This window comes from Acidovorax sp. NO-1, assembly GCF_000238595.1.
Taxonomy (GTDB): Bacteria; Pseudomonadota; Gammaproteobacteria; order Burkholderiales; family Burkholderiaceae_C; genus Acidovorax.
Genome location: NZ_AGTS01000072.1, coordinates 56,670 through 108,498 on the forward strand (window position 1 = coordinate 56,670; position 51,829 = coordinate 108,498).

A 51,829-nucleotide genomic window follows, 5' to 3' on the forward strand; every position below is an offset into this window, starting at 1 on the left:
ATGGCGCTGGCCCAGCTGGGCCGCACGGTCAATACGCAGTTCATTGGCGAGGTGGACAAGCAAAGCCGCCGCATCAATGGCGCGCGGCCCCGGTTGCGCTTCGAGTTCTCGGGCATCTCGCCCGATGAGCTGCAGCGTGCCGCCGCGCTGGATGCTGCGGCCCGGCAGGCGCTGCAGGACAAGGCGCGCAACGTGGCACTGGCCGCCTACATCAGCTACACGCGCCTGCAGGAGACGCTGGTGCAGGCCACCGTCACGCTGGTGCGGCTGGGCACCGGCGCATCGCAGAGCTTCACAGTCACCGCCCCGGTGCAGGAGCTGGGCGAAGCGCTGGCGCGCGCCGTGGTGGACTACTTCAGCGGCACGCGCTTTTCCGCCCACCAGAACCCTTTGGGCGCTGCACAGTGGCTGCTGTCTGCGCCGGGGCATGCAGACCAGCTGGTATCGCGCGACATGGCGCAGCGCTATTGCCAGTCGCAGCAGGCGGCACTGCCCACCGTCGACGAAATGGAAGCCGCCGAGGCCGCGGGCTTCTACGGCGGCGGCGTGACCCTGCGGCCCCACACCCCCTACCACGTGCAGACCGGCCTGTACGACCCCGCTGACGATGCCGGCAAAGTGCGCCCCAACTACATCGCCAGCGTGCGCAACGGGTACTACTACTGCATCCGCAACCCGCTTCCAGCTGCCCAGGCGCAACGCCCGAGGAATCAAAAAAGATAGCTGCCCGCGCTTGATGGATAAGCGCCAGAGGCCAATTTGGCTTGAAACCAAGCCCACTTTGTGACCCCAACAAGCGCCGGAAGCCGCCTCTTTTCACGCTTTAGCTGGCGGCACAGGTCTCCACAATGGAGCCATGAACTTCCTGCCTTTGTCCCGCCGCATTGCCTACCTGGCCGCACTCGCAATGCTGACCCTGGCCCTGCCCGCGCAGGCGCTGCGCATCAAGGAAGTCGCCGCCGTGCAAGGGGTGCGCAACAACCAGTTGTCGGGCTACGGACTGGTGGTCGGCCTGGACGGCACGGGCGACAAATCGGGCATGCCCATCACCGGGCAGGCCATGCAGAACTACCTGCAGCAGATGGGCATCAGCCTGCCGCCGGGCTCGGCGGCCCTCAAGCTCGACAACGTGGCCACCGTGGTGGTCACGGCCCAGCTGCCGCCGTTTGCGCAGCCCGGCCAGATGATCGACGTGACCGTGTCCTCCATCGGTTCGGCCAAGTCCATCAAGGGCGGCACGCTGATTGCCACGCCACTGCGTGGCGCTGACGGCGAGATCTATGCCATTGCCCAGGGCAACCTGGTGGTGGCGGGCGCGGGTGCAACGGGTGGCCGCGCCAACACGGCGGGCGACCGCAGCAGCGTGCAGGTCAACCACCTCAGCGCCGGCCGCATCCCTGACGGCGCGCTGGTGGAGCGCTCGGTGCCCACGCCGCTGCACGAAGGCGACACCATCACGCTGGGGCTTAACGCCTCGGACTTCCAGACGGCACGCACCGTGGCGCAGGCCATCAACGCACGGCGGGGCCCGGGCACGGCCGAAGCGCTGGACGCACGCACCGTGCGCGTGCAGGCGCCGCCCGATGCGCATGCCCGCGTGAACTTCATTGCCGAGCTGGAAGAGCTGCCGCTGCCCGAAACACCCCGCGCGGCCAAGGTGGTCATCAACGCGCGCACGGGCTCCATCGTTCTGAACCAGGCCGTGACACTGGGCCCCTGTGCCATCGCCCACGGCAACCTGTCGGTCATCATCGACGAGACCCCGGTCATCAGCCAGCCCAACCCGCTGTCGCGCGGCCAGACCGTCTCGGCCGTCAAGAGCGACATCGCCATCCAGTACGACGGCGGCAAGGTGGTCAACATGCCCGCATCGCCCCTGCTGAGTGACGTGGTGCGCGCCCTGAACAGCCTGGGCGTCACCCCCCAGGACCTGCTGGCCATCCTGCAGGCCATCAAGGCCGCAGGCGCCCTGAACGCCGAGCTGGAAGTGATCTGACCCCGGAGGAGCAACCATGGCCCTCACTTTGCCTTCATCCAGCACGACCAGCAGCACAACGAATGCGCTGGCGGTGGACATCCGCTCGCTCAACGCACTCAAGTTCGACGCGGGCGCGGCCAACAGCGCGCAGGCCACGCGCGAGGTGGCCAAGCAGTTCGAGTCGCTGTTCATGCGCGAGCTGATCAAGAGCATGCGCGACGCCACGATGAAATCGGGCCTCATGGAGGGCGAGCAGGCCAACCTCGGCCAGGACATGCTCGACCAGCAGCTGTCGATCAGCATGTCGGGCATGCAGGGCGGGCTGTCGGAGGCGATTGCACGCCAGCTCTCGCGCCAGATGGGCGGTGCCGACGCCAACTTCTCGGTGCCCTCCACGCTCAGCCTGCCGCAGGCGCAGTCCCGTGCAACATTGCCCTCCACATCGATGCCTGCCGAAGCCACGACCCAGGTCCCCAGGGGCCGCGATGGCTTTGTGCAGCACCTGAGCGGCACGGCCGAACGCGTGGCGCAGGAAAGCGGCATTCCCGCAAGCTTCATGCTGGGCCAGGCCGGGCACGAAACCGGCTGGGGCAAGAGCGAGATCCGCCACAAGGACGGCTCCAATTCGTTCAACCTGTTCGGCATCAAGGCCACCAAGGCCTGGACGGGCAAGGTGGCCGAGATCACCACCACCGAATACATCAACGGCAAGGCCCAGAAGGTGACAGCCAAGTTCCGCGCCTACGACTCGTACGAGGATTCTTTCCGCGACTACGCCCGCCTGATCAAGGAAAGCCCGCGCTACGAGAAGGCCGAGTCTGTGGCCAAGTCTGGCTCGGCCATGGCCTATGCCTCGGCGTTGCAAAAGGCGGGTTACGCCACCGACCCCGAATACGCCAGAAAGCTAAGTGGCGCGATCAACAGCGTGCTGCGCGCGCAGCGGGCGCAGGCTTGACCATGCAAACACCCCCTGAGTCGCTTCGCGCCTTCTCCCTCTCTCGCTTCGCGGGAGGGGGACGCCCCCAGCGCGGCGGGGCGGCCCTTGCGCGGGGGCACTGGCTAGGGCCGCGCCAGTCTCACGCGCTGCGGGTGCAGGCAGCGCTGGGGATCACTGAAATGCGAGGTGAGTCATGAGCCTGCTTAACGTGGGCGCCCGCGCCCTGCTGGCCAACCAGGTGGCCCTGCAGACCGCCGGCCACAACATCGCCAATGTCAGCACCGCAGGCTACTCGCGCCAGACCGTGGTGCTGCAGACTGTGCAAGGCCAGTTCACCGGCGGTGGCTACATCGGCAAGGGCGTGGACGTGCAGACCATCTTGCGCAACCACAGCGAGCTGCTCACGCGGCAGGCGACGGCGGCGTCCTCGGTGGACGCGGGCGACACCGTGCGCATGGCCCGCTTGCGCCAGCTGCAGGAAGTCTTTAGCGGTGGCCCGAGCGGCATCGGCGCGTCCATCAACGACATGATGAATGCCCTGTCGGATGTGGTGAGCTCGCCCACGGACCTCACGGCCCGCAGCGTGGCCCTGACGCGCATGGACGAAACCGCCGCGCGCATGCGCGATGCCTCGCAACGGCTCGACGAGATCGGCTACACCGTGGCCGAGCAGCTCAAGGGCAGCATGATCGCGGTCAACAGCCTGGCCAAGAGCATTGCCGCCGTGAACGAGCAGATTGCCCGGGCCAAAGGCAACGGCCAGCCCGCCAATGACCTGCTGGACCAGCGCGACCAGCTGATCCGCGACCTGAACCAGCACATCCAGACAGCACAGGTGGCTGCCGATGACGGCTCGGTCAGCGTTTTTGTGGCTGGCAGCCAGCCCCTGGTGCTGGGCAACAAGGCTGCCCTGCTGTCGATCGAGGACCCCGCGGATTTTGGCGCGGGCAGCGGCAAGAAGGTGCTCACCTTCCAGCAACCCGGCTCGGCCACCAAGGTGGAGCTGAACGAAAGCATGCTGGGCGGCGGCCAGGTGGCGGGCCTGCTGCGCTTTCAGAACAACGATCTGGCCGAAGGGCGCAATCTGCTCGGGCGCATGGCCATCGCCATCAGCGAGTCGATGAACACGCAGAACCGGCTGGGGCTGACGCTGGACGGCACCCCCGGTGAAAACCTGTTTGCCCCCATCAGCCTGGGCAATGCCGTCACCGGCAGCGCCAACACATCGGGTGCCACGATGGGGCTGCAGGTGGCCGACCCCACCAGGCTGCAGGCGTCCAGCTTCGAGATCGCCTTCACAGGCGCGGCCGCCGGGTCGGTGACACGCCACTCGGACAACAAGGTGTTCGTTTTCGCCAACCTGGGCGAACTATCGACCATCATGGGCAACAACGGCCTGGCCCTTAATGACGGCGGTGCGCCGCCCGGCGCGTTTGCGGGCGCGGCAGCTGGCGACAGGTTTCTGGCGAACCCGATGGTGGGCGCGGCGGCACTGCTGCAATCCCTGCAGTATTCTCCCGCCGACCTGGCTGCGGCAAACCCCATCAACGCGGCCATGGGCCCCAACAACACCGGCACACTGCAATTGGCCGGCCTCAAAGCCACAGGGTTGCCCAACCCGCCAGGGCTGGTGCTCCCACCCAATGCCAACCCCACGGCCGTACCTCCCATCGCAGGCGGCATCCAGCTGCAGTTCAACGCGGGCACGCCTTCCACCTTCGACGTGCTGGACCGCGGCACCAACCCGCCCACCGTGGTGGCTGCAGCGCAGCCCTTCATCTCCGGCCAGCCGATCAATTTCAATGGTTGGCAGATGACGATCAGCGGCACTCCCAAGCCAGGCGACACTGTCACCGTGGGGAACGCACTCGATCCGCAATATGGTGACTGGTACAAGCGCGACGCGGGCAACGCCCGCAGCCTGATGGACCTGCGTGACGTACCCATGTTCGACGGCGCAACCCTGTCCGACGGGTTTGCCAGCGCCATGGCGCAGGTCGGCACACGCACGCAGAGCGCGCAGTACGCGGCGGAGCTCTCGTCCGCCATTGCCGCCAATCTGGAGCGCGACCGCACGGCCGTCTCGGGCGTCAACCTCGATGAGGAAGCTGCCCGCCTGATCCAGTTCCAGCAGGCCTACCAGGCATCTGCCAAGATGCTGCAGATTGCGCAGAACATTTTCGACACCCTGATCCAGGGTCTGGGCCGCTGACGGCCTGAACGGAGTCCTCCATGAGCAACTCTCTCTACCGGGTGAGCACCGCCAACCAGTACGACACGGCACTGCGCAACATCGGCCAGCGGCACACCTCGCTGTCGAACCTGCAGGAAAACCTGACCTCCGGAAAACGGGTGGTGCGACCCAGCGACGATCCGGTGTCGGCTGCGCAGGCAGAGCGGGCCATCAACCGCCTGGCGCGCATCCAGACCGAGCAGCGCGCACTGGAAACCCAGCGCAACGCCATTGCCCAGGCCGAGTCTGCGCTGGGTGATGCGATCGGGCTGATGCAGAACTTCCGGGAGCTGACGGTGAGTGCCGGCAGTGCCACCCTGACGCCCAATGACCGGGTCACCATCGCCAACCAGCTGCAGGGGCTGCGCGAGCAGATGGTTGAAGTGGCCAACCGCAAGGACACCAACGGGGTCCCACTGCTGGGCGCGCTGGGCAGCGCCCTGGCACCTTTCCTGGGCCCGCTGACCACCACGCCAGACTACAGCTTCGCCGGCCTGCCGGGGCAAACCTCCAGCACCGGGGTGACCATCCCGGGCATGCTGGACGGAGACTCTGCCTTCATGTTCAACCCGCAGCGCGACGGCGTTTACAACGCGGCGGTGAGCGCCATCCCGAACACCCGGCAGCTCACGACGTCCGCCGTCACCCCGGTGGACAAGTCACTGGTCACGGGCGACAACTACACCATCGCCTTCAGCGCCGTGGGCCCGGGTGCGACGCCGGGCACCAGCACCGCGACCTACACCCTTACCAACACAACCACCGGTGCTATATCTGCACCCGTGACTGTGCCCGACTACCCCTCGGACAAGCCGTTGACCATCGCCATGACCGACATTCCGGGGCTGAGCTTCACCATCACCGGCAACCCGGCCAACGGCGACACCATCACGCTGCAGCCGAGCCCCAGCATATTCAGCACGCTGGACAGCGCCATCCGCGACATCCGCGACGCGCCCAACAGCAATGCGGCCATCCAGGCAGTGGGGCAGGCCCTGGCCAACATGGACATCGGGCTGGAACGCCTGCACAACATGCGCGGTTACGCGGGCGAGTTGCTCAACCGCGCAGACCGCATCACGGGCGACCAGGAAAAGCGCTCCGTACAGCTGGAAGGCGACCGCTCGCGGGCCGAAGATCTCGATATGATCAAGGGCATTTCGGACTTCCAGAACCAGCAGGTAGGCTACGAGGCTGCGCTCAAGTCTTACGCGCAGGTTCAGAGACTCTCGCTGTTCAACTACATCGGTTAATGCCCGTTTGCGGGGGTGCAGGAGGCACTCCGTGACCAGGGCCCATTACATTGCCTGAGAGCACATGGCCCAATCCGTTCTTGGCAGCCTCATCCTGGGCTACCGCCCTTTGTGGAACCGCACCCGCAAGCTGGCGGGCATCCAGCTTTACGCGCACAACGAAGCATCGGTTGCGGTGGATGCAGCGCATCTGCTGCGCACCCTGCAGGAGCTGTGGACCGCCAGCTCGCCGCCGCTGCTCATATCGGCCCAGACACGCCAGCTGCTGTGCGACCTGCTGGAGCATGCGCCGCGCGGTGCGCCGTGGATCGAGGTGCGCGGAGACTGGCTGTCCGATTCCGCGATCTACGCACGGGTGCGGGCGGCGCACCAGCGGGGGCTCAAGCTGGTGTGGCGCGGTGGCGCCCACCAGTTGCCCGAAGCCGATGTGGCGCGCTGTTTTGACAACAGCCTGCTCACCCTGCGCCCCGAAGATGCCGCAGCCGCGCTGCAGGCCGCCCCCCCTGCCCGCCCGGGCGCAACGCCGCAAGCGCCGCGCGCCGCAAGCCCGGTGCTGGCGGGACAGATGTACGAGGGCGTGGCAAGCCGGGCGCTGATGGAGCTGTGCCTGGACCACAGCAACGCGCTGGCCCTGGCGGGCTGGCCATCGGAAGACGTGCTGTACGGCCTGCGCCACCATCCCCAGCAACCTTCGCACGCGGTGATCTTCAAGCTGATGAAGGCGATTGACGCCGAGCAATCGCTGGAAACGTTTGAAGACATCATGGGCGAAGACCCGCTGCTGGCGTACCGCTTCATGGTCTACACCAACTCGGCGGCCCTGGGCCTGCGCACCGGCATCGACTCGCTGCGGCGCGGGCTGGTGATGATGGGGTACAGCTCCATCAAGCGCTGGCTGTCCGACCAGCTGCCCCATGCCAGCACCGACCCCAACATGCACCCGGTGCGCGAAACCATGGTGATGCGCGCCCGGCTGACTGCGCACCTGCTTGATGCCGGGATCGAGCACGACCTGCGGCGCGAGATCTACCTGTGTGGCCTGCTCTCGCACATCGACGAACTGCTGGGCGAGCCGCTGGGCACCATCTTGCGCCGCCTGCCATTGTCCGAACGCATCTATGACGCCACCGTGCTGAACACCGGCCCCTACACCGGCGGCCTGCAAATGGCCTGCGCGCTGGAGACGGACGACGCCAGCGCGATCCGCCAGCTGTGCGAAACCTTCGAGATGGATCTCGAAGAGGTCAACCGCGCGTTGCTGCGCGTTCTTGCCGACCTCGACGTAGAGCGAAAATAAGCATGTTTTTGGCCGTAAGCGCTTATCCATCAAGCGCTAGCAGCTATCATTTTTAACATCTCGGGGCGCTGTTCCGTCAACGCCCCTGCTGCTCGGCCCGCACCCGCTGGAAGACCTTCCAGAACGCCGCGTCCTGTGTGGTGGCGAAGTTGATGCGCATCAGCGTGCTGGGTTTGCGCTCGGCGTGGAACAGCGCGCCAGGCGCCAGCAGATAGCCCTCGTCGAGCATGCGCTGCGACAGCGCGTCGGTATCCACCCCCGTTTCCACCCAGCCAAACAGGCCCACCGGTTCGGCTGCAAACGTGCAGCCTGCGCCCAGCGCCAGTTTCACGCTGCGGGCGCGCGCGGCATCCAGCCGCGTGCGGATGCGTTCGGCGTGGCGGCGCAGCTGGCCCTGCTCGATGCACAGGGCAAGGGCCTTTTCCAGCAGCGCAGGCGTGGTCAGCGTGGCCAGCAGCTTGGTGTCGAGCAGTTGCTCCACCAGTGCGGGCGGCGCGGCCATGAAACCGATGCGCCAGTTGGGCGCGAGGATCTTGGCAAAGCCGCTCACGTAGATGGTGCGTGAGAGGCCGTCGAGCGCCGTGAGGCGCGTGGCATGCTCGGGCGCGATGTGGCTGTAGGTGTCGTCCTCCACCACGTAAAAGTTGTGCTGGTTGGCCAGCTGCAGGATGCGGTGCGCGCTGCCCGGCGTGAGGCAATAGCCCGTGGGGTTGTGGAACACGCTCACGCTCACGTAGAGCTTGGGCTTGTGCACCTCGCAGTAGCGGGCCATCACCTCCAGGTCGGGCCCGTCGGCGCGGCGCGGCACGGGCAGGATGTGCATGCCCAGCGCCGCCAGGCGCGCAAACTCCACGGCCCAGCCGGGCTCCTCCACCATCACCGGGTCGCCCGGGCGCAGCAGGGTGCGGCTCACGATGTCCAGCGCGTGCGTGGCGCCCACCGTGGTGATGATGTGCTCGGGCACCGTGTGCACGTTGAGCGTGGAAAGCCTTTTGGCCAGCACGCACCGCAGCCCCGCATCGCCCAGCGGCTCTCCATACTGCAGCGAAAAATCCTGCAGGCTGCGCGAGTTGGTGACCTTGCGCACCGCAGCGGGCATGAAGGTGGACTCCAGCCACTCGGGCGGGAAGACCCCCATGCCGGGCTGCGGCTTGTCGCTGACCTTGTGGAACATCCCCCGGATCAGCGCCGTGGCGTTGACGGGCGACACCCCTGCAGCGGCGCGCCCGGCAGCACGTGCTGCCAACCCGTGGGCGGTGCTCCAGTTGCCGGCAGCGCTCTCCAGCGCAACGTCGGCGGGCCGGGCCTGCGCACCGGCGGGCAGGTCCGGCCCGCGCGGGGCGAGCCCACTTTCACGCACAAAGAATCCCCGGTTCTTGCGCGCCTCCACCAGCCCCTGTGCCAGCAGAGTGTCATAAGCGGCCACCACTGTGGACGGGCTCACGCCATGCTGCTGCGCGCACTGGCGCACCGACGGCAAACGCGCGCCGGGCGCCATGAGGCGGTTGCGGATGCGCTCGGCAAACCGGGCCGACAATTGCTCGGTGAGTGACTGGGTGGAAGATTTCATCAACATCGAATGCCCCCGGAGCGCGCGCCGCCAGCGCCTGTGTACTGTCCTGCCGGGCAATACAGTTTTGCAACTGCGTCGGCTGTCTGTACTGGTTGTGTACTGGTGAGAAGATTACATTGAAGACCGCCCCGCCACAAGTGCCTCCCCCACTCTGCCCCCACCCTGCCCCCATGAGCGCCGCCGAACTCACCGCCCTGCTGCTGTTTTGCACCGCCATGAGCTTTTCGCCGGGGCCCAACACCACCTTGTCCACCGCGCTGGCGGCCAACCTGGGGCTCAGGCGGGCACTGCGCTTTTGCCTTGCGGTGCCCACGGGCTGGACGCTGCTCATGCTGGGCAGCGGCCTGGGGCTGGGGGCGCTGATCACCGGCGTGCCCGCGCTGCGCTGGGGCGTGACGCTGCTGGGCGTGGCCTACATGCTCTGGCTGGCCTGGAAGCTGTGCCGAGCGGGCAAGATGGCAGAGATCGACACCACGCACCTGAACGTGACGTTCTGGCAGGGGGTGGGCCTGCAGTTTGTCAACATCAAGGCCTGGATGCTGGCCCTCACCCTGAGCGCCGGCTGGGTGGTCAACGCCGCCGGGCAGCCCGCGCCCAACCCCGGCGAGCGGCTGGCCATCATCTGCGTGGTGATGATGGGTTTTGCGTTCACCAGCAACTTTGCCTATGCACTGATTGGCTCGCTGCTGCGCCAGTGGCTCGCCCAGGGGAGCCGCCTTCTGTGGTTCAACCGCCTGCTGTCGCTGGTGCTTGCCGCGACCGCACTGTGGATGCTGACGCTATGAAGGCCGATGAAATCCGGGGACTGTGGCTCGGACTGCTGGGCGTCACCATCTTTGCGCTGACCTTGCCCATGACGCGCCTGGCCGTGGGCACGCCCGAGGCGCCGCAGATGTCGGGTGTTTTCATTGCACTGGGCCGTGCCGTGGTGGCTGCAGGGCTGTCCGGCCTGTTTCTGCTAGCCACCCGCGCTCCATGGCCGCGGCGTGCCGACTGGTGGCCGCTGGCCATCACGGCGGCGGGGGTGGTGTTCGGCTTCCCGCTGTTCACCTCGGTGGCCATGCGCTATGTGGAGGCCGTGCACGCCAGCGTGATTGTGGGCGTGCTGCCGCTGGCCACGGCGGCGGTGGGCGCGCTGCTGCACCGTCAGCGCCCCTCTGCAGGCTTTTGGCTCTGCGCCGCCGTGGGCAGCGGCCTGGTGGTGGGGTTTGCGCTGCTGCGCTCGGGCAGCGCCGGCATGGCCCTGCACCCCGCGGATGCGCTGCTGCTCGCTGCGATGGCCTGTGCCGCTGTGGGATACGGCTATGGCGCCCGGCTGTCGCAACGCATGCGGGCCGAGCATGTGATCTGCTGGGCCTTGGTCATCTCCCTGCCCATCACCTTGCCCGCCAGTGTGCTGGCGCGCCCGGAAGGGGCCGTGCAGGCGTCTGCCTGGTGGGGTTTTGCGTACGTTGCGGTGTTTTCGATGTGGCTGGGCTTTTTTGCCTGGTACCGGGGGCTGGCCCTGGGGGGCACGGTGCGTGTGAGCCAGGTGCAACTGGTGCAACCGTTTCTGGGCATGCTGTTTGCCGTGCCCCTGCTGGGCGAGCGGCTGGACGCCGTCACGGTGGGTTTTGCGCTGGCCGTGATCGCCACGGTGTTTGTCGGCAAGAAGATGCCGGTGCGCGCGGCAGGAAACACCCCATGAAGTGCCGCCTACCCAACCGTGCCCGACAATGCGCCACCCCCACGGGCGGCCTTGCCGCGCCCTCATTTTTGAACAACTTAGCAACCGTAGCGGCCACGGCGGCCGCCCGCAGGAGACGAGAGTGAAACTGAACGACCTTCCCACCACCAGCACCTGGACCCTGGCACGCCGTGCCGAGCGCATGAACCCCTCGGTCATCCGCGAAATCCTGAAGGTCACAGAAAAGCCCGGCATCATCAGCCTGGCGGGTGGCCTGCCATCACCCAAGACCTTCCCGGTCTCCGCGTTTGCCGCCGCCTCGGCCGCTGTGCTGGCCAACGATGGCCCCGCCGCCCTGCAATACGCCGCCAGCGAAGGCTATGCACCGCTGCGCCAGGCGATTGCCGACTTTTTGCCCTGGGACGTGGACGCCGACCAGATCCTGATCACCACCGGCTCGCAGCAGGCGCTGGACCTGATCGCCAAGATCCTCATCGACACCGATAGCCGCGTGCTGGTGGAAACGCCCACCTACCTGGGCGCGCTGCAGGCCTTCACGCCCATGGAGCCCAACGTGGTGTCCGTGGCCAGCGACGACCAGGGCGTGCTGATCGACGATCTGCGCGCCAAGGTGGGCACGGGCGCGAACAAGGCGCGCTTTCTGTACGTTCTGCCCAACTTCCAGAACCCCACGGGCCGCACCATGAGCGATGCGCGCCGCGCCGAGCTGGTGGCCGCCGCCGCCGAGCTGAACCTGCCCCTGGTGGAAGACAACCCCTACGGCGACCTGTGGTTCGACGCCCCGCCGCCGGCCCCGCTCACGGCCCGCAACCCCGAGGGCTGCATCTACATGGGCTCGTTCTCCAAGGTGCTGGCCCCCGGCCTGCGCCTGGGCTACATCGTGGCGCCCAAGGCCGTGTACCCCAAGCTGCTGCAGGCCAAGCAGGCGGCCGACCTGCACACGCCCGGCTACAACCAGCGACTGGTGGCCGAAGTGATGAAGGACGGCTTCCTGGACCGCCACGTGCCCACCATCCGCGCGCTCTACAAGCAGCAGTGCGAGGCCATGCTGGCCGCACTCGACAAGGAAATGCAGGGCCTCTCCGTGCACTGGAACCGCCCCGACGGCGGCATGTTCCTGTGGGTGCGCCTGCCGGAAGGCATGAGCGCCATTGATCTGCTGCCCAAGGCCGTGGAGCGCAATGTGGCCTTTGTGCCCGGCGCGGCCTTCTATGCCGACAACGCCGACCACCGCACCCTGCGGCTGTCGTTCGTGACCTCCACCGTCGAGCAGATCGCCACCGGCATCGCGGCGCTGGCGGCAGCGATCAAGGATGCCGCCCCCTGAGCGGCTGCGCCGCTTCCCCCTCTCTCGCTGCGCGGGAGGGGGACGCAGCCAGCGGCCTGGCGAAGCCAGTTACGCGGCTACCTCGGATGATCGCGCCTTCTTCATGCACCCGGGGTCGCGCGACGCACCATGAAAGTCCATCAAGCATGCTAAGAGTCTGGGGAAGGATGTCGTCCATCAACGTGCGCAAGGTCGTGTGGGCCGTGCAGGAGCTGGGCCTGCCTTCAGTGCAGCGCACCGACGCGGGCGGCCAGTACGGCATCGTGCGCGAGGCGCGCTACCTGGGCCTCAACCCCAATGGCCTGGTGCCGCTGATCGAGGACGAGGACACGGGCGTGACCCTGTGGGAGTCCAACGCCATCGTGCGCTACCTGTGCGCCCGACATTCGCTGGGCAACCTGTACCCCGAAGACCTGCCCACGCGCTTTGTGGCCGAGCAGTGGATGGACTGGCAGCAGACCACGCTGAACCCCGCCGGGCGCGATGCCTTCATTCAGTGGATACGCACGCCCGCGGCCCAGCGCAACGATGCACTGATTGCCGCATCGGTGGCGGCGACGGAGCCCCTGCTGGCCCTGCTGGACGCCCACCTGGCCCGCCAGCCCTTCATGGCGGGTGAGCGGTTCACGATGGCCGACATCCCGGTGGGTTGCGAGATCCACCGCTGGTGGAGCCTGCCGCAAGATCGCACCGCACGCCCCCACCTGGAGCGGTGGTACAACACGGTCAGCACCCGCCCCGGCGCCCGCGGGGTCCTGGACCAACCCCTCTCCTGACCGCGCCTCACCATGCACCAGCGCCCCTTCAAGCAAATCGATGTCTTCAGCGACCGCCCCGGCTACGGCAACCCTGTGGCCGTGGTGCTGGATGCCGAGGGCCTGAGCGACAGCGACATGCGCCGCTTTGCGGCCTGGACCAACCTGTCGGAAACCACCTTTTTAATGCCGCCCACCGACGCCGGGCGCGCGGCCGGGGCCGACTACCGCCTGCGCATCTTCAGCCCCAATGGCGAGCTGCCTTTTGCGGGCCACCCCACGCTGGGCACCTGCCACGCCTGGCTGCAGGCGGGCCACCGCCCGCAGCAGGACGGCATGGTGATCCAGGAATGCGCGCTGGGCCTGGTGCGCATTGCCCTGAGCGGCGACACCCTGGCGTTTGCCGCCCCCCGCTCAAGCGCAGCGCCCCCAGCCCCGCGCTGGTGCCGCTGATCGCGAGCGCCCTGGGCCTGCGCCCGCAGCAGATTCTGGGTGCACAGATGCTGGACAACGGCCCCGTGTGGCTGGGCCTGCTGCTCGACAGCGCCGACACGGTGCTGGGCCTGCACCCGGACCACGCCCGCCTGAAGGACCTGGGCCAGGACGTGGGCGTGATCCACGTGGGCCCCGCCGCCAGCAACACCGCCCAGCCCGGCGTGGTGGTGCGCGCGTTTGCCGCCCCCATGGGCAACCCTGAAGACCCGGTGACGGGCACCCTCAACGCGAGCCTGGCCGAATGGCTGATTGCCGTTGGCCTGGCCCCCCGCAGCTACCTGGTGGCCCAGGGCGAATGCCTGGGCCGCGCGGGCCGCGTGCACATCCGCCAGGACGATGATCTCCAGATCTGGGTGGGCGGCCGTGCCGTCACCTGCATTGAAGGGGTGGTGTTGCTGTGATCCCGGCGTGCCCGGCACTTCCATCATTTCAGCGTTTTTCAACACAGGACTTGACCACCATGCACCAACGCCCTTTCCAGCAAGTTGATGTCTTCACCGGGCAGCCCTACCGTGGCAACCCTCTGGCCGTGGTGCTGGACGGCTCCGGCCTCAGCACCGAAGCCATGCAGGAGTTCACCAACTGGACCAACCTGTCCGAAGCCACCTTTGTGCTGCCCCCCACGCCCGAAGGCCGCGCCGCCGGCGCCGACTACCGCGTGCGCATCTTCTGCCCCGGGCGCGAACTACCTTTTGCCGGCCACCCCACGCTGGGCAGCTGCCACGCTTGGCTGCGGGCGGGCGGCCAGCCGCAGGCGTCAGACAAGGTGGTGCAGGAATGCGGCGTGGGCCTGGTCACGCTGCGGCAGGACGGCGAGCGCCTGGCCTTTGCTGCGCCTCCGCTGATCAGGAGCGGCCCGCTCGCTGAAGCAGATGTGGCAGTGATTGCGAAGGGCCTGGGCGTGGCGCGCAGCGACATCCTGCACCACGCCTGGTGCGACAACGGACCCAACTGGCGCGGCGTGATGTTGCGCAGCGGCGAGCAGGTGCTGGCGCTCAAGCCCGACGCCAGCATCCTCGGCCAGCTCGACGTGGGCGTGGTGGGCCCGCGCGGAAAAGTCGGCGTCATCGGCAGCACCGATGCCGAGGGCATCGCATTTGAAGTGCGCGCCTTCTTCCCCGGCAACAACGGCCTGGCCGAAGACCCCGTGACCGGGAGCCTCAACGCCGCACTGGCGCAGTGGCTCATCGGCGCCGGGCTGGCACCCACGCAGTATGTGGCCGCCCAAGGCACCTGCCTGGGGCGCGCCGGGCGCGTATATGTGGAGCAGGACGGCGACACCATCTGGGTGGGCGGCAGCTCGGTCACCTGCGTGTCGGGCGAGGTGTTGCTGTGACCACATCCCCCTGCGCGCCCTGCGTGGACCATCTGGTGGTGCTGGCGGCCGACCTGGCGAGCGGAGTGGCCTGGTGCAAACGCACGCTGGGCATCACCCCCACAGAGGGCGGCGAACACCCGCTGATGGGCACACACAACCGCATCTTCAATGTCGGGAGCCCGGTGCATCCACGCGCCTACCTGGAGATCATTGCTATTAATAGAGAAGCTATTCCCGCAATACCAGCAAGCGCCAGACGCTGGTTTGACATGGATGATGCCGCCTTGCAGCAGCAGGTGGCAGAGCACGGCCCGCAGCTCATTCACTGGGTGGCCTCCGTGCCGGAGGTGGCCGCGCAGTGCGCAGCACTGGCGGCGCTGGACATCGAACGCGGCGCCATCATCACCGCCAGCCGTCCCACGCCGAACGGCCTGCTGCAGTGGCAGATCACGGTGCGGGACGACGGTCTGCGCCTGATGGACGGCTGCCTGCCCACCCTGATCCAGTGGGGCAGCACGCACCCCTGCGACAGCCTGCCCGCCAGCGGCGTGCAGCTGCAGCGGCTCACGCTGCAGCACCCGCAGGCCACCACGCTGCAGGCCGCATGTGACGCCATCGGTGTCGGCCCGCTGGCCGCCGTCGCTGCAGGTAGCGCGCCCCGTCTCACTGCACTGTTGGCCACGCCGCTGGGCCCGGTCACCCTGTCGTCTTTGCCCGAAAAGAAAGCCGCCGCATGAACACCCGCCTCGACCCCACCGCCTTGCTGCCCACACTGGCCGAGATCGAAGCCGCCGCCGAGGTCGTGTACCGCGAATTTGCCGCCACGCCCCAGTACCGCTGGAGCCTGCTGAGTGCGCGCCTGGGCACCGACTGCTGGCTCAAGCACGAAAACCACACGCCCGTGGGCGCCTTCAAGATCCGTGGCGGGCTGACCTACTTCGACCAGCTCGCCCAGCGCGGCGCGCTGCCCTCTGAGGTGATCAGCGCCACACGCGGCAACCACGGCCAGAGCATGGGCTGGTCCGCGCGCCGCCACGGCGTGGCCTGCACCATCGTCGTTCCGCGTGGCAACTCGGTCGAGAAGAACGCCGCCATGCGCGCACTGGGCGTCACGCTCATCGAGCACGGCAACGACTTTCAGGAAGCGCGCGAACGCGCGATGCAATTGGCCGCCCGGCGGGGCGCGCACGTGGTGCCCAGCTTCCACCCCGACCTGCTGCGCGGCGTGAGCACCTACTGGTGGGAATTCTTGCGCGCCGTGCCGCAGCTGGATGTGGTGTACGTGCCCATCGGCCAGGGCTCGGGCGCATGCTCGGCCATCGCTGCCAAGCTGGCACTGCAGCACCCCGTGCGCGTGGTGGGCGTCGTCAGCAGCCACGCCACCACCTATGCAGATTCGCTCGCGGCGGGTCGCGTGGTGGAGGCTCCCGTCACCACAGAGCTCGCCGACGGCATGGCCTGCCGCGTGGCCGATGCCGAGGCCCTGGCCGTGATGGCGCCCCACATCGACCACATCGTGCAGGTGAGCGACGCCGAGGTGGCTGCCGCCATGTGCGCCCTGTTCACCGACACGCACAACGTGGCCGAGGGCGCAGGCGCGGCGGGTTTTGCAGCGGCGCTGCAGGAAAGGCAGAGCCTGGCCGGCCAGAACGTGGGCGTGGCCCTGACCGGCGCCAACGTGGACGCGCCGGTTTTCGCAGGAATGCTGTCGGCGCACTGAAACGTGATGCCCGGGTGTTTTGCCTATCAAAACCAAACTTCAGCTGCCTACGCCAGCGCAACCGCAAAGGCGGCCCATTCATGCTGCTTGCGAAAGGGTTTACCCGATCTTCCGTTTCATTCCTTGAAATTTTCATGATGGCGTTTGACGCCATCCGCACCGCCCCACCATAGTCTCCCCATCCGCAGCCACCTGCGGCAGGAGACGACACCATGCGATGGAAACAACGCCCTCCAGGCTCTAACTGGGGCGAGTTCGGACCCGACGACCAACTGGGGCGCGCCAACCTCATCGGGCCGGAGCAGGTTCTCAAGGGCGTGCAGGAAGTGCGCGAAGGCATCAGCTTGTGTCTCTCGCTGCCGCTGGACCTTCCGGGCGGAAACGCGCTCAATGCAAGGCGCCATCCGCCGCGCCTGTCGCCCACCCGCAATGGCGAGCGGCCCTACGTCAATTTCCCGCTCGGCCACGTCTATGCGGGCGCCACCGACGTGATCAGCGACGACCAGGTGCTGCTGTCGCTGCAGTACTCCACCCAGTGGGATTCGCTGGCCCATGTGGGCTCGCTGTTCGACACCGAGGGCGACGGCCAGCTGCGCACCACCTACTACAACGGCTACCGCGGCCACGAACATGTGCTGGGCCCTGTCGACCACGGGCTGCCCGCGCGCGACGCCGACGGCGCTCCCGGGCCGTACCGCCCCGTGTGCTGCGCGGGCCGACCCGCCGACGCCAGCGTGGCGCGCGCCCTGGGTGTGGAAAACCTCGCCAGGAAAGGCATGCAGGGTCGCGCGGTGTTGGTGGACCTGGCCCGCGTCTACGGCACCGACTTTCAGGACATCGGCTACGACCAGCTGATGCACGCCATGGCGCAGTGCGGTGCCACGGTGGAGCCGGGTGACATGTTGCTGCTGCGCACCGGCTTTGCAGGCCTCGTGTTGTCCATGCAGGGCCAGCCTGATGCCCACCGGCTGCACCACAGCTGCGCAGCCCTGGACGGAAGCGACCCGCAACTGTTGCAGTGGATCACCGACAGCGGCATCGCGGCCCTCATTGCCGACAACTACGCCGTCGAGCGCCACCCACCCACACGCGTGCCTCAGGACGGTTCCCCGTACGCCGTGGTACCCCTGCATGAGCACTGCCTGTTCAAGCTGGGGCTGCCACTGGGTGAGCTGTGGTACCTCGACGAACTCGCCGACGCACTGCACGCAGGTGGCCGCACACGCTTTCTGCTCACCGCTCCGCCGCTGCGCCTGCCGGGTGCGGTCGGCTCGCCCGTCACGCCCATCGCCACGCTTTGATGACCGAACCCTTCCCAAACGCCCAAGGAGACACCATGAAACGCATCACGCCCTTCGCCCGCACCCCCCGCACCCCCCGTACCCCCCGTACCGCCCTGCAGCAAGCCTGCCGGGCCGCCTTGCTTGGCGCCACACTCGCCGCCACCTGCCTCACCGCGCCGGCGCAGGACGTCAGCATTTCCGACGACATCGTTCGCCTTGGCATCCTGACGGACCTGGGCGGACCATTTGCCGACATCACCGGCCCGGGCAGCGCAGCCGCCATCCAGATGGCCATCGACGACTTCGGCGGACAGGTACTGGGCAAGAAAATCGAATTGCTGGTGGTGGACCACCAGAACAAGGCCGACATCGCGGCGAACAAGGCCCGCGAATGGTTCGATACCGGCAAGGTGGACGCCATCATGGATGTCGCCGTCTCCGCCCCCGCACTGGCCGTACTGGAAGTGGCCAAACAAAAGCAGAAGGTCATCGTTTTCAACGGCCCGGGCACCGACCGGCTCACCGGCGACCTGTGCATGCCCAGCACCGTGCACTACGTGTATGACACCTATGCGCTGGCCAATGTCACCGCCAGCGCGATCACGCAGCGTGGCGGCAAGGAGTGGTATTTCATCACGGCCGACTACGCCTTCGGCCACAGTCTGCAGGACCAGGCCAGTGCTGTGGTGACCGCCCAGGGCGGAAAGGTTCTGGGCGCTGCCAAGCACCCCATCGCGGCCACGGATTTCGCCTCCTTCATGCTGAGCGCACAAAACAGCAAGGCGCAGGTGATCGGCCTGGCCAACGCCGGCAGCGATACCGTGAACACCATCAAGGCCGCACGCGAATTCGGCCTCACGCAGGGCAAGAACAAGCAGACGCTGGCAGGCCTGCTCATGTACATCAACGACATCCACGCCATCGGCCTGCGCACCGCCGGCGGCCTGATGCTCACCGAAGCGTTCTACTGGGACATGAACGAGGAAACCCGGGCCTGGTCCAAGCGCTATTTCGAGAAGATGAAGAAGATGCCCAACATGAGCCAGGCGGGCGCCTACTCCTCGACCATGCACTACCTCAAGGCCGTGCAGGCCGCCAGGACCGACGAAACCGCCAAGGTCATGGCCCAGATGAAGGCCACGCCCATCAACGACTTCTTCGCCAAGAACGGCCGTATCCGGGAGGACGGCCGCATGGTGCATGACATGTACCTGTTCGAGGTGAAGTCGCAGGCCGATTCGAAATATCCGTGGGACTACTACAAGCTGGTGGCAACGGTGCCGGGCGACAAGGCATTCCTGCCGCTGGCGCAGTCCAAGTGCCCGATGATCAAGAAGTGAGGACGGGCCGGCCATGACGACACCCCAGCAGACGGCCCTTATCGTGGGCGCAACGGGCGTGGTGGGCCAGGCCTGCCTGCACCACTTTGCCAGCCTGCCGGGCTGGAGCGCCATTGGCGTGGCCCGCCGGCCCATCACGCCGCCGCCCGGCGCCCAGGCCCTGCAGCTGGATCTGCAGGACAGTGCTGCGTGCGCCGCCGCCCTGGGTGGCCGCGACGACATCACCCATGTGGTGTATGCCGCCGTGTATGAAAAGCCCGGGGGTCTGGTGGGCGGATGGCGCGACGAAGAACAGATGCAGGTCAACCTCGCCATGCTGCGCAACGTCATCGAGCCACTGGACCGCCCTGGCAGCCCACTGCGCCACGTCACCATCATGCAGGGCGGCAAGGCCTATGGCGTGCACATCCACCCCGAGATCGCCGTGCCCGCGCGCGAACGCTGGCCGCGCGACCGGCACGAAAATTTCTACTGGCTGCAGGAGGACTTCCTGCGCGAGCGCCAGGCCAGGGCCGGATGGCACTTCACGATCATGCGCCCGCGCATCGTGTTCGGCGAGGCCGCGGGCAGCAACATGAACCCGATCCCCGCCATCGGCGTGTATGCCTGGCTGCGCCACGAGCAGGGACTGCCGCTGGCCTACCCCGGCGGCCCGGCCCGCGTGAACCAGGCCATCGACGCCGAGCTGATCGCCCAGGCCTGTGCCTGGGCCGCAGAGTCACCCAACGCACGCAACGAAACCTTCAACCTGGAAAACGGCGACGTGTTCGTCTGGCAGAACGTCTGGCCCGTCATTGCCGACGCGCTGGGCATGCCCATGGGCGATCCCGAACCGCAATCCCTGGGCGAGAGCCTTCCGCGGCAGCAGCAGGCCTGGGAGCGCATCGTGGACAAATACCGGCTGGACGCGCCCCGTGACCTGATGGCGTTCATCGGCCAGGGCGCCACCTATGCTGACTTCCAGATGAACCATGGCAAGCAGGGCCCGCTGCCCCCGGTACTCATGAGCTCGGTGAAGATCCGCCAGGCGGGTTTCGCGGCCTGCATCGATACCGAAGACATGTTTCGCAAGTGGTTCGGCCGGCTGCAACAGCGCCGCCTGCTGCCCACCGCAGAACAGGCCAGGGCATGAAGATCACGGGCGTCACCAGCACCATCGTCGATCTGCGCCTGCATCGCATGCACCGGCTGGCCATGGCCACCATGGCCGGCCACACCCTGGTCATCGTGCAGATGCACACCGACGAGGGCGTGACGGGGCTGGGAGAGCTGTCGGTGATCACGGGCTACAACGAAATCAGCGCCGGGTCAGCCAAGGCCGTCATCGACGAAGTTCTGGCCCCCGTGCTCATGGGCCAGGATCCGCGCCGGCTCTGGCATGCCATCGGCCTCATGGACCGCGCGATCAAGGGCAACCTGCCCTGCAAGGCGGCGCTGGAGATGGCCTGCGTGGACATCACGGCACGCGCGCTCAATGTCTCCAGCGCGGCCCTGCTGGGCGGTGCGGTGCGCGATCGCCTGGAAATGCTGTGGGTGCTGGCCAGCGGCGACCTGGAGCAGGAATTGCGCGAAGCGCGGCAAAAGCTGGAGCAGCGCACGCACCGGCATTTCCTGGTCAAGATCGGCACCGGTGACCCGGGCGACAACGTGCGGCGTGCCGTGGCCATACGCGAAGCACTGCCCGAGGCGGCCACGGTGCGCGTCGATGTCAACCAGGCATGGGACGAAGCCACCGCGCGCTGGGCCATACCCGCCCTGCATGCGGGCGGGATTGCGGTGATCGAGCAGCCGGTAAATGCCGCCAGCATCGACGCCCTGCGCCGCCTGACACACGCCAGCCCCATCACCGTGATGGCAGACGAAGCGGTGGCCACCCCGCAGGACGCCCTGGCCTACACCAGCAACCATGCGTGCGATGCCCTGTCCATCAAGGTGTCCAAACATGGGGGCCTGCTGCGCACCGCGCAGATCGCCCAGATTGCCAGTGCAGGAGGCCTCGCCCTCTTTGGCGGCACCATGATCGAAGGGGCTATCGGCACGGCAGCCTGCGCACAGCTGTATTCAACGCTGCCCGACCTGCAATGGGGGTGCCAGCTGTTTGGCCCCCAGTTGCTGGTGGACGACGTGGCCACCAGCGCCCTGCGCTATGAGGACTTCGCCCTTTGCGTGCCCGACGGCCCGGGGTTCGGCGCCACCCTGGACCCGGACAAGCTGGCCTACCACCAGCGGCGACAGGTCGCCTGAAACACAGCAGCCTCCCCTTTTTTTCATCCGCGGCCACAGAGCCAGGCGCTTTCTGCGCACATTTCCATCCCCTTGTCTGAAGGAGACATCCATGCCCCTGTTCATGAATCGCATCAACCGCCGCGCCACGCTGGCATTGCTGCTGGCCCCTGCGATGGGTGCAGCGCTGCCCGCCCACGCGCAGGCCTATCCCGACAAGGCCGTGCGCGTCATCGTTCCGTTTGCTGCCGGTACAGCGACCGATACGATTGCGCGGCTGGTGGGCCAGCACATTGCAGACGCGCTCAAGCAGCCCGTCGTGGTGGACAACCGGGCGGGCGCCAATGGTGCCATCGGGGCCGACGCCGTCGCCAAGGCCCGCGCCGACGGCTACACGCTGCTCGTGACCACCAACACCACCCAGGCTTCCAACCTCAGCCTGATGAAGTCCATTCCCTACGATCCGCAGAAGGACTTCGCGCCCATTTCGCTGCTGGGCAAAGGCGCTTTCGTGCTGGCGACGCGCGCGGATGCGCCCTTCAGCACGCTCGCCGAGTTCGTGGCCCATGCCCAGAAGAACCCCGGCAAGGTGAGCTACGGCAGCGCCAACAGCTCCGGCATCATCAGCGGGGCCACGCTGGCGCTCAAGTCCAAGCTGGACCTGATCCACGTTCCGTACAAGAGCGGCCCGGCTGCGCTCAGCGACGTCATGGGCGGCCAGACATCCAGCCTGTTTGTGGATATCCAGTCCGCGCTGCCGCACCTGCGCAGCGGCAAGCTCAAGGCGCTGGGCGTCACGAGCGCGCAGCCGCATCCCTTGCTGCCCGGCGTGGCCAGCCTGGCCAGCGCACCGGGCATGGACAACTTCGACCTGAGCTACTGGATTGCCGTGTACGCCCCGGCAGGGACGCCCGCGCCGGAGCTGCAGACACTGAACCAGCAGGTGGTGCGGTTCACGCAATCCAAGGAAATCATCGCCCGGTTTGCCGACCTGGGCTTCACCGTCGAAGGCAGCACCAGCGCCCAGCTGGACGAGTTCACACGCAGCGAGATCGGCAAATGGCGCAGCCTGATCCATGCCGCGGGGATCACGCCAGAATGAGGATCCTCGCTGCGCCGGTCCGCGGACCGGCGCAGCGCAAAGTGCGAGGCTATTCGTCAGGGCGCTGGGCCCACTCCCATCCCAGCCGGGCCAGCGGCCCGGCCTTGCGCCCGGTTTCCTCGGCGTCGGCCGAAGCAGCACTGCCGTCGGCCGCCCGCTGCGCAATGCCATACAGGATGGCCGCCATGCGAAACAGGTTGTAGGCCATGTAGAACGACCAGTGCCCCTGCACGTCACGGCCGGTGGCCGCACTGTAGTCAGCCAGGTACTGCGCTTCGGTGGGAATGCCCAGCGCGGGCAGGTCCAGCCCGCCCATGCCGCGCCACAGCGCGGGCGGCACATTCCAGGCCATGCAGTGGTAGGCCAGGTCGGCCAGCGGATTGCCCAGCGTGGAGAGCTCCCAATCCAGCACACCGATCACGCGCGCCTCGGTGGGGTGAAACACCAGGTTGTCGATGCGGTAATCGCCGTGCACCAGCGTGGTCTCGTCGCCCGGCGGCACATGCGCCGACAGCCAGTCCATGAGCTTGCGCATGTCGTCGTCCAGCGGCACCGAGAGTGCCCGGCACTGGCGCGACCAGCGGTCGATCTGGCGCTGCACGTACTGGCCGGTGCGGCCGTAGTCGGCCAGGCCCACGGCGACAGGGTCCACGCTGTGCAGCGCGGCGATCACGCGGCCCATTTCGCGGTAGATCGCGCCGCGCTCGGCAGGCGTGCTGCCCGGCAGCGCCGGGTCCATGAACACGCGGCCCTGCAGAAACTCCATCACGTAGAAGGGGGTGCCCAGAATGGTCTCGTCCTCGCAATAGGCCAGCATGCGCGGCACTGGCACGTCGCTGCCCTGCAGCGCCTGCATGACACGGTATTCGCGGTCGATGGCGTGCGCCGACGCCGCGAGCTGGCCGGCGGGCTTCTTGCGCAGCACGTAGGCGCGATCGCCCGCCGTGACGCGAAAGGTGGGGTTGGACTGCCCCCCTGTGAGCGGGGCCACGGCGATGGCCTCGTCACCCGCGAGCCCCTGAGCACGCAGGTAGTCCGTCAGCGGCACCATGGGCACGCCCTGCAGCAGCGAATCGGCGGCGCTCACAGTGAACTCACCAGGTGTGCACCATCCACCGCCACCGTCGCGCCCGACATGGCAGCACCGGCGTCGGAGGCCAGCAGAAGCAGCGGCCCGTCCAGGTCGGTCATCTCGCCAAAGCGCCGGCTCGGGATGCGGCTGCGCAGCTTGTCGCCCGCCTCGCTGGTGAGGAAGTCGCGGTTCAGATCGGTCACCACGTAGCCGGGTAGCAGCGCATTCACACGGATGCGGTGGCGCGCCAGCTCCAGCGCCATGGCCTTGGTGGCCTGCACCACCCCCGCCTTGGAGATGGCATAGGGCGCCACGCCACCGGCAACACGTTCGCCCAGGATGGAGGCCACGTTGACGATGCTGCCGCCTTGCCCGGCCGCCACCATGCGGCGGGCCGCCTCGGTGGCCACCAGCCAGCAGCCCTTGAGGTTGGTGTCCAGCACCTGGTCGAAGTCCTCTTCGGTTTGCTCCAGCAGCGGCCGCGTCACCGTGACGCCGGCGTTGTTGATGACCACATCCGGTGTGCCCCAGCTGGGGAGCGCGTCAAAGCAGGCGCGCACGCTGGCCGCATCGCTCACGTCCAGAGACAGCGCGCGGGCCTGGCCACCCGCGGCGGTAATGCCACCGACCACAGCCTGGAGCTTGTCGGCGCGGCGCGCCGCCACGGCCACGCGGGCGCCCACCGACGCCAGCAACTGGGCGAAATGCGTGCCCAGGCCACTGGATGCGCCGGTGACCAGCACCACGCGCCCGTCCAGGCGGAACCGGCTCAGGACGTCCGCGCTCATGCCTGGCCTCCCGCCGCTGCTGCCTCCGCCTTCTCGGCCTGGTGCACCAGCTTGCGCGCCATGCTCCAGCGATGCACTTCGCTCGGGCCGTCGTAGATGCGAAAGGCGCGCATGTCCGTGAAGATGCGCATCACCGGCGATTCGGACGTGACGCCCGAGCCGCCCAGCATCTGCACGCTGCGGTCCACCACACGCCACTGCGCTTCGGAGCACACCACCTTGGCGCGGCTCGATTCGAAGTTGCACTTCTCGCCCTGGTCCAGCAGCCACGCCGTGTGCCAGATGTGCAGGCGCGCGGTGTGCAGGTCCATGTCGTTGTCGGCCAGCATGAAGCCCACGCCTTCGTGCTCCACCAACGGCTTGCCAAACGCGTTGCGCTTGCGGGTGTAGGCCAGTGCCGCGTCGTGCGCCCGCCGCGCCTGGCCCAGCCATCGCATGCAGTGCGTCAGGCGCGCGGGCGCCAGGCGCACCTGGGCGTAGCGAAATCCCTTGCCGATCTCGCCCAGCACGTCGGCGGCGGGCACGCGCAGGTTGTCAAAACGCAGCACGCCATGGCCACCGGTAAAGCAGGCATCCATGGCGTCCATGCTGCGCTCCAGCGTGATGCCGGGGCGGTCCATGTCAGACAGGAACATGGTGGCCGAGCCATCTTCCATGCGCGCCATGATGATGGCGTAGTCGGCCCCCTCGGCGCCCGTGATGAACCACTTGACGCCGTTGATCACATAGTCGTCGCCATCGCGCACGGCGGTGGTGGCCAGCATGGAGGGGTCTGCACCGGCACCGGGCGCGGGCTCCGTCATCGCAAAGCATGAGCGGATGTGGCCAGCCACCTGCGGGCGCAGCCAGCGCTCTTTCTGCGCGGGTGTGGCCACCTCCTCCATCAGGTGGATGTTGCCTTCATCGGGCGCGTGGATGTTCAGCGCCGTGGGGCCCAGCCACGAATAGCCGGCTTCCTCGAACACCGCAGCCTTGGCCACATGGCTCAGGCCCAGCCCGCCCATCTCGCGCGAGGCATGGGGCGTGAGCAGGCCGGCCGCGCGGGCCCGGGCCACTAGCTCGCGGCGCAGCGCTTCGCTGGGGCCGTGCGAGGACTGGCGCTCGTCGTTCTCAAGCGGGATGACCTGTTCGGCAATGAACTGCCGCGTTTTGTCGCGCAGCGCCTGGATGTCGGGGGACAGGTGGAAATCCATGCAAGCTCTCCTTCTGGGTTCGATATCCCACAGAAATTATTGATAAAAACAGGCTTTAGCGCTTATAAATAAAGCGCCAACAGCTATACAAACAATAGCACACCGAGGCGCAGGCACTGCCCCTGTGCCGCCCTGCAGCCTGCGCGCGCCATCACGCCAAGGCCGGCTCCGCAGCCGCCACGGGCTGCGCGCCGGAGCCCGCGGCCGCGCCGCACTCCACCAGCGCGTCCACCACCACGGCGCCCTCACCAGCGGCCCCCACCATCACCGGGTTCAGGTCCACCGAAGCGATGGCGCCGCGCGCACCGGCGATCACCTGGCCCACGGCCACGGCAATGTCGGCCAGGGCGGCGACGTCCAGCGGCGGATCGCCGCGCACGCCGTCGATCAGCGGGGCGATGCGCAGGGTGCGCAGGGCCTGCACCACCTCCTGCTGGCTGAAAGGCGGCAGCAGCACGGCGACGTCCTGCAGGGCTTCGACGTATTTACCGCCGTCGCCCACCACCACCACCGGGCCAAACACGGGGTCGATGCGCGCGCCGACCATGAACTCGTGCTGCCCCTTGTGCATGGCGGCGACGATCACGCCGTCACGGGCCACGCCCATCTCGGTCATCTTGGCGTCAAAGCGTCCGTACAGCTCGCCGGCCTGCTCCGCACTGGCCACCCCCAGGGCCACCAGGCCATGTTCGCTCTTGTGCGGCACCTCGGCCGAGCAGGCCTTCACCACGGCGCGCCCACCCACGGCGTCGAACGCGTTGCGCGCCTCCTGGGCCGAGCGGCACAGGTACATGGGTACGGTAGGCACCCCATGGCGTGCCAGCAGCGCCAGACTGTCGGCCTCGTTGAGGAAGCCCTGCGCGCCCTGCGGAACGACCACCGTGGGCAGCGTGGGCCAGGCGGTGCGCTCGCGGCGCATCAGCGCCGTGTGCCCCGCCACCTGCGCCAGCACGCCCAGGGCCTCACCCTCGTTCGGGAAGGTGGCAATGCCCTGCGCGCGAAAGGGCTCGGCCACGCTTTCCTGCCAGGCGGCGACTGCCACCGGCTTGCCCGTGGTGGCCTCGAACGCTGCGGCATCGCGCGCGAAAGCCTGCACGTCGTAGCCCGCGCCCGCAACCGGAATGTTGATGAAGAACAGGTCGGCTGCCGGGTCCTGCGCCACGGCGGGCAGCACCTTGCCGAACAGGCCGCTGTCGCTCAACAGCGCCGCGGTGATGTCGATGGGGTTGCTGGCCGTGGCAAAGCCCGGCAGCTGGGAGGCCACGGCGTCCTGCGTGTGCTGCGCCAGTTCGGCCAGCGGCAGCCCCTCGTCGTCGGCGGCATCGGCGCCCATGACGCAACTGGCGCCCGAGTTGCTGATGACCACAAGGCGCCTGCCCTCGGGCCGCCAGCCTTTGAGATACGCCTGCGCCGCGCGCGCCTGCTCGTGCGGGTCGCGCACGCGCCAGATGCCATGGTGGCGAAAGAAAGCATCCACCGTGCGGTCCTCGTTGGCCAGTGAACCCGTGTGCGAGGACGCCGCTTTTTGCCCCTGCGCCGAACGCCCCGCCTTGATGGCAATGATCGGCAGGTCGCGCTCGCGCGCGTGCGCTGCGGCGGCCGCCAGCATCTCGGGGTTGGCGATGCTTTCCAGGTACAGCAGCAGCAGCTTCACATCGGGATCGTGGGCCACGGCCAGGGCCAGCTCGCCCACCGTCACGTCGGCCTCATTGCCCGTGGCGTGCACATGGCGCACACCCAGGCCGCGCCCGCGCAGCAGGCCATAGGTCATGGCGCTCATGCCGCCACTCTGGCTGACGATGCCAATCGGCCCGTCCATGGGGGGCACCTCGATGAACATGGTGGAAAAACCCGCGATGGCGCCCGTGCCAAAGTTGGCCAGTCCCTGGGTATTGGGACCGTACAGCCGCATGCCTGCCGCGCGTGCCTTGGCCACCATGTGCTGCTGCAGTTCCAGCCCCGCGGCACCGGTCTCGCCAAAGCCCGAGGCAATGATCACGGCCGACTTGACGCCGCGTGCCGCGCAGTCCTCCACGGCCGCCACCGTCTTGTCGCCGCCCACCACCACCAGGGCCAGGTCCGGCACTTCGGGTAGGGCGCCGAGCGAGGCATAGCTCTTGTGACCCTGGATCTCCGCACGCGACGGGTTGATGGGATAGATCGCACCCTGGAAACCATGGCGCTGCATGTAATAGATCGGGCGCCCGCCGATCTTGTGGATGTTGTCCGAAGCGCCAATGATGGCGACCGAACGCGGATTGAGAGCGGAAGTCAGGAGGTCTTGCATGGCAGTAGGTGTGTCTCGGTTATTCATGGAGTGCGGCTTGTGAAACCGGCGCGAGGCAGGCGAGGGCCGCCGTGCAAGGGTCGCCAAGCCGTGCAGGCGGCGCTTTGCTTGCGTGCACTGGCGGCGTCCCCCTTCAGGGGGAAGGCGCGAAGCGACTCAGGGGGTCAGTCAATCTTTGCCCCGGAGGCTTTCACCACCTTGGCCCACTTGTCGACCTCGGCCTGCAGGAAGTTGCCGTAGGCGACCGGCGTGCTGTAGGCGGCAGCAAAACCCTGGGCGTCAAAACGCTGGCGGATATCCGGGCTTTCCAGCACGGCCTTGAGCTCGGCGTTGAGCTTGGCCACCACCTCCTTGGGGGTGCCGGCGGGCGCCAGCAGGCCGTTCCAGGCGATGGCTTCATAACCCGGCAGGCCGGATTCCGCCACGGTGGGCAACTCGGGCGCCACAGGCGAGCGCTGTGCGCTGGTCACGCCCAGGGCCTTGAGCTTGCCGCCCTTCACATGCGGCATCGACGACAGCATGGTGTCGAACATCAGGTCCACCTGTCCGCCCATCACATCGGTCAGCGCGGGGGCGCTGCCCTTGTAGGGAACGTGAGACATCTTCACCCCGGCCATGGCGCTGAACAGCTCCGCAGAAAGGTGGGTGGACTGGCCGTTGCCCGACGATGCGTAGTTCAGGCCGTCCTTGCGACTCTTGGCCAATGCGATGAGCTCGACCACGTTGTTGGCCGGCAGCGCGGGGTTGGCCACGATCACCAGCGGGCCGCTCGTGAGCTGCGAGACAGGCGCGAAATCCTTGGTCAGCGAATAGTTGAGCTTGGGGAACAGTGCCGGATTGATGGCATGTGCCGTGGTGGCCACCACAAGGGTGTAGCCGTCGGGTTCGCTGCGGGCCACGGCCTCGGCACCCAGGTTGGCGCCGGCGCCGGGCTTGTTGTCGATCACGAAAGGCTGGCCCAGGCGCTCCTGCAGCTTCTGCGCGACAGCGCGCGCCACGATGTCGGTGGGGCCGCCTGGCGGGTAGGGCACGACCAGCTTCACCGGCTTGTTCGGATAGGCCTGGGCAAATGCCAGCGGCGAGGTGGCGGCGCACAGGGCGGCGCAGGCCAGGCCAATCCAGTGGCGGCGGCTCGTCAGGCGGGAAAGGGAGGTGTTCATCATGGCTTGTCTCCTTGGGTGATGTGTTGTGGATGCCGGTGAATGAAAAGGACCGAAAGGAAAGAGAGGGGGCGCTAGGGCGCAGGCGCAAAGCGCACCAGCGTGCGCCCCTGGTGGTCGAAGAAGCCGGCGTGCACGCGATCGCCGATGTGCACGCCCGCTGTGGCATGGGCCATCAGGCGCGGCCCCTCATCGAGCTGCACCAGCGCCAGCGTGTAGGGGGCCAGTGCGCGGAACTCGTCCGACGGCGCACGCGCCACCTCGGTGACGGCGCACACCGTGGCCGCGCCGGCCGCATCGCGCCAGTCCAGCGCCCAGCGTTCGCCGCAGTGCTGGCAGGCGTAACGCGCCAGCGTCTGCGTGCCGCCGCAGGCCGTGCAGCGCTGGTAGCGCAGCACGCCATTGCGCAGGCCGTCGGTGAAGGGGGCGGCCAGGGGGCGCGGTGCGGCGGATGTGTTGGTGTTCATCTCAGTTGTCCTTAGTGCTTCGCGCCACCCAGGGCGCATGAAACTGGCGCGCCCCAAACCAGGGCAGCCGAGCAAGGGCCGCCCCGCAGCGAGGGGCTGCGTCCCCCTTCCCACGCGCAGCGTGAGAGAAGGGGGAAGACGCAAAGCGTCTCAGGGGGTTGTCGCCTCACTTCAGTCCTCGCGAGACAACAGCAGGCTGACATGCGACGACATCACGCCGCCGTCCGCATGGATGAAGGCGGTGCGCGGCGGCGCAATCTGGCGTTCTCCGGCCTGCCCGGTCATCTGGCGCCAGGCCTCGACCGCATGTGCCAGGCCACCGGCCACGCCGCAGTGGCCATACGACAGCAGGCCGCCATGGGTGTTGAGCGGCAGCGCACCGGTGGGCGCAAAGTCGCCCCTGCGGGCGCGCTGTGCTGCGCCGCCACGCGGCGCAAAGCCAATCTCTTCGAGCAGCATGACCAGCGTGATGGTGAACGAGTCGTACACCGCCAGGTAGTCCACGTCGTCCAGGCCCAGTCCTGCCTCGCCGAAGGCACGCTGCGCCGCCTCGGCCGCGCCGCACTGCATCACGTCCGCCATGGCTGTGAGGTGCTGGTGGCGGTGCGCCTGGCCGGCACCCACCATGGCCACGGCGCCGCTCGCCGAAGGGTGTGCGGACACCACGAGGGCCATGGCACCGTCGGAGATCGGGCAGCAGTCCAGCAACGACAACGGCCGGGCGATGGGTTTGGCGTTCAGCACCTCCTGCACCGTGATCGGCGTGCGCAGGTGCGCATCGGGGTGCCTGGCCGCGTTGCCGCGCATGAGCACCGCAAACTCGGCAAGGTCCGCCGAAGTCACGCCCGTGCGGTGCATGTACTCCGATGCCATGAGCGCGTAGTACGCAGGCACCGAGGCGCCGTTGGGCACCTCGAAGTCAGCATCGCCCACCTGCGCCAGCGTCTGGATGGAGCTGTCGCGCGACTGGCCGGTGAGGCGGTTCTCGCCGCCCAGCACCAGCACGTTGCGGCAGCGGCCCGAGCGCACCAGATCCCGCGCCGCCATCAGCATGGCAGCGCCCGAAGCGCCGCCCAGCTGCAGCCCGTGCGCGTAATGCGGCCGCAGCGCCAGGCGCTCACACACCAGGGTGGACAGCATCAGGTGCGGCAGCGTAGTGGCATAGCCGCAGAGCACGCCATCGATTTCATGGCGCGCAAGGCCTGCACTGTCGATGGCCTGCGCTGCAGCCGCATCCATCAGATCAAGCGCAGTGCGCCCTTCATGGCGGCCGAACGAGGTGCCACCGGCCCCCCGCACATACGCCGTTTGCAGCGCTGCAGTCATCGTTTTGTCTCCTTGTGGATGGTGGGTGCCCGCCGGTCGGCGCGGGTGGCCTCGGCCCAGCGCACCTGGCACACCGTGGCCTCGTGCAGCAACGCCTGCGCCAGTGCGGCCTCGCGGGTGAGAATGCGCTCGTTCAGCGCGGCAATGCTGAGGGCTGCCACCGGCCGGCCTTCGGCATCGAGGATGGCCACACCAATACCGCCCATGCGCTCCACGACCACATCCAGCAGCACGGCATAGCCGCGTTCCCGTGCCTGCGCAACGCGCTCGCGCAGCAGCGCCGGGGTGATGCGCGGGTAGCGTTCGAGCTGCCCGCTCAGGGTTTCCAGGGCAGCTTCGCATTCGTCGTCGGGCAGCCAGGCCAGCAGCGCGAGGCTGCCTGCACCCACCCCCAGCGGGCGGCGGCTGCCCACGTTGAGATAGTTGGCCCGGATGGGGTAGGTGCCTTCCTCGACGTCGATGCACAGAGATTCGACGCCGCTGCGGATCGACAACACCACGCTGTCCTGGAACACCCCCGCCAGACGCATCAGGCTCGGGCGTGCCAGGGGGCGGGGGTCAAAACGCCGCAGCGCAGCAGCCCCCAGCACCGTGAGCTCCGGGCCCAAGGTGAATTCCTTGCTCTTCGCGTCGCGCGCCACAAAGCCTTCGCGCGCCATCACATCCAGCAGGCGCAGCGCTGTCGCCTTGTCCAGATCGGCAGCGGCTGCAATGTCGGTCAGGCGCACGCCACCGCCCTCGGACATCACCCGCAGCACGCGCATCGCGCGCTCCACGGAGGAGGTGCTGCCTCGCTCATGGGTGATGACGGCTTTGGGGCGTGCTGGGGATGGCATGGATAGAGTTTCTTTCGATGAAACTGTTTGTGTGCCATCAATCTATGCGCTTGCCCACCAGCAGTCAAAACAGTCCCTGCAAGTTTCATCAAGCAAAACTTTTGATCTGCAGAAACTCTGGCGGTGGGCGGTCTGTGCGTTGTGTTTATGGCGCACGACGCAATGTTCGAAGTCGCCGCAGTGACAAAGGCGCTTTCACACCGAAAGCCACAATCTGCGCCATGGGAACCCTCTACCTTGTGCGCCACGGCCAGGCCTCGTTTGGCGCTGCAGACTACGACCAGCTCAGCCCCCTGGGCCGCCAGCAGGCAGTGCGCCTGGGCGAACACTGGCGCGCACGAGGGATGGCGTTCGACGCGGTCATCACCGGCACGCTGCGCCGCCACACGCAAACGCTGGAAGGCATTGCCGAAGGCCTGCAGGCCGCACCCGAGGTGCTGCAGTTACCAGGACTCAACGAATACGACAGCCACGCCCTGATCGCGGCCATCCACCCCCAGCCCCTGGGCCCGGCCGACACGCCCGAGCGCTACCGCGCGCACTTTCGTGTTCTGTGTGACGCGCTGGCGCAGTGGATGGCGGGTGTCATCAGCCCCCAGGGCATGCCGACATGGAACGAGTTTTCAGCCGGGGTGCGCAGCGCGCTGGACCATGTGCGCCACCACCATGCAGGCCAGAACGTGCTGCTGGTGAGCAGCGGCGGCCCCATTTCCACGGCCGTGGGCGAGGTGCTGGGCACGGCGCCCGAGGTGACGATTGCGCTGAACATGCGCATCCGCAACAGCGCGGTGACGGAGTTCTCGATTGCGCCCAAGCGCTTGATGCTGCAGACGTTCAACACGCTGCCGCACCTGAACGAGCTGGAGCATGCGCAGTGGATCACGCACGCCTGAGGGCATTATTCTTGGTCTTTTCGGGCCCTGGCGCCCGTGCATAAAGCGCCAATAGCTATTATATTTATAGCAATTCGCTTTAACGCAGCCCGGGCCCGTCCGCCAAGGTAGACAACGGCAGCGCCCGCAGCTCCTGCAGCAGCACCACCAGTTGCCCCGCAGCGGCATCCACCACCGCCCGCCCCTTGTCCACCGAGGCTCCAGCCGCGTTGCCCACGGCGCCCGCCGGGTGGTAATCCTGCATTTGCCAGCCCAGCTTGGCGCTTTTGCCGTTGCCCAGGATGGCGTAGCGCTCCGACCGGTCCTGGGAGGTGGAGCGGAAGTTTTGCGCGTGCTCCATGTGCACCGTGGCGGGCGCCAGGTGCAGCATCATGGAGGTCTCGATCTCGCCCGCATGGATGCCAAAGCGGTGCTCCTGGGCGCTGAACTGCTCGGCCACCGACTCGGGCAGCGGCAGGCTGAACCAGCTGGCGCTGTAGACGATGAGATCGCAGCGGCTGCGCAGCTCGCGCGCCACGATGTCCATCACGCTGACCTGGCCGCCGTGGCCGTTGAACATCAGCAGCTTCTTGACGCCCGCGCGGGCCACACATTCACCAATCTCCGTCCACAGCGCAATCACCGTGGCCGGGGACAACGTGAGCGTGCCGGGAAAGCGGATGTGCTCGGGGCTCAGGCCCACGTTCTGCGGGGGCAGGAACAGCACCGGCAAATCGGCGGGCAGTTGCGGCAGCGCGGCATCGATCACCCCCTGCAGCAGCGTGGCATCGACCGACAGGGGCAGGTGCGGCCCATGCTGCTCGATGGCCGCCACCGGCAGCACAGCCACCACCTGGTCGGCCTGGCCGCTGTGATGCAGCGCGGCAAAGTCGCGGGTGGTCAGGTCCGCCCAGAAGCGCGAGGGCAAGGCCAGGGCGGAGGAAGTTGGGGGCACGGCGGCAGCGGTCATGCCGCGATGTTAGCTGCGGTCTAAGCCACGCACGCACGCCCTATCGCAGCGCCGTGGTGATGAGCCAGTACACACCATGGCCCGCGCCCAGTGCCAGCAGCAGCGCCAGTGCCGCACCGCTGGCGCGGGTGGGCAGGCCACAGTGCCGCTGCCACGCGCGCACCCCCAGCGCCACGGCAGCACTGGCAGCGGCCAAGACCGCCCAGAGCATCCACACCAGCCCCCGACCCATGCAGCCAAAACTTTCGCAATACAGCGTGAAGCCGTAGTACGACAGGGCCACCAGCACCGCACACAGCGCGAGCAGCAGGCCGTCCAGCACCCGCCCCATCCGCTGCGCCCTGCGCGAAGGGGGTGTGGCGGCGGCGTGGGAAGCAGGTGCGTTCATGAAAGCCTCAGCAGGGGATGCGGGCCAGCATAGCGCCGGGTTGCACACAACGTGCCGCCGCCCGTCCCGCTACCATCACCGCATGACCCAAGACCTCTTCCGGCAAGACGCCTACCTGCGCGAATGCAGCGCCCACATCACCGCCGTCACCGATGCCGGCATCGTGCTGGACCAGACCGTGTTCTACCCCCTGGGCGGCGGCCAGGCGGGTGACAGCGGCGTGCTGGTGCTGGCCGACGGCACCGAGATCGCCATCGCCGACACCCGCAAGGGCAAGGACGGCGACGGCCACCCCACCAGTGACATCGTGCACATCCCCGCCCCCGGGCAGGAAGAGAGCTTGGCGCAGGTGGCGCCGGGCGCTGCCGTCACGGCCCGCATCGACTGGGAGCGCCGCCACCGCATGATGCGCCTGCACACCACCAGCCACCTGCTGTGCCATGTGGTGCCGCAGCTGGTCAACGGCTGCTCCATCACGCCCGACTACGCGCGGCTGGACTTTGCCATGACCGACCCGCTGGACAAGGAGCAGCTCACCGCCGCCATCGCCATGCTGGTCGCAGCCGCCCATCCTCTCACCGTGGCCTCGATCAGCGACGAGGAGCTGGACGCCAACCCTGCCCTGGTCAAGAGCATGAGCGTGCAGCCCCCGCGCGGCACCGGGCGCATCCGCACCATCCGCATCGGGGGCGAAGGCGACACGCCATTGATCGACCTGCAGCCCTGTGGTGGCACGCATGTGGCCAACACGGCGGAGATCGGCGCCATTGTGGTGACCAAAATCGAAAAGAAAAGCGCCACCACCCGCAGGGTGGTGCTGGGCTTTGCCCAGTGAGCGACGAGCAGAGCGCGTACCCCACGCTCAACCCTCGTGAGCCACCGCAGCCGCCCGTTGCATTGGCTTACGCGGGCCGGCAGACAAAGCGGACAATAGCGGCCGCGCACAACTGCCCGGGCTGCTGCGCCCACCCTTGCCTGCCGCCATGCCAATCTCCCTGCGCTCCGTCTCGTTTGCCACCCTGCGCCAGCACCGCTGGTTCCGCCCCGCCGTCCGCGCGCTGGCGGGTGTGATCGCCCTCTGGTTCGTGACCTGGCTGGCCCTTCCACCGCTGGTCAAGGGCCCGCTGGAGCGCATTGCGTCCGAGCAACTGGGGCGCACCGTGACGGTTGGCGGCATCGACTTTGAGCCCTGGAGCCTGGAATTCGCCCTGCGCGACGTGGCCGTGGCGGGTGCCAACGGCTCGCCCCCACAGCTGACCATTGGCCGCGTCTATGCCGATGGCGAGTTGCAATCCCTGCTGCGCCTGGCGCCCGTGGTGGACGCCTTCACCATTGAAAACCCCGTGCTGCGCATCACCCACCTGGGTGACGGCCGCTATGACGTGGACGACATCATCGCCAAGGTCACCGCGCCCCAAAGCGAACCCGAGCCCGACACCGGCCCCGCACGGCTGGCGCTGTACAACCTGGCGCTGACGGGCGGAAGCATCGACTTCATTGACAACGCCGTCCGCGAGACTCACGAGGTGCGCGCGCTGGCGCTGCAAGTGCCGTTCATCAGCACGCTGCCCTCGCAGCGGGAGGTGAAGGTGGAGCCCCACCTGGCGTTCACGCTGGATGGCAGCCGGTTTGACTCGTCTGTCCAGAGCACACCGTTTGCACAGACTGGCCATGCCGATGCACAGATCCAGCTCCAGGGCCTGAACCTCGCGCCCTATCTGGGTTACCTGCCCGCGAATCTGCCCGTCAAGGTGTTGGGCGCCACGCTGGATGCGGATGTGAAGGTGGCCTTCGAGCAGCACCCGCGCATGGCCGTGAAGCTGACCGGCACCGTGCAAGCCAGCGGCGTACGCATCGCTGACCGCCAGGGCGCCGACCTGCTGAGCTACGAGCGGCTGAAGATCGACATGGCCGATGTGCGCCCGCTGGAGCAGATCGTGCGCCTGCAGCATGTGGAGCTGACGGCGCCCGCGGTGACCGCCACGCGTGATGCGAACGGGCAGCTCAACCTGGCGCAACTGGCAGCGCCCGCCCCGCAGCCAGCGGCGGCCCAGGGCACGACCACCGCGCCTGCGGCGCCTGCAGCTGCCGCTGAACCGGCGTCTTCGCCTGCGGCCGGGGCCAGCGCAGCATCCGCCACAGCGTCCCCCGCATCCACGGGCAAAGCCAAGGCGAAGACAGCCGCCCCCGCCTGGGCGGTCGAAGTCGCCTCGGTCGCGGTGCGCGGGGGCACCCTGCGCTGGGCCGACGCCACCACGCGCCCCGCTGCCGCCCTGCAGGCCACCGACATCACGCTGGATGCGGCCGACGTCGCCCTGCCCTTTGCCAAGGACAACGCCAAGCCCTTCAGCTTCAAAGGCGGGCTCAACCTGCAGGGCAGCACACTCAGCTTCACCGGCGAAGCCACGGACCAGAAGGCCCAGGTCAACGCCACCGTGAACGCGCTGGCGCTGCAGCTGGCCGCGCCCTACCTGGCCCAGACGCTGGAGCCCACGGTGACCGGCCAGCTCAGCGGCGATGTGGGTGTGGCGTGGCAAGCGCCCACGCCACAGGCCGCGCAGGCAGGCGCCACCGGCGTCACCCTCAAGGCAGGCCCCTTAGCGCTGGAGCAACTGATCGTCAAGCAGGGCAAGACCACCTTGGCCAGCCTGGGCAAGCTCGACATTGCCGGGGCCGTAGTGCCTCTGGACGCACGCAGCGCCACGCTGGATCGCCTGGCCATCAGCCAGCCTCAACTGGCGGTGGAACGGGGCGCGGACGGGCGCTGGATGTTCGAGCGCTGGCTCAAGGCGGCACCCGCCGCGCAAGGCAGCGCAACGACCGACCCAGCCCCCGCCAGCAACGCCGCGCCCTGGAAGCTGCGCGTGGCCGATTTCTCGGTGCAAGGCGGCACCGTCTCGCTGGCCGACAACGCCCAGCCGCGCCCCGTGGCGCTGGACGTGACGGCGCTGGGCATCACCGCCCGCAACCTGGCCAGCGACGGCAGCAAGCTCGAAGCTTTCACGCTCACCGCCCGCGCCGCCGCACCGGGCAAGGGCAGCAAGGCCGCGCCCGGCAAGCTCGACTACCAGGGCACGCTGGCCCTGAAGCCGCTGACCACCCAGGGCAAGCTCGACGCCACCCGCCTGCCGCTGCACGCACTGGACGGCTACCTGGCCAGCCAGCTGTCGGTAGAACTGCTGCGCGCCGACGTGGGCTACCGCGGCCAGGTGGCCCTGGCGCAGACGGACAAAGGAGTCAGCCTGCGTCTGAGCGGTGATGCCGTGGTGGAAGACCTGCAGGCCAACAGCACCGCCGCCTTCACCCCCAAGACCGAGGCCCAGGTGGGTGAGGAACTGCTGGCCTGGAAGAGCCTGAACCTGCGCGGCCTGGCCGTGGCCACCGCCCCCGGCACCGCGCCGCGCGTGGAGGTCAAGGAGACCAGCCTGGTGGACTTTTTTGCCCGGGTCACCATCAACGAGGCCGGCCGCATCAACCTGAGCGACATTGCCAAGACCCCGGCCGAGGCACGGGCGGCCAACGCGGCCAGCGTTGCGGCCAGCACGGCCGCCCCCACGGCATCAGCCCCGGCCTCAGCCGCATCGGCAACGCCCACCGCCCCTGCCACTGCTGCGGTGGCCCAGGCCGACCCGCTGGCCCCTGTGGTGGCCTTTGGCCCCGTGAGCCTGGTCAACGGCCGGGTAGCGTTCTCGGACTTTTTCATCAAGCCCAATTACTCGGCCGACCTGTCCGATCTGACCGGCAAGCTCAGCGCGTTCTCGTCCGAAGCCTCGGGTGGCGAGCCCATGCTCGCCGACCTGGAGCTGCGCGGCCGCGCCGAGGGCTCGGCATCGCTCGAAGTCACCGGCAAACTCAACCCGCTGGCCAAACCGCTGGCACTCGACATCGTGGGCAAGGTGCGCGACCTGGAGCTGCCCCCGCTCACGCCCTATTCCGTCAAATACGCGGGCCATGGCATCGAGCGCGGCAAGCTCAGCGTGGACGTGAACTACAAGGTGCTGCCCAACGGCCAGCTCACCGCCAGCAACCGGCTGGTGCTCAACCAGCTGACCTTTGGCGAGCCCGTGGAGGGCGCGCCCAACAGCCTGCCCGTGAAGCTGGCCGTGGCCCTGCTGGCCGACCGCCAGGGCGTGATCGACCTGGACCTGCCCATCAGCGGCTCGCTCAACGACCCGCAGTTCCGCATTGGCCCCGTGATTTTCAAGGTCATCGTCAACCTCATCGGCAAGGCGCTGACCTCGCCCTTCAGCCTGCTGGCCAGCGCGTTGGGCGGTGGCGAAGAGATGAGCCATGTTCCCTTTGCCCCCGGCAGCGCCACGCTCACGCCCGAGGCGCAGCAGAACCTGGACAAAGTGGCCAAGGCCCTGGCCGACCGCCCCGCGCTCAAGATCACTGTGACGGGCACGGCCAGCCTGCAGGAGGAGCGCGAAGGCCTGCAGCGCGAAAGCCTGCAACAACGGGTGCTGGCCGAAAAACGCCGCGCCAACCCGGGCGACACCGCCCCCGTGTCGGCCGCCGAATACCCCGCCCTGCTCAAGGATGTGTACCGCCGCGCCGACATGCCCAAGCCGCGCAACCTGGTCGGCCTGGCCAAGGACCTCACCGTGCCCGAGATGGAAACCCTGCTCCTGGCCCACCAGCCCGCCACCGAGGCCATGGCCGCCGAGCTGGCCACGCAGCGCAGCCAGGCGATCCGCGCGTACCTGGTGGCACAAAAGCTGCCGGTGGAGCGACTGTTTGTGGCGGCGCCCAAAGCGGGCAAACAAGCCGAAAAGTGGACACCCCGTGCGGATTTGAGCCTGGCGACACAATAGGCGGCTGGCTGGCGGAAGGTTCCGGGGAATCCCCCGCCAGTCTGATCGCCCCGCAGGCAGCTCGCTGGGCGCCGGAACCAAACCCGTCAGCCCCGCTCCCACACTGCACCATGCCCTACCGCCTGTTCCACCGCCTTGCAGTCACTCTTCTTTTGATAGCTGCTAGCGCTTACTGGACAAGCGCCAGCGCCCAATTTAGTTCAAAAACCAGCGGACAGGGCACCAGCGTGGTCACCACGCCCTATGTGCGTGCCGAGCTGCTGGCCCATGCGCCCCAGGGCGTGGCGCCCGGCCAGCCGCTGTGGCTGGGTTTGCAAATCACCCACCAGCCCGAGTGGCACACCTATTGGAAGAACCCTGGCGATTCTGGCCTGCCCACCGACCTGGCCTGGACGCTGCCCGCCGGTCTGGACGCGGGCGAGATCGCCTGGCCCCTGCCCAAAAAGATTCCCATCGGCACGCTGGCCAACTACGGCTACGAAGGCACGGTGCTGCTGCCTGTGCCCGTCACCGTGGCCAGCACCTTTGCCCCCGGCCCGCTGGCCAAGGACGCCACCATCCAACTGCGCGCATCGTGGCTGGTGTGCCGCAAGGAGTGCATTCCCGAAGAAGGCGAATTCACGCTGCAGTTGCCTCTGAAAAGCACGACCGCCCTCCACAGCGCTGCTTTTGAGGCCGCAGCAAAGGCCCAGCCCCAACCCGTGCTGGCAGGCACCAACGGCATCGTGCCCGACAGCCAGGCCCAGATTGCCGACGGCAACCTGCTGAACGTCAGCGTGCAGGGCCTGCCCGTGGCGCTGCGTGGCAAGACACTGGACCTGTTCCCCGAAACCGCCGAAGTCATCGACAACGCCGCGCAGTGGAAGCAGGCCTGGAACGGCAGCGTGTGGACCGCGCAGATTCCCCTGTCGGCCCAGCGCAGCGCCAGCCCCAGCCTGATGCCCGTGGTGCTGGCCGAGCAGTCGCCCGCACATGCCACTGGCCCCGACACACGCACCGGCTACCGCGCCGAGCTGAAGGTGCTGGGTACCTGGCCGCCGGTTGCATCCATGGCGGCCGTATCGCCCGCGCTGGAGGCCGCACTCAAGGCCAACGCGGCACAGGCAGGCAGCGCGGCCACGTCAGCTGCAGGCTCCGGTGCCTCGCCCCTCACCCTCACCGCCGCGCTGCTGGGCGCCTTGCTCGGTGGCCTCATCCTCAACCTCATGCCCTGCGTGTTCCCGGTGCTGGCGATCAAGGTGGTGGGTTTTACCCAACATGCGCAAGACCGCCGTGCACACCGGGTGAGCGGCATCGCCTACACGGCGGGCGTGGTGCTGTCGTTCATGCTGCTCGGCGCCCTCATGCTGGGCCTGCGCGCGGCGGGCGAGGCGGTGGGCTGGGGCTTTCAGCTGCAATCGCCCGCCGTGGTGGCATCGCTGGCGGCGCTGTTCACGCTGATCGCGCTGAACCTGGCGGGCGTGTTCGAGTTCGGGCATTTCCTGCCTTCGTCGGTGGCCAGCCTGCAGGCACGCCACCCGGTGGCCGACAGTTTTCTCACCGGCGTGCTGGCCGTGGCCGTGGCATCGCCCTGCACGGCGCCCTTCATGGGCGCATCCCTGGGCCTCACCGCCACGCTGCCCGCGCCCCATGCGCTGGCCGTGTTTGCGGCACTGGGCCTGGGGCTGGCGCTGCCGTACCTGGCGGCAAGCTTTGTGCCCGCCGTGGCGCGCGCCCTGCCACGCCCCGGCGCGTGGATGGACACCTTCCGCAAGCTGATGGCCTTCCCCATGCTGGCCACTGTCGTCTGGCTGGTGTGGGTGCTGGGCCAGCAAAGCGGCATAGACGGTGCGGGTGCGCTGCTGATCCTGCTGGTGGGCCTGTCGCTGGTGGTGTGGGCCCTGTCGCTGGCCGGGCGTGCGCGCGTGTGGATGGCCACCGTGTCCATCGCGGCCATGTCCTTGCTGGTGTGGGCCTTCGTGCCCCACATCACGCACATTCCTGCCGCGCAGGCCGCCACACCGTCCACGCAGGTTTCCGCCACCGGCTGGCAACCCTGGGCACCCGGCGCGGCCGAGCAGATCGTGGCCACGGGCCGCCCGGTGTTTGTGGACTTCACAGCCGCCTGGTGCGTGACCTGCCAGTACAACAAGAAGACCACGCTGGCCGACGCCAATGTGCTTGCCGACCTGCAGGCCAAGAACGTCGCCCTGCTGCGCGCCGACTGGACGCGCCGCGACCCTGCCATCACCGCCGCCCTGGCCGCGCTGGGCCGCAGCGGCGTGCCCGTGTATGTGTTCTACCAGGCCGGCAAGCCGCCCGTGGTGCTGACCGAAGTGCTCAGCGTGGACGAGGTGCGCGCCACGATTGCCCAGCTGTAACCCGGTCCGTTTTCATCAACCCGCCAACCCCTTCAGGAGGCCCTGCCATGAAGCTGCTTCGCCGTACGTTGATTGCCACTGCTGCCCTGGTGGCACTGGGTGCCCAGGCCGCCGCCACCGTGGGCCAGCCCGCGCCCGACTTCACGCTGAAGGACACCAGCGGCAAAACGGTGCGCCTGTCGGACTTCAAGGGCAAACATGTGGTGCTGGAATGGACCAACCCCGGCTGCCCCTTCGTGAAAAAGCATTACGACAGCGGCAACATGCCCACCACGCAGAAACACGCCACCGGCCAAGGCGTGGTGTGGCTGTCCATCAACTCCACCGAAAAAGCCAGCAGCGACTACCTGGAGCCCGCCAAGCTCGCTGCCTGGAAAGCCGAGCGCAAATCCGCCCCCACCGCCGTGCTGATGGACGAGGAAGGCACCGTGGGCCGGAGCTACGGCGCGCGCACAACGCCCCACATGTACATCGTCAACCCGCAGGGCCATCTGATCTATGCGGGCGGCATCGACAGCATCCCCTCGGCCCGCCCCGCCGACATCGAAAAGGCCACCAACTACGTGAAGGTGGGCCTGGCGGAGGCGCTGGCAGGCAAAGCCATCTCGGCCGCGACGACGGCGCCGTACGGGTGCAGCATCAAGTACAAGTCACCAGCCTGAGGTCTGTGCGCCGCACTTGCTGCCGCACGTCCGGTGGTGCACCAGGCGGCGTCTGACTGCCCCGAGCAGTTCACGGCCCAAGCGCGCCGGAAAAGCCGTAACACAAATTCACCAAATTTTCCGGCAAATCGGGTTTTAACCAATTGACTTTTCTGCGGTATTTCACGGTTTCTTCCAAGTGTCATATTCGGCAGTTGTAATCGCTGTAAGCCACCGGCCTCTCTTGCGAGCTGGAGGCTTGGGGTCGTGCATAGCTTCTGGTGGGGTGGTTGCGATCCCAAGTCCCCGGTCAGCGTTGCGGGGCCCCTGCGCTTGCATCTTCAACCACCGGAATTGACCCCCATGAAAAAATCCCTGATTGCCCTGGCTGTGCTGGGCACCGTCACCACCCTGGCCTCGGCCCAATCCAGCGTCACCCTGTACGGGCGCGGCGATGCCGGCCTGGGCAAGGTGTTTGGCGGCAAGTCGGAAATGATCAGCAGCTACAAGGAAACTTCCATGATTGGCCTGCGCGGCACTGAAGACCTGGGTGGCGGCCTGAAGGCCATCTTCAATTTCGAACAGGAAGTCAACCTGGAAACCGGCGGCACCACCGCCAACACCTGGAACCGCGCCGCCCTGGTGGGCATCGGCGGCGGTTTTGGCACGTTCGAGATGGGCCGCATGACCACCCCGCAAGCCCGCACCATGGGCACGTTCGACCTGAACGGCACCGCCAACCAGAGCTCGGCGCTCAAGAACGTGGACCTGCGCGCCGACGGCAACCTGGGCAGCAACCGCCAAAACAGCCAGTTCCAGCACACCTCGCCCAACTTCAGCGGCTTCCAGGCCCGCGCCGCGGTCCTGCTGAAGGAAGACCGCGGCGCAGCACCCGCAGCACCGGCTGCCGACACGCGCAAGTCGTCCTACCAGCTGGCCGCCAGCTACAAGAGCGGCCCGCTGACCGTGGGCGCCGCCGTGCAGAGCAAGATGGCCGAAGGCGCCAACAACCGCACCGGCTTTGCTGTGGGCGCGCGCTACGACTTCCCCGCGGTCCAGGTGAGCGCGCTGTACACGCAGGACGAGTCGCGCACCACGGGCAAGGGCTTCGGCTTGGGTGTGGCTGTGCCGCTGGGCGCACTGATGGTGGGCGCGCAAATTGCCCGCGTGACGGACAACCCCAACCCGGCCCGCGATGGCGCCACGGCCTACGAACTGTTCGCCAACTACTACCTGTCCAAGCGCACCATGCTCTACGCAGCCTATGGCGGCCTGAACGACGAAGCCAAGGCCATCCGCAGCACCACCGGCTCCAACACCCTGGGCGTGGGCGTGGTCCACAGGTTCTGACGGGTGGGCACCTGGCGGCACCGTGCCGCCAGCCTGCCATTCCCCCAACGCCGCGCCCTGCGCGGCGTTGTCGTTTACGGGGGCGTATGCCTTGCGCGCCTGCGCACCGCCGCCAGCGGCCTGCGTACACTGGCGCGCATGCTCCACACCCCCGACACCATCAGCACCCTGCTCGGCATTTTCTTGGCCTGCCGTACCCCGATCATGGCGGGCGCCGCAACGATCCCGATCCACCGACCTTGCAGCGACCTTCATTTCAAAAGGGTCGCGCACGCTCCACGCAACGCCATGGCAGCCAAATTCTTCATTGCGACAACTTTGTGGGTCATCGCCTCAGTAGTTTATGCCCAGCCTAAAGTGCTTTTGGAGGCGTGTAACTCGATTGACGATCGAGCAAGGCGCATGGAATGTCTAGAGGAAATAATGCAGCGCCAAGCAGCCAAACACGACGCCAAAGATGCTCAAACTACAGCACTCAAACGCGCAAAGGCTGCTTTTGCCGCAATAGCCAGCACCGTGCAATCGGGAGTTTCTTATAACAACTACTCCGTGCTTATTCTTGAGCCAGCCAAAGAATTAGGAATTCTTCGCCAGGAAGTTCCGAATCTTGACTCAGCCGCTCTCAGCAAGCTTAGCGAAGCGGTAGCCGCATACAACGATGCGGGCACCGTTTGGCGAGCAAGCATCTTCAATAGCCAGGATGCAGGTATTTTCTTCGGACAAATTCTTGACCCCGTCCGCACCGGACTAACTTCAATCGTTGACCGATATCGACTCAGCACCACGACAGTTCTTCTAAGTACACATCTTCCCGTCGAAGCCGCTCTATCAACCATCTGGCGGAGCGCGGAAATGTCCGCCAAGAATGCGTTCGAAATCGCTGATGGCGTGCCTCAAACTTACGCTGGGCCCAAAGCTGTCTGCGATCAATGGGGAAACCCTAAAGACATGCATGGCAACCCGTGTGTTCAAGACTGAATCCGCTCACACACATCACCGAGCATAAAGGTTGCATGAGATGAGCCGCACCCCCGACACCATCAGCACCCTGCGCGATGTGCTGGCGCGCTGCCGCACCATCGCGGTAGTGGGCCTGTCGCCGCAGTGGCACCGCCCCAGCTTCTTTGCCGCCAAATACATGCAGGCGCACGGCTACCGCATCGTGCCGGTGAACCCGGTGGTCGCGCGCGAGGGGGGCCATATTCTGGGCGAGCCCTGCCACGCCAGCCTTTTCGAGGCCGAACAGGCCATCGCGCGCCAGGGCGGGCGCATCGACATGGTGGACTGCTTTCGCAAGAGTGCCGACATCCCGCCGCTGGCCGAGGAGGCCGTGGCCATCGGCGCACGCTGCCTGTGGCTGCAGCTCGGCGTGACCCACGAAGACGCCGCCCAGCGCGCCGAGGATGCGGGCCTGCAGGTTATCCAGAACCGCTGCGTGAAGATCGAACATGCCCGCCTGTTCGGCGGCCTGGGCTGGATGGGCGTGAACACCCAGGTGATCACCGCCAAGCGCCTTCGACAGCTCCCTTATTGATAGCTGCCAGCGCTTACCCTATATGCGATTGAGGCACTTTATTCATAAAATCATGGCAGATACCCCTTCCTCCGGCGCCGACCACGCCTTCGGCTTTGGCACCCGCGCCATCCACGCCGGCGCCCAGCCCGACCCGGTGACCGGCGCGCGCGCCACGCCCATCCACCAGACCACCAGCTTTGTGTTCGACAACGCAGAGCACGCCAGCAGCCTGTTCAACCTGCAGACCTTTGGCAACGTCTACAGCCGCATCAGCAACCCCACAGTGGCGGTGTTTGAGGAGCGCATCGCCAGCCTGGAAAACGGCCGCGCGGCCCTGGCCTGCGCCAGCGGCATGGCCGCGCAGATGGCGGCGCTGCTGGCCATCCTCAAAACCGGGGATCACATCGTCGCGGCCAGCACGCTCTACGGCGGCACGGTGGGGCAACTGGGCGTGGGTTTTGCGCGCTTGGGGATAGAGACCACCTTTGTGGACCCGGCCGACCCCGAGAACTTTGCGCGCGCCATGCGCCCCACCACCCGCGCCGTGTACGGCGAGACCATCGGCAACCCGCTGGTCAACGTGCTCGACATCGCGGCCGTGGCCGAGGTGGCACATGCACAGGCGGTGCCGCTCGTCATCGACAACACGGTGGCCAGCCCCTACCTGTGCAACCCCTTGCAGCTCGGCGCCGACATCGTGGTGCACAGCGCCACCAAGTACATCGGCGGCCACGGCACCACCATGGGCGGCGTGGTGGTGGAGGGTGGCAAGTTCCCCTGGGACAACGGCAAATTCCCCGAGATGGTGGAGCCCAGCCGGGCCTACCACGGCGTGAAGTTCTACGAGACTTTTGGCGATTTCGGCTACACCATGAAGGCGCGCATGGAGGTCAACCGCACCTTTGGCGGCGTGCTCTCACCCATGAACGCGTGGCAGCTGCTGCAGGGCGCCGAAACGCTGCACCTGCGCATGCGTGAGCACTGCCGCAATGCGCTGGCCGTGGCGAAGTTTTTGCAGAGCCACCCGCAGGTGGCGTGGGTCAACTACCCCGGTTTGCCGGATTCGCCGTATTTCGATCTGGCGCAAAAGCAGTTCCGTGCAGTGGACGGCACGCCTGGCGCCTCGGGCATCCTCACGTTTGGCGTGAAGGGTGGGGCCGCAGCGGGCGAGAAGTTCATCGACGCCTGCGAGTTCTTGAGCCACCTGGCCAACATCGGTGATGCGAAGACGCTGGTGATCCACCCCGCATCGACGACACACCGCCAGCTGAGCGAAGAGGAACTGGCCCGCGCGGGCGTGAGCGCGGACATGGTGCGGTTGTCGGTGGGTATCGAGGACTTAGACGACATCCTGTGGGACGTGGACCAGGCACTGGGGCGGGCCAGCCGTTGAGCTGACCCAAGCACCTGTTCTAGCCCTCCGCCGTCGGCGCCCCCAGCCGCTGCGAAAGGGCCTGGGCCGCGTCGCGCAGATGCCGGGCCACCGGGCTGTCCAGGCCTGTGGGCAGCGTAGCGGTCGGCCCGATGGACGCCAGGCACAGCACCATCTGCCCAAACCCGTCGAAGACCGGGGTAGCCAGGGCGCTGATGCCCGGCAGCAGCTGGTCGGCCACCACGCTGAGGCGGTGGGTGCGCACGGCCTCCAGTTCAGCCGCAAATGCAGGCTCGTCCAGCGCGTGCGCAAAACCCTCGGCGGCCAGTGCGGCCGCCACGCGCTGGCGCGAACCAAAGGCCGCAAACACCTTGCCCGTGGCCGTGTGGCGCATCGAGGCCGTGGTGCCATGGCGCATGGCGACATACACGGCGGTGGGCCCCTCTTCGACGCGAATGACGGTGGGGCCGCTGTCACCCCATACCGACGCTGACACGGTGTGGCCGATGCGCTGGGCCAGCGCGGGCAGCTCGGCAATGGCCAGGCGCACCGGGTCCACCTGCTGCAGGCTGATGAGGCCCAGCTGCATGGCCAGCGGGCCCAGGCCGTAGTGGCCGCTCACCGTGTCCTGCTCAATCAGGCCCAGCTTGCCAAAGCTCACCAGATAGGGGTGGGCCTTGGCGGCCGTCATGTCGGCGGCGCGGGCCAGGTCTTTGAGCGCCATGCGCCGGCCGGTGCGGGCCAGCACTTTCAGCAGCTGGCCACCCACCTCCACGCTCTGGATGCCGCGCGGCGTGCGCGGGGTGTCTTCGTCGTCAAGGGCGGGAATGGCAGAAAGTGAGGTGACCATCGCCCCGATTGTCCATGGGTTGACGGCCCGGCTCGCCCCTCGGGTTTTCACTTAATTGAATGCATTAGACATTCGCGAATTTTGACCCTACCATCCTGATAATTCTGTTTAGATAAACGCATTCATCAATAACGAATATTGCCATGACCAAAACCTTTGCCTCCGCCGCCGACCTCGAAGTGAAGAAGGTGAGCTTCGACAAGCTCTCCGACCACGCCTACGCCTACACCGCCGAGGGCGACCCCAACACCGGCATCATCATTGGCGATGACGCGGTGATGGTCATCGACACCCAGGCCACGCCCGTGATGGCGCAGGACGTGATCCGCCGCATCCGCGAGGTGACGGACAAGCCCATCAAGTACGTGCTGCTCTCGCACTACCACGCGGTTCGTGTGCTGGGCGCGAGCGCCTACGGGGCGGAGCACATCATTGCCAGCGAAGACACGCGCGACCTGATCGTGGAGCGCGGGCAATTCGACAAGGACAGCGAGATCGGCCGCTTCCCGCGCCTGTTCCAGAACGTGGAAAGCGTGCCGCCGGGCCTGACCTGGCCCACGATGACCTTCAACAAGAAAATGACCCTGTGGCTGGGCAAGCTGGAAGTGCAGATCCTGCAGCTGGGCCGGGGCCACACCAAGGGCGACACGGTGGCCTGGCTGCCGCAGGAAAAGATCCTGTTCAGCGGCGACCTGGTGGAGTTTGACGCCACGCCCTATGCGGGCGACGCGTACTTCAAGGACTGGCCGCAGACGCTGGACAACATCGCAGCCCTGAAGCCCGAGAAGCTGGTACCCGGCCGGGGCGCAGCGCTGCAGACGCCGGAGCAGGTGCAGGCGGGCCTGGCAGGTACGCGCGCCTTCATCAGCGACCTGTACGAGAGCGTGAAGGAAAGCGCCGCCAAGGGCGAAGACCTGCGCAAGGTGTACGAAGCCACGTTTGCGAAGCTGCAGCCCAAGTACGGGCAGTGGGTGATCTTCAACCACTGCATGCCGTTTGATGTGACCCGCGCGTATGACGAGGCCACGCAATACCCTGACCCCCGCATCTGGACGGCAGAGCGCGATGTGGCGATGTGGAAAGCCTTGGAGGGTTAGGCAGAGAGCATCCCCCTGAGGCGCTGCGCGCCTTCCCCCTTCTCTCGAACCGCTACGCGATTCGGGAAGGGGGACGCAGCCCTCGCTGCGGGGCGGCCCTTGCTTGCCTGCCCTGGCCTGGGTCGCGCCGGTTTCACAAGTCGGTTCTCTATACAGGCAACGATCGAACACACAGATAGAGATAGGAAGTCGTCCAACCATGAACCCCCGAGACATCCCCCCCGAGGCCTTCCACGCCAGCGGCGCCGAGGTGCAAGCCATCGACTTCGGCTACGTGCGCTCGCCCGACCAGGACAGTGCCACACCCGCGCAGCACCCCGTCGTCATCGTGGGCGCGGGCCCGGTGGGTCTGTCTCTGGCCATCGACCTGGCCCAGCGCGGGCAGCGTGTGGTGGTGCTGGACAACGACCACAAGCTGTCCATCGGCTCGCGCGCCATCTGCTTTTCCAAGCGCACGCTGGAGATCTGGGACCGCCTGGGCGTGGGCCAGCGCATGGTGGACAAGGGCGTCTCGTGGAACGTGGGCCGCGTGTTCCTCAAGAGCGACGAGGTTTTCGAATTCAACCTGCTGCCCGAGGAGGGCCACGAGCGCCCGGCCTTCATCAACCTGCAGCAGTACTACGCCGAGGCCTACCTGGTGGAGCGCGCCCTGCAGCTGCCGGGCATCGACATCCGCTGGCACAACAAGGTGACCGCTGTGGCGCCGCGTGCCGACGGCGCTCTGCTCACCGTGAACACGCCCGAAGGCGACTACGCGATCGACGCGCAGTGGGTGGCCGCGTGCGACGGCTCGCGCTCGCCCCTGCGCCAGCTGATGGGCCTGGAGAGCAAGGGCCGCATCTTCCACGACCGCTTCCTGATCGCCGATGTGCGCCTGGACAGCGACGTGAACTTCCCCACCGAGCGCTGGTTCTGGTTCGACCCGCCCTTTCACCCCGGCCAGAGCGTGCTGCTGCACCGCCAGCCCGACAACGTCTGGCGCATTGACTTCCAGCTCGGCTGGGACGCCGACCCGGACGAAGAAAAGAAGCCCGAGAACATCCTCCCCCGCGTGCAGGCGCTGCTGGGGCCGGGCGTGAAGTTCACGCTCGACTGGGCCAGCGTCTACACCTTTGCCTGCCTGCGCATGGACCGGTTCGTGCACGGCCGCGTGGTGTTTGCGGGCGACAGCGCGCACGGCGTATCGCCCTTTGGCGCGCGCGGGGCCAACAGCGGCGTGCAGGATGCCGAAAACTTGGCGTGGAAGCTCGACTGGGTACTCAAAGGCCTGGCGCCCGATGCCCTGGTGGCCACCTACGGGCCCGAGCGCGAGTTCGCCGCCGACGAGAACCTGTGCAACTCCACCCGCGCCACCGACTTCATCACGCCCAAGAGCGCCATCAGCCACCTCTTCCGCGCGGCCGTGCTGGAGCTGGCGCGCGAGCACCCGTTTGCGCGCCGCATGGTCAACAGCGGGCGGCTGTCGGTGCCCGCCACGCTGCGCAACTCACCGCTCAACACGCCGGACTGCGACGATGACTTTTCCGGCACCCAGGTGCCGGGTGCCGTGCTGCCGGATGCCCCCGTGCTGTGCAACGGCCAGCCCGGCTGGCTGCTGCGCACGCTGGGGCCGGACTTCACGCTGCTGGTGTTCGGCGCGGCGCCTGCCTGGGCCCACCGCCTGCCGCTGGTGAAGGTGCTGCAGATCGGCACCGACGTGCACGATGTGCAGGACGCACAGGGCCTGGTCACGCAGCGGCTCAATGCCCGGCCCGGGACCATGGTGCTGGTGCGGCCTGACCAGCACCTGTGCGCGCGCTGGCGCGCTGCCAGCGAAGCGCAGGTACGCCAGGCCCTGGCGCGCGCCATGGCCGCCGCCTGACATGCACGATGAACTGCGGAGCCCCCACATGCTGATCACCCATCCCCACCTTCAGGCGAGCGACGACTTTTACGAGGCGCTGCTCACGGCGCACGAGGGCTTGTCCACAGAGGAAAGCCACGCCATGAATGCGCGGCTGGTGCTGCTGCTGGCCAACCACATCGGCGATCAGGACACCCTGACCGAAGCGCTATCGCTGGCGCGCGGGCGCGCCCAGGGCCGCACGGCGCAGACCCCTGCAGCGCCCGCCGCGATCGCACCGGTGGCACCCGTGCACGCGGCGGCCTGACGATGGGAGATGCGGGCAAAAACGCAGCACTGCGGGTGTGCTGTGCGCCCGCCCGCCAACCCCGTTTGCTACTTAAATAATAGCTGTTAGCGCTTTCTGGATAAGCGCTGGAGGCCGATTTTGATGTGATTCTCGAACGTCACAAGCGCCCGCCGCTTCAGGCGGGTTCCAGGGCTTCGGTGTGCGCGGTACCGCCGATGCCCAGGTAGGTATCGATGATGCGGCGGTCGCTCAGCAGGTCCTGGGCGGCGCCCGTGAGCGCCACCGCGCCCATCTCCAGCACGTAGGCGCGGTCGGCCACGCGCAGCGCGGCGCGGGCGTTCTGCTCCACCAGCAGCACCGACACGCCGTGCTCGCGCAGCGATGACACCACGTGCAGCACCTCGCGCACGATCAGTGGCGCGAGGCCGAGCGAGGGCTCGTCCAGCAGCAGCAGGCGCGGGCGCGCCATCAGCGCACGGCCAATGGCCAGCATCTGCCGCTCGCCGCCCGAGAGCGTGGACGCCAGCTGAGGGCGCCGCTCGCGCAGGCGCGGGAAGATGGCGAACACCTCCTCCATGCGCTCGGCCTGGTCGCGCTGGCCCTTGCGCCAGCGCGAAAAGCCGCCCAGCAGCAGGTTGTCTTCCACCGACATGTCGCCAAACAGCTCGCGCTTTTCAGGCACCAGGCCCACGCCCCGCGTCACCATGGCCTCGACGCTCGGGCGCGCGATGCGTTCGCCCGCCAGGCTGATGGAACCTGTGGAGCCCAGCAGCCCCATGGCCGCACACAGCAGCGTGGTCTTGCCCGCGCCGTTGGGGCCGATCACGGTGACGATCTCGCCCTCGTTCACGGAAAGCTGCACCTGGTGCACCGCCTGGACCGGCCCGTAGGACACCGACAGGTCCTGCAACTGCAACAGGGGTGTGGGGGCACTGGCGCTCATGCTGCGGCTCCGGGGGTGGGGGTCAAAGAAGAAGGGGCGACAGCGGGCGCGGCCGGCGGCTGTGGCTCATCGTCGCCACCGCCCAGGTAGGCATCCAGCACACGCTGGTTGCGCTGCACGTCGTGCGGCGTGCCTTCGGCGATCACGGTGCCGAACTCCAGCACCGTGATGCGGTCGGCCAGGTTCATCACAAACTCCATGTCGTGTTCCACCACCAGGATGCCCAGGCCCTCGGCGCGCAACTGGCGCAGCAGGTCGGCCAGAGCGCGCTTTTCGAGGTGGCGCAAGCCCGCAGCGGGCTCATCGAGCAACAGGATCGCCGGCTGGCCGGCCAGCGCGCGGGCGATCTCCACGATGCGCTGCTGGCCCAGAGCCAGCGATGCGGCGGGTGTGTCGGCAAACGCACCCAGCCCGCAGCGCTCGATCTGGCGGCGGGCCTCGGCCAGCAGGGCTGCCTCTTCGGCCCGGTCCAGCCGCAGCATGGAGGCGATCCAGCCGCGCCGTGCGCGCTGGTGGGCGCCCAGCGCCACGTTCTCCACCACGCTGCGCTGCCCCAGCAGGCGCACATGCTGGAAGGTGCGTGCCATGCCCAGCCGGGCAAACTCGCGCGACGGGCGCCGCAGCATCGCGCGGTCCATCAGGCGCACCTCGCCTTCGGTGGCGTCGTCCACGCCCGAAATCATGTTGAAGAAGGTGCTCTTGCCGGCGCCGTTGGGGCCAATGAGGGCGTGCACCTCGCCGGCCTTCACGTCCATGGACACCGCGTTGTTCGCCACCAGGCCGCCAAAGCGTTTGGTGACCTTGCGGGCCTGCAGCAGCGTGGTGCCGGCGGCGGGCAGCGTGCGCTGCACCAGCGCGGCGGCCGTGCGCGCGG

At 67.6% G+C, this 51,829-nt stretch carries 44 protein-coding genes and 1 pseudogene (1 of these 45 running past the window's edge); 31 read left to right on the forward strand and 14 right to left on the reverse strand.

Annotated features, from left to right (window positions below):
- From KYG_RS08325 to KYG_RS08350, 6 genes are all read left to right on the forward strand, one after another.
- A protein-coding gene (locus tag KYG_RS08325; protein ID WP_008904423.1) for a hypothetical protein crosses the window boundary here: on the forward strand, positions 1 to 723 show its 3' portion. It extends 267 nt beyond the left edge of the window; only the last 723 of its 990 coding nucleotides appear in the window; its start codon lies beyond the left edge, outside the window; the stop codon is at positions 721 to 723.
- Positions 724 to 856: 133 nt separating this feature from the next.
- A complete protein-coding gene (locus KYG_RS08330; protein ID WP_008904424.1) occupies positions 857 to 1,996 on the forward strand; it encodes a flagellar basal body P-ring protein FlgI in 1,140 nt (379 codons plus the stop codon).
- Positions 1,997 to 2,012: 16 nt separating this feature from the next.
- Complete coding sequence (gene flgJ / locus KYG_RS08335) at positions 2,013 to 2,933, forward strand: flagellar assembly peptidoglycan hydrolase FlgJ (protein WP_008904425.1); 921 nt, start codon at positions 2,013 to 2,015, stop codon at positions 2,931 to 2,933.
- 175 nt (positions 2,934 to 3,108) lie between these two features.
- Complete coding sequence (flgK, locus tag KYG_RS08340) at positions 3,109 to 5,127, forward strand: flagellar hook-associated protein FlgK (RefSeq protein ID WP_008904426.1); 2,019 nt, start codon at positions 3,109 to 3,111, stop codon at positions 5,125 to 5,127.
- Positions 5,128 to 5,147: 20 nt separating this feature from the next.
- Entirely contained in the window at positions 5,148 to 6,401 is a 1,254-nt protein-coding gene (gene flgL / locus KYG_RS08345; RefSeq protein ID WP_008904427.1) for a flagellar hook-associated protein FlgL, read from the forward strand.
- A 64-nt stretch (positions 6,402 to 6,465) separates the two neighbouring features.
- Positions 6,466 to 7,698 carry an HDOD domain-containing protein gene (locus KYG_RS08350; protein ID WP_008904428.1) on the forward strand — a complete coding sequence of 411 codons (1,233 nt, stop codon included), beginning with the start codon at positions 6,466 to 6,468 and terminating at the stop codon, positions 7,696 to 7,698.
- Positions 7,699 to 7,774: 76 nt separating this feature from the next.
- On the opposite strand, the gene KYG_RS08355 is transcribed toward KYG_RS08350, so the two are convergent.
- Complete coding sequence (locus KYG_RS08355) at positions 7,775 to 9,274, reverse strand: PLP-dependent aminotransferase family protein (RefSeq protein ID WP_008904429.1); 1,500 nt, start codon at positions 9,272 to 9,274, stop codon at positions 7,775 to 7,777.
- Positions 9,275 to 9,441: 167 nt separating this feature from the next.
- On the opposite strand from KYG_RS08355, the gene KYG_RS08360 reads away from it, so the two are divergent.
- The 13 genes and pseudogenes from KYG_RS08360 (at position 9,442) to KYG_RS08420 (ending at position 22,521) form a co-directional block, all read left to right on the forward strand.
- Positions 9,442 to 10,056: a LysE family translocator gene (locus KYG_RS08360; protein WP_008904430.1), complete on the forward strand. Its 615-nt coding sequence runs from the start codon at positions 9,442 to 9,444 to the stop codon at positions 10,054 to 10,056.
- On the forward strand, positions 10,053 to 10,958 hold the full coding sequence (locus KYG_RS08365) for a DMT family transporter (protein ID WP_008904431.1): 906 nt from the start codon (positions 10,053 to 10,055) through the stop codon (positions 10,956 to 10,958). Before KYG_RS08360 ends, KYG_RS08365 begins: the two co-directional genes overlap by 4 nt.
- Before the next feature lie 121 nt (positions 10,959 to 11,079).
- A complete protein-coding gene (locus KYG_RS08370) occupies positions 11,080 to 12,285 on the forward strand; it encodes a PLP-dependent aminotransferase family protein (RefSeq protein ID WP_008904432.1) in 1,206 nt (401 codons plus the stop codon).
- Positions 12,286 to 12,431: 146 nt separating this feature from the next.
- Positions 12,432 to 13,061 carry a glutathione S-transferase gene (locus KYG_RS08375; protein WP_034693772.1) on the forward strand — a complete coding sequence of 210 codons (630 nt, stop codon included), beginning with the start codon at positions 12,432 to 12,434 and terminating at the stop codon, positions 13,059 to 13,061.
- Positions 13,062 to 13,073: 12 nt separating this feature from the next.
- A pseudogene (locus KYG_RS08380) lies at positions 13,074 to 13,936 on the forward strand (PhzF family phenazine biosynthesis protein).
- A 59-nt stretch (positions 13,937 to 13,995) separates the two neighbouring features.
- Entirely contained in the window at positions 13,996 to 14,871 is an 876-nt protein-coding gene (locus KYG_RS08385; RefSeq protein ID WP_008904436.1) for a PhzF family phenazine biosynthesis protein, read from the forward strand.
- Positions 14,868 to 15,590, forward strand: coding sequence for a VOC family protein (locus tag KYG_RS08390; protein ID WP_008904437.1), 723 nt, complete (start codon positions 14,868 to 14,870; stop codon positions 15,588 to 15,590). Before KYG_RS08385 ends, KYG_RS08390 begins: the two co-directional genes overlap by 4 nt.
- On the forward strand, positions 15,587 to 16,573 hold the full coding sequence (locus KYG_RS08395) for a threonine dehydratase (protein ID WP_008904438.1): 987 nt from the start codon (positions 15,587 to 15,589) through the stop codon (positions 16,571 to 16,573). The genes KYG_RS08390 and KYG_RS08395 overlap by 4 nt, the downstream gene beginning before the upstream one ends.
- Before the next feature lie 212 nt (positions 16,574 to 16,785).
- Positions 16,786 to 17,874: a cyclase family protein gene (locus KYG_RS08400; protein WP_008904439.1), complete on the forward strand. Its 1,089-nt coding sequence runs from the start codon at positions 16,786 to 16,788 to the stop codon at positions 17,872 to 17,874.
- Between the two features lie 35 nt (positions 17,875 to 17,909).
- Positions 17,910 to 19,196, forward strand: coding sequence for an ABC transporter substrate-binding protein (locus tag KYG_RS08405; RefSeq protein WP_008904440.1), 1,287 nt, complete (start codon positions 17,910 to 17,912; stop codon positions 19,194 to 19,196).
- A gap of 13 nt (positions 19,197 to 19,209) precedes the next feature.
- Positions 19,210 to 20,328 carry an SDR family oxidoreductase gene (locus KYG_RS08410; RefSeq protein ID WP_008904441.1) on the forward strand — a complete coding sequence of 373 codons (1,119 nt, stop codon included), beginning with the start codon at positions 19,210 to 19,212 and terminating at the stop codon, positions 20,326 to 20,328.
- Positions 20,325 to 21,440, forward strand: coding sequence for a muconate/chloromuconate family cycloisomerase (locus KYG_RS08415; RefSeq protein ID WP_008904442.1), 1,116 nt, complete (start codon positions 20,325 to 20,327; stop codon positions 21,438 to 21,440). The genes KYG_RS08410 and KYG_RS08415 overlap by 4 nt, the downstream gene beginning before the upstream one ends.
- A gap of 91 nt (positions 21,441 to 21,531) precedes the next feature.
- Positions 21,532 to 22,521: a tripartite tricarboxylate transporter substrate binding protein gene (locus KYG_RS08420; protein WP_008904443.1), complete on the forward strand. Its 990-nt coding sequence runs from the start codon at positions 21,532 to 21,534 to the stop codon at positions 22,519 to 22,521.
- Positions 22,522 to 22,570: 49 nt separating this feature from the next.
- Here KYG_RS08420 and KYG_RS08425 read toward each other — a convergent pair whose 3' ends face one another.
- The 8 genes from KYG_RS08425 to KYG_RS08460 all read right to left on the reverse strand — a co-directional run bounded on the left by KYG_RS08425 (position 22,571) and on the right by KYG_RS08460 (position 31,650).
- A complete protein-coding gene (locus KYG_RS08425) occupies positions 22,571 to 23,572 on the reverse strand; it encodes a phosphotransferase family protein (protein ID WP_085942534.1) in 1,002 nt (333 codons plus the stop codon).
- 32 nt (positions 23,573 to 23,604) lie between these two features.
- Entirely contained in the window at positions 23,605 to 24,381 is a 777-nt protein-coding gene (locus KYG_RS08430) for an SDR family NAD(P)-dependent oxidoreductase (protein WP_008904445.1), read from the reverse strand.
- Complete coding sequence (locus KYG_RS08435) at positions 24,378 to 25,574, reverse strand: acyl-CoA dehydrogenase family protein (RefSeq protein WP_008904446.1); 1,197 nt, start codon at positions 25,572 to 25,574, stop codon at positions 24,378 to 24,380. Before KYG_RS08435 ends, KYG_RS08430 begins: the two co-directional genes overlap by 4 nt.
- Positions 25,575 to 25,725: 151 nt before the next feature.
- A complete protein-coding gene (locus KYG_RS08440; protein WP_008904447.1) occupies positions 25,726 to 27,861 on the reverse strand; it encodes an acetate--CoA ligase family protein in 2,136 nt (711 codons plus the stop codon).
- A 164-nt stretch (positions 27,862 to 28,025) separates the two neighbouring features.
- Positions 28,026 to 29,024 (reverse strand): tripartite tricarboxylate transporter substrate binding protein, encoded by a 999-nt coding sequence (locus KYG_RS08445; RefSeq protein WP_008904448.1) that lies wholly within the window; start codon positions 29,022 to 29,024, stop codon positions 28,026 to 28,028.
- 71 nt (positions 29,025 to 29,095) lie between these two features.
- Entirely contained in the window at positions 29,096 to 29,488 is a 393-nt protein-coding gene (locus KYG_RS08450) for a Zn-ribbon domain-containing OB-fold protein (RefSeq protein WP_008904449.1), read from the reverse strand.
- A gap of 171 nt (positions 29,489 to 29,659) precedes the next feature.
- Complete coding sequence (locus KYG_RS08455; protein ID WP_008904450.1) at positions 29,660 to 30,814, reverse strand: thiolase family protein; 1,155 nt, start codon at positions 30,812 to 30,814, stop codon at positions 29,660 to 29,662.
- Positions 30,811 to 31,650 (reverse strand): IclR family transcriptional regulator, encoded by an 840-nt coding sequence (locus tag KYG_RS08460; protein WP_008904451.1) that lies wholly within the window; start codon positions 31,648 to 31,650, stop codon positions 30,811 to 30,813. The genes KYG_RS08455 and KYG_RS08460 overlap by 4 nt, the downstream gene beginning before the upstream one ends.
- A gap of 221 nt (positions 31,651 to 31,871) precedes the next feature.
- Here KYG_RS08460 and KYG_RS08465 point away from each other — a divergent pair, with 221 nt between their 5' ends.
- Positions 31,872 to 32,543 (forward strand): histidine phosphatase family protein, encoded by a 672-nt coding sequence (locus KYG_RS08465; RefSeq protein ID WP_008904452.1) that lies wholly within the window; start codon positions 31,872 to 31,874, stop codon positions 32,541 to 32,543.
- Between the two features lie 79 nt (positions 32,544 to 32,622).
- Here KYG_RS08465 and KYG_RS08470 read toward each other — a convergent pair whose 3' ends face one another.
- Both KYG_RS08470 and KYG_RS08475 read right to left on the reverse strand, forming a co-directional pair.
- The gene (locus KYG_RS08470; protein ID WP_008904453.1) at positions 32,623 to 33,492 is read right to left on the reverse strand and encodes a creatininase family protein; all 870 of its coding nucleotides are present in this window, start codon (positions 33,490 to 33,492) and stop codon (positions 32,623 to 32,625) included.
- 40 nt (positions 33,493 to 33,532) lie between these two features.
- Positions 33,533 to 33,880, reverse strand: a complete 348-nt coding sequence (locus KYG_RS08475) for a hypothetical protein (RefSeq protein ID WP_237707230.1) — start codon at positions 33,878 to 33,880, stop codon at positions 33,533 to 33,535.
- Between the two features lie 82 nt (positions 33,881 to 33,962).
- Here KYG_RS08475 and KYG_RS08480 point away from each other — a divergent pair, with 82 nt between their 5' ends.
- The 8 genes from KYG_RS08480 to KYG_RS08515 all read left to right on the forward strand — a co-directional run bounded on the left by KYG_RS08480 (position 33,963) and on the right by KYG_RS08515 (position 45,954).
- Entirely contained in the window at positions 33,963 to 34,715 is a 753-nt protein-coding gene (locus KYG_RS08480) for an alanyl-tRNA editing protein (protein ID WP_008904455.1), read from the forward strand.
- A gap of 148 nt (positions 34,716 to 34,863) precedes the next feature.
- Positions 34,864 to 38,694, forward strand: coding sequence for a DUF748 domain-containing protein (locus tag KYG_RS08485; RefSeq protein WP_008904456.1), 3,831 nt, complete (start codon positions 34,864 to 34,866; stop codon positions 38,692 to 38,694).
- Positions 38,695 to 38,804: 110 nt separating this feature from the next.
- Complete coding sequence (locus KYG_RS08490; RefSeq protein ID WP_034693779.1) at positions 38,805 to 41,054, forward strand: protein-disulfide reductase DsbD; 2,250 nt, start codon at positions 38,805 to 38,807, stop codon at positions 41,052 to 41,054.
- Positions 41,055 to 41,101: 47 nt separating this feature from the next.
- The gene (locus tag KYG_RS08495) at positions 41,102 to 41,716 is read left to right on the forward strand and encodes a thioredoxin family protein (protein ID WP_008904458.1); all 615 of its coding nucleotides are present in this window, start codon (positions 41,102 to 41,104) and stop codon (positions 41,714 to 41,716) included.
- A gap of 342 nt (positions 41,717 to 42,058) precedes the next feature.
- Positions 42,059 to 43,045, forward strand: coding sequence for a porin (locus tag KYG_RS08500; RefSeq protein ID WP_008904459.1), 987 nt, complete (start codon positions 42,059 to 42,061; stop codon positions 43,043 to 43,045).
- A gap of 138 nt (positions 43,046 to 43,183) precedes the next feature.
- The gene (locus KYG_RS08505) at positions 43,184 to 44,023 is read left to right on the forward strand and encodes a hypothetical protein (RefSeq protein ID WP_008904460.1); all 840 of its coding nucleotides are present in this window, start codon (positions 43,184 to 43,186) and stop codon (positions 44,021 to 44,023) included.
- A gap of 40 nt (positions 44,024 to 44,063) precedes the next feature.
- Positions 44,064 to 44,579 carry a CoA-binding protein gene (locus KYG_RS08510; RefSeq protein ID WP_008904461.1) on the forward strand — a complete coding sequence of 172 codons (516 nt, stop codon included), beginning with the start codon at positions 44,064 to 44,066 and terminating at the stop codon, positions 44,577 to 44,579.
- 52 nt (positions 44,580 to 44,631) lie between these two features.
- Positions 44,632 to 45,954: an O-acetylhomoserine aminocarboxypropyltransferase/cysteine synthase family protein gene (locus tag KYG_RS08515; RefSeq protein WP_008904462.1), complete on the forward strand. Its 1,323-nt coding sequence runs from the start codon at positions 44,632 to 44,634 to the stop codon at positions 45,952 to 45,954.
- A gap of 19 nt (positions 45,955 to 45,973) precedes the next feature.
- On the opposite strand, the gene KYG_RS08520 is transcribed toward KYG_RS08515, so the two are convergent.
- Complete coding sequence (locus KYG_RS08520; RefSeq protein WP_008904463.1) at positions 45,974 to 46,783, reverse strand: IclR family transcriptional regulator; 810 nt, start codon at positions 46,781 to 46,783, stop codon at positions 45,974 to 45,976.
- Between the two features lie 143 nt (positions 46,784 to 46,926).
- Here KYG_RS08520 and KYG_RS08525 point away from each other — a divergent pair, with 143 nt between their 5' ends.
- The 3 genes from KYG_RS08525 to KYG_RS08535 all read left to right on the forward strand — a co-directional run bounded on the left by KYG_RS08525 (position 46,927) and on the right by KYG_RS08535 (position 50,030).
- A complete protein-coding gene (locus KYG_RS08525; protein ID WP_008904464.1) occupies positions 46,927 to 47,880 on the forward strand; it encodes an MBL fold metallo-hydrolase in 954 nt (317 codons plus the stop codon).
- 199 nt (positions 47,881 to 48,079) lie between these two features.
- Positions 48,080 to 49,741, forward strand: a complete 1,662-nt coding sequence (locus KYG_RS08530; RefSeq protein WP_008904465.1) for an FAD-dependent oxidoreductase — start codon at positions 48,080 to 48,082, stop codon at positions 49,739 to 49,741.
- A gap of 28 nt (positions 49,742 to 49,769) precedes the next feature.
- Positions 49,770 to 50,030, forward strand: a complete 261-nt coding sequence (locus KYG_RS08535; protein ID WP_008904466.1) for a DUF2783 domain-containing protein — start codon at positions 49,770 to 49,772, stop codon at positions 50,028 to 50,030.
- 157 nt (positions 50,031 to 50,187) lie between these two features.
- Here KYG_RS08535 and KYG_RS08540 read toward each other — a convergent pair whose 3' ends face one another.
- A complete protein-coding gene (locus KYG_RS08540) occupies positions 50,188 to 50,955 on the reverse strand; it encodes an ABC transporter ATP-binding protein (RefSeq protein ID WP_008904467.1) in 768 nt (255 codons plus the stop codon).
- A partial coding sequence (locus tag KYG_RS08545; RefSeq protein ID WP_008904468.1) for an ABC transporter ATP-binding protein occupies positions 50,952 to 51,829 on the reverse strand: 878 nt, incomplete at its 5' end. The genes KYG_RS08545 and KYG_RS08540, both read right to left, overlap by 4 nt.

Coding starts and splice junctions, on each gene's coding strand:
- KYG_RS08430 (WP_008904445.1), bottom strand. CDS start 24,381: ATGAGCGCGGACGTCCTGAGCCGGTTCCGCCTGGACGGGCGCGTGGTG.
- KYG_RS08490 (WP_034693779.1), top strand. CDS start 38,805: ATGCCCTACCGCCTGTTCCACCGCCTTGCAGTCACTCTTCTTTTGATA.
- KYG_RS08510 (WP_008904461.1), top strand. CDS start 44,064: ATGAGCCGCACCCCCGACACCATCAGCACCCTGCGCGATGTGCTGGCG.
- KYG_RS08505 (WP_008904460.1), top strand. CDS start 43,184: ATGCTCCACACCCCCGACACCATCAGCACCCTGCTCGGCATTTTCTTG.
- KYG_RS08520 (WP_008904463.1), bottom strand. CDS start 46,783: ATGGTCACCTCACTTTCTGCCATTCCCGCCCTTGACGACGAAGACACC.
- flgL (WP_008904427.1), top strand. CDS start 5,148: ATGAGCAACTCTCTCTACCGGGTGAGCACCGCCAACCAGTACGACACG.
- KYG_RS08375 (WP_034693772.1), top strand. CDS start 12,432: ATGCTAAGAGTCTGGGGAAGGATGTCGTCCATCAACGTGCGCAAGGTC.
- KYG_RS08410 (WP_008904441.1), top strand. CDS start 19,210: ATGACGACACCCCAGCAGACGGCCCTTATCGTGGGCGCAACGGGCGTG.
- KYG_RS08425 (WP_085942534.1), bottom strand. CDS start 23,572: ATGGTGCCGCTGACGGACTACCTGCGTGCTCAGGGGCTCGCGGGTGAC.
- KYG_RS08455 (WP_008904450.1), bottom strand. CDS start 30,814: ATGACTGCAGCGCTGCAAACGGCGTATGTGCGGGGGGCCGGTGGCACC.
- KYG_RS08440 (WP_008904447.1), bottom strand. CDS start 27,861: ATGCAAGACCTCCTGACTTCCGCTCTCAATCCGCGTTCGGTCGCCATC.
- KYG_RS08525 (WP_008904464.1), top strand. CDS start 46,927: ATGACCAAAACCTTTGCCTCCGCCGCCGACCTCGAAGTGAAGAAGGTG.
- KYG_RS08350 (WP_008904428.1), top strand. CDS start 6,466: ATGGCCCAATCCGTTCTTGGCAGCCTCATCCTGGGCTACCGCCCTTTG.
- KYG_RS08400 (WP_008904439.1), top strand. CDS start 16,786: ATGCGATGGAAACAACGCCCTCCAGGCTCTAACTGGGGCGAGTTCGGA.
- KYG_RS08450 (WP_008904449.1), bottom strand. CDS start 29,488: ATGAACACCAACACATCCGCCGCACCGCGCCCCCTGGCCGCCCCCTTC.
- flgJ (WP_008904425.1), top strand. CDS start 2,013: ATGGCCCTCACTTTGCCTTCATCCAGCACGACCAGCAGCACAACGAAT.
- KYG_RS08540 (WP_008904467.1), bottom strand. CDS start 50,955: ATGAGCGCCAGTGCCCCCACACCCCTGTTGCAGTTGCAGGACCTGTCG.
- KYG_RS08365 (WP_008904431.1), top strand. CDS start 10,053: ATGAAGGCCGATGAAATCCGGGGACTGTGGCTCGGACTGCTGGGCGTC.
- KYG_RS08420 (WP_008904443.1), top strand. CDS start 21,532: ATGCCCCTGTTCATGAATCGCATCAACCGCCGCGCCACGCTGGCATTG.
- KYG_RS08500 (WP_008904459.1), top strand. CDS start 42,059: ATGAAAAAATCCCTGATTGCCCTGGCTGTGCTGGGCACCGTCACCACC.
- KYG_RS08485 (WP_008904456.1), top strand. CDS start 34,864: ATGCCAATCTCCCTGCGCTCCGTCTCGTTTGCCACCCTGCGCCAGCAC.
- KYG_RS08385 (WP_008904436.1), top strand. CDS start 13,996: ATGCACCAACGCCCTTTCCAGCAAGTTGATGTCTTCACCGGGCAGCCC.
- KYG_RS08460 (WP_008904451.1), bottom strand. CDS start 31,650: ATGCCATCCCCAGCACGCCCCAAAGCCGTCATCACCCATGAGCGAGGC.
- KYG_RS08360 (WP_008904430.1), top strand. CDS start 9,442: ATGAGCGCCGCCGAACTCACCGCCCTGCTGCTGTTTTGCACCGCCATG.
- KYG_RS08445 (WP_008904448.1), bottom strand. CDS start 29,024: ATGATGAACACCTCCCTTTCCCGCCTGACGAGCCGCCGCCACTGGATT.
- KYG_RS08395 (WP_008904438.1), top strand. CDS start 15,587: ATGAACACCCGCCTCGACCCCACCGCCTTGCTGCCCACACTGGCCGAG.
- KYG_RS08405 (WP_008904440.1), top strand. CDS start 17,910: ATGAAACGCATCACGCCCTTCGCCCGCACCCCCCGCACCCCCCGTACC.
- KYG_RS08435 (WP_008904446.1), bottom strand. CDS start 25,574: ATGGATTTCCACCTGTCCCCCGACATCCAGGCGCTGCGCGACAAAACG.
- KYG_RS08535 (WP_008904466.1), top strand. CDS start 49,770: ATGCTGATCACCCATCCCCACCTTCAGGCGAGCGACGACTTTTACGAG.
- flgK (WP_008904426.1), top strand. CDS start 3,109: ATGAGCCTGCTTAACGTGGGCGCCCGCGCCCTGCTGGCCAACCAGGTG.
- KYG_RS08355 (WP_008904429.1), bottom strand. CDS start 9,274: ATGTTGATGAAATCTTCCACCCAGTCACTCACCGAGCAATTGTCGGCC.
- KYG_RS08480 (WP_008904455.1), top strand. CDS start 33,963: ATGACCCAAGACCTCTTCCGGCAAGACGCCTACCTGCGCGAATGCAGC.
- KYG_RS08330 (WP_008904424.1), top strand. CDS start 857: ATGAACTTCCTGCCTTTGTCCCGCCGCATTGCCTACCTGGCCGCACTC.
- KYG_RS08470 (WP_008904453.1), bottom strand. CDS start 33,492: ATGACCGCTGCCGCCGTGCCCCCAACTTCCTCCGCCCTGGCCTTGCCC.
- KYG_RS08475 (WP_237707230.1), bottom strand. CDS start 33,880: ATGAACGCACCTGCTTCCCACGCCGCCGCCACACCCCCTTCGCGCAGG.
- KYG_RS08465 (WP_008904452.1), top strand. CDS start 31,872: ATGGGAACCCTCTACCTTGTGCGCCACGGCCAGGCCTCGTTTGGCGCT.
- KYG_RS08530 (WP_008904465.1), top strand. CDS start 48,080: ATGAACCCCCGAGACATCCCCCCCGAGGCCTTCCACGCCAGCGGCGCC.
- KYG_RS08415 (WP_008904442.1), top strand. CDS start 20,325: ATGAAGATCACGGGCGTCACCAGCACCATCGTCGATCTGCGCCTGCAT.
- KYG_RS08515 (WP_008904462.1), top strand. CDS start 44,632: ATGGCAGATACCCCTTCCTCCGGCGCCGACCACGCCTTCGGCTTTGGC.
- KYG_RS08495 (WP_008904458.1), top strand. CDS start 41,102: ATGAAGCTGCTTCGCCGTACGTTGATTGCCACTGCTGCCCTGGTGGCA.